This is a genomic window from Streptosporangium sp. NPDC005286, from assembly GCF_040607515.1.
GTDB lineage: Bacteria > Actinomycetota > Actinomycetes > Streptosporangiales > Streptosporangiaceae > Streptosporangium.
Genome location: NZ_JBEXGU010000039.1, coordinates 1 through 55,372 on the forward strand (window position 1 = coordinate 1; position 55,372 = coordinate 55,372).

Consider the following 55,372-nt stretch of genomic DNA (forward strand, 5'->3'; position numbering starts at 1 on the left):
GTCACCGCGGCCTTCGACGGCGACGCGGTCGCCGTCGGCGCGTACCCGCTCGACCTCGTCGAGTCCTTCGAGCAGCCCGCTCGGCACAGGGGCGGCCGTGCGGAAGGTGACCCGCTGAGCGAACCCGGCCCTTCGAACGAGCCCGGAGGGCGAGTCGAGGGCGACGACCCGCCCCGCGTCGAGCAGCGCGACCCGGTCGCACAACCGTTCGACCTCCTCCATGGCATGGCTGACGAGCAGGATGGTCACGCCGGACTCGCGCAGGCGCTCAAGGGTCGACCACATCTGGCGGCGCGCCTCGGGGTCGAGCCCGGTGGTGAGCTCGTCGAGGATCACCACCCGAGGCCGCCCGACGAGGGCGAGCGCGATGGACAGCCGTTGCTGCTGGCCACCGGAGAGCTTCTCGAAGCGGGTGCGGTGGGAGGCGGTCAGGCCGACCGACTCGATCAGGTCGCCGGTCGGCAGCGGGTCGCGGTAGAAGGTCCCGTACAGGCGGACCAGCTCGGTGACCGTGAGCGCGGAGTGCAGGGTGGCCTCCTGCAGCTGGACTCCGAGGACCTGGCGCAGCCGGGCCCGGTCGCGCCGGACGTCCAGGCCGAGCACGCGGACGGTGCCGCGGTCGGGCCGCCTGAGCCCGGCGATCAGCTCGACGGTGGTCGTCTTGCCGGCTCCGTTGCGCCCCAGGATGCCGAAGATCTCGCCGGTGGCGACCGACAGGCTGACCTCCTCGACGGCGACCTTGGAGCGGTAGCGCTTGTGCAGGCGGTCCGTTTCGACGGCGGGAGATGACGTTGTCGCATGCATGCCGTCGACGTTAGGAAGGGCGAGCCCTTGGCGCCTGTGCCGATGGTCAGCATTGGCACCCATGACTTTCGGCACCTCAGCGCGGATGCGAGCGCCAGTACAGTGACGGTATGCGGCGAATCGAGCCGGACGCGTGGGCGGGGCTGGCGGTACTGCTGGTGTGCCTCGCGGTGGGCGCCCCGACGCTGCTCGGCGCGGCCGGGACACGGGTGCCCAAGCTGGTGTGGGGCGTGCTGTTCGTGGCGCTGCTGGCCACGTCGCTGACCGCCGCGGTCTGGGAGGATCGCCGGCCGAGGCCGGCGCGGGTCTGCTACGGCGCGGCCGTCGTGCTGGGGTGGCTGACGATCCTGACGGCGCCCAGCGCCGGGTTGCTGCCGATCCTGCTGGTCTTCACCGCGGCCTTGAGCGCGTACATCGCGCCACTGTGGGCGGGCCCGGTGGTGGTCACGCTCAACACCGTCGTCATCGCCGTGACCGTGAGCCTCACCGGCGCCACCTTCACCGAGATCGGCCTCAGCGCGCTGCTGTACCTGCTGATCCAGACCGCGACGCTGCTGAGCTCGCTGGCGATCATCCGGGAGCAGCGGATGCGCCGCGAGCTGGTCGAGGCGCATCTGGAGCTGCGGGCGGCGAGCGTCATCCTGGCCGACACCGCACGCGCTCACGAACGCCTGCGCATCGCCCGGGAGCTGCACGACCTCATGGGGCACCAGCTCACGGCGCTCACCCTGGAACTGGAGGTCGCCCGGCACCACGACGGCTCCCGCGCGCGCGTGCACATCGAGCGCGCCGACCGGGTGGCGCGGGACCTGCTCCGCGACGTGCGCACGACCGTCGGGCAGCTGCGCACCGACGCGCCCGATCTGCGCGCGTCCCTGAGCGCCGTGGTACGCGACATTCCCGGCCTCGACATCGGCGTGTGGATCGACGACGACGTACGCCCCACCGAGGAAGTGACCATGACGCTCATCCGCGTCGTCCAGGAGATCGTCACCAACACCATCCGGCACGCGAACGCGACCTCGCTGCGCATCCGGATCGAGAACACGCCGGACCAAGCCGTGAAACTCACCTCCGTCGACGACGGGCGTGGCAGCCCTCAGCTGCGGCCCGGCAACGGGCTGCGCGGCCTGAGCGAGCGGATCGACGCGATCGGCGGCGACGTGCGGCTCGACGGCAGCGACGGGTTCCGCGTCACCGCCAGGGTGCCCGCGCGATGATCCGGGTGATCGTGGTCGACGACCAGACCCTGGTGCGGCAGGGCATCCGCAGCCTGCTCGACCTGACCGACGACATCGAGGTGGTGGGAGAGTCCGACGACGGCATGTCCGCGCTGGCGGCGATCGAGGAGCACGCCCCCGATGTCGTCCTGCTCGACCTGCGCATGCCCCGCCATGACGGTATCTGGACGCTCACGGCGCTGCGGGAGCGCGCGGACGTCGCGCCACCGGTGCTCGTGTTGACCACGTTCGACAACGACACCCTCGTGCTGGACGCGATGCGGGCAGGGGCATGCGGTTACCTGCTGAAGGACGTGACGCTCGAACGGCTGACCCGGGCCATCCGTGTCCTGGCCGGCGGAGGGACGCTGATCTCGCCGTCGATCACCGACCGGCTGCTGCGCGCGGTGCACCGCCGCCGGCCGCCGGGCGACGACGACCTGCCCGCGATCCAGCAGCTCACCGAACGAGAGCTGGAGGTGCTGCGGCTCGTCGCGGAGGGTTACAGCAACCGCGAGATCGCCCAGGCCCTGTTCCTGGCCGAAGGCACGGTCAAGAACCACGTCTCGACCGTGCTGCTCAAACTCGGGGCGCGCGACCGCACCAACGCGGTGCTGCGCGCCCTGCACACCAACATCCTCGACTGACAGATGAGGAGGTATCCGGTCTCGCACACGAGGCACCGGCCGCCCGGACAGTGCCCCCCTCGTAGGGACAATGACGCCACCGTGTTCGAGCTGAACGCGCTGCACGTGTTGCGACCCCTCGCAGGGGCGATGAGGACTTCACGGCTTACGGGCGTGTGCGCGCTCCGGTGGGTGGGTGCTCCGGCCGGCCGTCTCAGTCGCTCCCCGGTGTTTCAGGCCTCCGGCCTGCTCGGGCGCGGTGGTCGCGGGCTTTCACACGCCGACCGGAGCACCCACCCACCTCCGCGCCTTCCACCCCGCCGCACCGCGCGCGAACCGTAGTCGCTCACTCTCCGGCCGCCCAGTGGACTCTCCGACGCTGAAGCTCTCGCGACGAGACCGCTCAGGCTGATCGCCGTAGCTGACGCGTGTCTCTCCGACACAGCGCAGGGTCGATGCCGTAGGGATCGGAAGCCGGATCGCTCCCAGAAACCCGCAAGTCAGCTCCAAGACGATCTTCAGTGCCGCCCGCAAACTTGTCCCCAGACCTGATGGCGTGAGCTGTCGGCGCATGCGCTCTCAGTGCATATCGGACGAAGCGGAACGCGAACCGAAGGACATGGAGATGTACAAGAAGGCCCTGACCGTCGCGATGGCGGCGGCCGTCCTGTCCACGCCGGCCCCGGCACCCGCGTCTGCGGCTCCGACAATCGAGACCGTCTTCGGACCCACCATCACCCTCAGGGAACCGGACAGCACCTTCGTCTGCTCAGCCGGAGAGGTACTGATCGACCGCGCCCACTGGGGGGACGAGAACGGCTGGACCCGCTACCGGTGCGGCCAGATCCGCATCGACGGTGAAGCGGTCACCGTGCAGACCGGAAATTGGAGCTACGGTCTGAAGGAGAGCAACTCGTACTTCGCCGCCCCTGCCGATCAGGTCCTCATCGGCAGGAAGCACCACGGCGACGAGAACGGCCTGACGTCATACCTCGTCGGCACGCTGCACTGGCGCGGAAGTCAGGTGCGGCTCACCTCCCGGCAGTGGACCGCGGCCATGACGGAGAGCAACCACTCCTCGCAGGCGTTCGCCCCTCTGGTCATGACCGGCCGCCGGCACCAGGGGGATGAGAACGGTCGCACCTCCTACGAGTACAGCAGGGTCACCGCCAACTGAGGCCTCCCGCCCGCACAGGCCATGTGACGCACAAACCTCAGGCCTGCGCGCGCCCAGGCCCCGAGGTCGTGTGCCACGCCGTCCTCCGGGCAGTCCAGGGCGAGAAGACCAACGCGGGGCCGTGTGGGTTTTCGCTGTCGCGGACGGCCACGATGCCGGTGAGGTTGCCGGCCACCTCGACGCACTGGCCGTTGCCATCACTGCGGCTGCTCTTGCGCCATGTGGAAGGCTGGTGGTGCCGCGGTCTACGCGCCGTTTTTCAGGTCTGCCACGAATGCCGCCCAGGTGTTACGGGCAAAGACGAGCCTGGCTCCCTCGGGGTCCTTGGAATCCCGGACGGCTACGGCATCGCCCAGGTCCGCGACTTCGACACAGTCTCCGTTGGCTCCGCTAAACGAACTCTTCCGCCAGACGGCGGTCAGGTCTACCGGGTCGGACATCGCGCGGCCCTTCCGCTGGACACTCACACCAGGTTGTTTGATGCGTTCATCAGCATAACCGCCGTGTCCGCCGGACTGAGTGCCGCTGCTCTGAGGTAGTCGAACACCGCGACGTAGCGTCGGACGTCAGCGCTGTCCTCCAGGTACAGACCGCTGGACATGTTCTCCAGATAGATGACATCCAGGTCGCTCGGAGCAGGAAATCCCACGATAATCCTCTTTTCTCCCGATGAAGGCAGTTGGTGAGGCTACGGTGGCCTCCATGACGACACCCAAGAGCGCGCTGGTCTTGTCCGGCAACCGGTCGTTCATCGATCGGTGATCTGCTCACTCAAGCGGATGCGCGGGTCGCCGCCGACTACATCAAACGAATCACCGCATGGCTTGACCTCGTACGGAGTCAAAGTGACTCGCCGTCAGCCAGGCGAGCGCGGCGGCGGACGATACCAGCGGATCACTGCCGACAGGGCGCAGGCGTGATCGTAGAGCCCGGTCTCGCGGGTAAAGACAAGGCGACCAGAGCGCGCATGACCAACGCGGCTATCTCGTCCGGCGACGATTCATGGTGCTGGACACGGGTGTCCAGCACCATGAATTTTAAAATGAGGCTTCATGATAAGGGATTTATCGAGAACATGGCGATTTCTGTCTTTCTTGACATTGACTGCTTTTCTTTTGAGCGGCTGTTCTGCATTCAACCTCGACACGTGGCACGGCAAGCAAGGGATGACCCAAAGCAATTATCCGCCTTTTGATTCGATGGAAGATTTCACATTGCCGATGGATGTTTATGATTTGGATAATGTTCGGCGCGCGTATGTACAGGAAGCTCGCTTCAAGGTTCTGGGATCCTGTCTAAAAAAGTTTGGATTCACGATGCCGAAGCATGATGTAACACCTATACGGTATCCAAAGAATGCCGCCTACCTGGGTTGGCTGGGCGAGAAAGACGTCGCGCATTACGGCTACCTCGGGCCGAAAAATCAAGGCGCTGAAGAGTTTGCCGCTCTCGATGGGCTTCGCGCGTTCGTGATTCCGGCTGAGCCGGATGCCGCGCATTCAGGGCACAGCGCTTCGAGAGTCAATGGAATCAAGGTTCCCAAGATGGGGTGTGCAGGCGAAGCCGAATGAGCGCTCAACGCTGGAGCAACCGGCCTGGACGGAACCAAGCTTATTAAAGAATACGACTTCAAACGGCTGCACTCTCTGATGGAGGACGCAGCTGTAATAGGTTTTAAGGATAAGCGGATCGCCGAAGCCGCAGTGCGGTGGAGTGACTGCATGAAGAGCAAGGGATTCTCTTACAAGGAGCCGTTCGAGGCTCAAAGTGACCCACGTTGGCAGGCGGGAGACTCCGGTCGCGGCCGCCGTACCGTGAGCACGCTAGAGATCAAGACCGCCGTTGCTGATGAGCAGTGCCGACTGCAAGTTAACTACAGCGGTGTTAGGCGGGCCGCTTATGTCGATGCCCAAAACGCGATTATTATAAAGAATCGAGATTTGCTTCAAAGGCTGACGAATTTGATGGAAACGCGATACGCTAACGCTACCGAGATCCTCGAATGACGCTGGTGAACGAAGAGAGTGCGCACATTCAATCGCTGCAGCGTGACAACGGGGGATGATCTGTGAGTCATCGCCGCTGGGCCGCCATGTCGTGTATGGCTCTGCTTGTAGCAGGTGCCGTCTATGTGCATGGATTCTGGAGTGGGAAATTCTGGACATTCCGCCCGCTCAGTGAACATTGCAACAGCAAGCCTTTGGGCTTCCCGCCTACTTCCTGGACATGGTTCCCACTCCGGAATCTCTGTCATTGGGAAGATGGAACGATGAGCGATCTGGTGCCGGCCTACGTCAATCCAGTGTTAGTGACGTCTCTGACGGCGACTGTCGGCTTTATGGTCATAGCCGTCCGAGCACGGAGACGGAAATGATGATTCTCAACCATCACTTCTCTGGTCAAAGGGGTGCCAGCGTCTGACTCCGCATTCCGCTTATCGCGTCGCCGCCCGCTGACGATCGGGGTGGGCATCGTCGACGTCGTGGCTCTCGTGGCTATCGGAGCCGTTGACGACGGCGACTTGGACGAGCCAGCGTCGTTGGCACTCAGGCTGCTCGTTCGCCAAACAACATGAGGGCGCTCGGGCGCAGTCGTCCCGCGGCTCCTTCCGTCGGGCGCCTGATCGGCGGCCTGCCCAAGATCGGCATGCCTGGTCTTAAATCAGATTGTCGAACTCACCGGCCTTGATACCGTTGACGAAAATGTGCCAGTCGCTGGGTGAGAAAACCAGCGTGGAGCCGTTTGGGTTCTTGCTGTCGCGTACGCCGACGCCCTCATCGGTCAACGTGGCAACTTCGACGCAGTTGTTCTGACCGTCACTTAAGCTGCTCTTACGCCAGGTCGTATCCGAAGGATCGGTCTTATTCATAGCTTCCCACCATTTGAGAGATCAGGTTTTTCGATTCCTGCTCATCGAGCGCGGCATCCCAGATCGCGCTGAAGGCGACGTCGTAGCGCTCGATCTCGCTTTCTTTGTCCAAGTACAGCGCTCCAGTGAAGCCGTCCACGTATACGGTGGGCGGCTCCATCTCTTTTCCATCGCTGTTCACCGGGAACCGCAGCGTGACGAATGATCCCGACATGACGCCAGGATGCAGCCCGCGACTGAAGGGCACCACCCTGATCGTGACGTTGGGCAGTTCGCCGACTTCTATCAGGTGAACGAACTGACGCGCCATCAGACTTTCACCACCGATCGGACGGCGCAAGATGGATTCATTCAGCGCCACGCGCAGCGTCGGAGGATCGGTAACTCTGGTGAGCAGCGCTTGCCGTGCGATGCGCACATGCACCCGGCGCTCGATTTCCCCCTCTGTCAAACCGGGGTTATCGGCGCTGATCAGCGTACGGGCGTAGTCGGCGGTTTGGAGCAGGCCGGGAACCAACTCCGATTGATACCAGGCCAGATCTGATGCTGCTTCCTCCAGGCCGATATACAGGTCGAAACCTTCCGGAATCACATCACCGTAAGCATGCCACCAGCCGCGCCCCTTGGTCTCCTTGGCCAGGCCCATCAACGCTTGCGTGAGATCTACCGGTGCACCATAAATCTTGCACATTGTCTCAACATCGAGGCTTCGCAGCGACGTCTGGCCAGTCTCGATACGCCAGATCTTGGCCTCTGACCACTCCAGCTTGGAAGCCGCAGACCTGACGGTCAGCCGTGATTGCGTGCGCAGATCACGTAGATATCGCCCCAATTGTCGACGTGGCACCGTCGAGCCCGTCACACCCTCCGCCACCGCTCACCCCCTCGCCATGAAGCGCTTCCTCCACCCGGAATGAAAGCACTCACGCTTTCACTCCGCAATGTCAATCCTCGGACTGAGGATTCGAAGTGAAGTCTTGCATAACGAGACATCGAGATGCTTGACTTCGGTGACACACAGCAACACCATCGGACGCTCCGTGTTCTCCCAACTGGTGACGCTAAGTGCTCGTTTCATCACTTTCCAGATCGTTCGACTGAAAGGGTGAGGCACCATGCGCGATTCGCAGCAAGTGCAGTACATCCACCTCGTACGACTCGGCTGGGACCTGCGGGTTCTTGGGGTGGCCACCTCGGTGGTCGTTCCCGTCGGCGGAGCGCCGGTGCTGGAGATCATGTCTTCTACCGGGGTTCGGGTTCGGATCCAGGTCGCCCGCCGGGCCTGTGGCTGGGTCTTCGTCTGGCGTCCCTGCTGGTCGGTGACCTGGCGGCGTGACTGGATCTGGGCCGAGGCGAACAACGCGGCCGACATGATCGCGTCGGCGGTGATCGCGTGAGCGCGCGGGGCCAGGACGGCCCCGGCGCGGCAGACGCGGCGATCAAGCGTTGGGACGGGCTTCGGGTCGTGGGTCAGCGGGACTTTCCCGGCATCGCGCAGTCAGTGGGGGCCGCTCGCAAGTGGGTGCTGGAACTCCTGGACGGCCATGCGACCGCCGAGGCGCTGGAAACGCTCGAACTGCTGGTCAGCGAGGTGGTCACCAACGCCATCCTGCACAGCGACTCGGCCAGGCCCGGCGGGCTGGTGAGGGTCCGGGTGGGGTTGGGTGACAGCCTGATCCACATCGAGGTGATCGACGACGGCTCGGCCACCAGCGCGCCCGCGATCCGGACGACCGACGACGACAGCCTCAGTGGGCGCGGCCTGAGCTGGGTGAATCTCCTGGCGAGCACATGGGGCAGCAGCCAGAACGAAGAAACCGGCGGAACGGTCTGGTTCCAGCTCGGGCAGAGCCCCTCTCATCAGGACACAATCCCCCTCCCTCCCGGTGAAGGCAGTCAGTGACCTCCACGGCGACACCCAAGAGCGCGCTGGTCTTGTCCGGCAACCAGTCGTTCAGGGAGGCTCAGCCGGCGTCGCCTCGCGTTCGCCGGTCAGCCCGGGGCCTTGCGGCTGAGGTGTTCCCAGGCGCGGTACTCCTCGGTGCGGGCCTGGTCCATCTGCTGGACGAGGTCGTAGGAGCGACCGCCGACGATCAGCCGCCGCGGCGGATCCGGCAGGTCGGCCAACTCCATGATGACGGGAGCGGCCGTACCGGGGGCGGGACCGGCGTCCTCGCCCCACATCTCGGCCAGCTTGACCCGCAGGGGCTCGTAGGCCGGATGAGCCTGTGTCGTCGTGGTGCCCACCGTGAACAGCCCGGTGTCGTACCCGCCCATCTGGACGATGGTGACCTTGATGCCGAAGGGCTCTACCTCCATCGCCAGCGCCTCGCTGACCGAGTCGAGCGCCGCCTTGCCCGCCCCGTAGAACCCGACTGAGGCGAAACCGCCGCCGGAGCCCATCGAGGTGACCTGGAGGATGCGCCCGGAACCCTGCGCCCGCAGATACGGGACGACGGCTTGGGCGACCCAAACCGCGCCGAAGAGGTTGACGTCGAAATGGGCCCGGATCTGCTCCTCGGTGGCCTCCTCCAGCATGCCGTACAGCAGGCCGCCGGCGTTGTTGACCACGATGTCGAGCCTGCCGAAGGCCGCCACCGCCCGGTCCACCCCCTCCCGCACGGCTGTGCGGTCGGAGACGTCCAGCGGCAGCCATACGAGGCTGCCCGGATACTCCTCGGCCAGTTCCGCGAGTGGGTCGACATTGCGGGCAGCGGCCACGACACGGTTTCCCGCGGCCAGTGCGGCCTCAGTGAACGCCCTGCCCAGGCCCCGGGACGCGCCGGTGATGAACCACACTCGGCCGTTCGTCACAGGCCCTCACCTCCTTTGGATCATCTCTCAAGACGAGACGTTACGTCTCGTTGTGTTGCGATCCCTAATCTGCACCCGCTTCCCCGTCATGTCAAGACGGACCGTCTCGTCTTGTCCATCTGCTATCCTCAGCGACATGTCCACCGCCAAGAAACCGAACCCTGCCCGCCGCAGTGAGCGGTCGCGGCAGGCGATTCTGGACGCCGCGCGCGAACTGGTCTCCGAAGTGGGGTACGCGAAGGTCTCGATCGAGGCCATCGCCGCGCGGGCCGGCGTGGGCAAGCAGACGATCTACCGGTGGTGGCGGTCCAAGGGAGCCGTGGTCTTCGACTCCTTCCTCGCGCTCAGCGAGGGGGCCCACGGGGAGGGGATGGCGCTGCCCGACACCGGCGACATCGAGGCCGACCTCAAGGTCGTCATGCGCGCGACCGTCGCCGAGTTCGCCGATCCGGACTTCGAGGCGCCGATCCGGGCGCTCAACACGGAGATCATCAACGATCCCGACCTCGCCGCCCAGTACCGCGAGAAGCTGGCCGACCCCGTCGACGAGGCCAAGAAGGTGCGGCTGCGCAGCGCGCAGCGAGCGGGCCAGATCGCGGCGGACGCCGATCTGGACCTGGTACTCGAACTGCTCTACGCCCCCCTCTACCAGCGCTGGCTGCACCGCTCCGGCCCCCTCACGTCCGAGTACGCCGACGCCCTCGTGGACCTCACCCTCAAGGCGTTCCGCCCCTGAGACCCCGGCCGCGCGAGGAACGAAGCGGGCTCCGGCCGGGCACCGCTCCCTCCATCGCGATCAGTAGCCCTGCGCGAGCTGTCGCAACACCTCCGTCTCGCGCCTGCTCAGCGAGTCGACGTGGGTAGTGCGGCCGGGGTGGTCCGGGTTGCCGGGCGCATGGTCAGGATCAGTACGGCCAGCCCGGCGAAGATGACCGCGGCGACGACGCCGGTCACGTGCAGGCCGGCGGTGAACGCCTCCCGCGCGGTGTGCAGCAGTTCCGCGCCCTGGTCGGCGGGAAGGTTCCGGCTGGCGGCGACCGCGCCGGCCAGCGAGTCGGACGTGCCGTCCATCCGGCTGCGGTAGACCACCGCGGCCACCACACCGAGCAGCGCGAAACCGAGCGAACCGCCGAGGTAGTTGCCGGTCTCCGACATCGACGCCGCCGAGCCGGCACGCTCTGGTGGTACGGACCCGACGACCAGCCCGGTGCCCAGCGCGAACAGCGGGCCGGTGCCCAGCGCCAGTACGGTGATGCCGATCATCACCAGCGGCAGGGCGCTCGCACCGTCGACGCCGACCAGCAGCAGGCTGCCCAGCGCCGACCCCACCAGCCCACCGGCGATCGCGGTCGTCTGCTTCATCCGCCGGCCCAGCGCCGGCGCGGCCATGGTGCCGACCGCCACGCCCAGGCCCATCGGTGCGAACAGCACCGCCGACGCGAACGGCGAGAAGCCCAGCACGCTCTGCAGGTACTGGGTCACCAGCAGGCCCGTACCGGCCATGGCGATGCCGGCGAAGGCCAGCCCGACGAGTACGGCCGTGAACGGGCGGTTGCGGAGCAGTCGCAGGTCCAGCAGCGGCGCCTCCAGCCGCAGTTGCCGGCGTACGAACAGGAATCCGATGGCCGCGCCGACGACAAGGGCCACCGCCGGCACGACCGGCACGCTCTCGACGGTCAGCTGCTTGACGCCGTAGACCATCAAAAACACCGCCACGAGCGACAGCCCGACGCTGGCCAGGTCCAGCCGGCCGGCCTGGTCGCTGCGGAACTCCGGCAGCAGGACCGGCCCGGCGAGCAGCAGCAACGCCATCGCCGGCACGGCGACCAGGAACACCGATCCCCACCAGAAGTGCTGGAGCAGGAATCCGGCGAGTACGGGTCCGAGCGCGCCGCCGGTGAACTGGCAGGTCGCCCAGATCGCGATGGCCTGCCCGCGCTGCCGTTCGTCGCGGAACATGTTGGTGATCAAGGCAAGTGTGGACGGCGCCAGGGTCGCGCCGGCGACACCCAGCAGCGCACGCGCGACGATCAGCATCAGCGGGCTGGTCGCGAAGGCCGCCACGACCGACAGCACCGCGAACGCCGCCCCGCCGATCATCAGCAGCCGTCGGCGGCCGATCCGGTCGCCGAGCGTACCCATCGTGATGACGAAACCGGCCACCATGAATCCGTAGCCGTCACTGATCCACAGCTGCTGGACGTTGGTGGCACCCAGGTCGGCGGCCAGCTGTGGGAGCGCGAGGAGCAACGCCGTCATGTCTATCGCGACGAGAAATGTCGGCAGTACGAGGACGATCAGTCCCAGCCAGGCCCGGTTGACTCGCATATCCGAAACTCCCTGTTCTCTCGACGTTTCGCTGGTTAGTCGGAGCGGTCGCGAGTTTCTTGACATCGGTACGGGCGGACATCTCTCGCATCTGCCACGGTGGGGCGTCACCACATGACGACCTCGCGGTCCGGGCGATGCGACGAGGTGCCGTCCGGCAGGCGCAACAGCCGGGGCGACAGGTGGTCACTATTGCGTCGCGCCGTCCTTGGCGCGGTAGGTGTGGCTGGTCAAACAGGTAGGCGGCCGGGGTGACGGGCCTGCCACCTAGCGCGGTGATCTTCCGCGCAGCGGGGGCGATTGCCATCGCTGCGGTGCAGGTCGGGTCCGGAACTGGCGGTTTGACCTCCTCCCCGGCCTGAAGGCCAGGGATTCTCCCGTCGCGTCGCGGTTAAGCAGCGCGCGGGGGTTGACGCTTCACAGACCGGGTAACCCCGAGGTCTCCACGTCCTGACACCGCTGATCCGTCGGCGTTGTTGATGTTGATCGCGGCGTTGGTGTCGGCGTGGCCGACCCACCCACACGCGGGGGTGACGCAGGTGAACACGGTGCCGTTGCGGCTGGCCGGGTCACGGTGGCCGCATCGGTGGCAGGTCTGTGAGGTGCCTGGAGCGGGGACCTTGATGACCTGTCCGCCCCGGTCGGTGCTCTTGTATTCGAGCAGGGTGATGGTCCTGCCCCACGCCTCGCCGCTGATCGACCGGTTCAGCCCCGCCTTTTGGGCGACGTTCTTGCCAGGGGCTTCGATCGTGCCCTTGGCGGATGTGACCATGTTGAGGATGGCGAGTTTCTCGACCTTGATCACAGCGAACGTGCCGGCGAGTTCGGTGGTGGTTTGGTGCTGCCAGTCGATGGCCCTGCGCTTGGCTTTCGCGCGCAGCCGGGCGATCTGGTCGTAGGTACGCCGTTCCCGCCCCGAGGGTCGGGTCTTCTTCGGCCGGGACGCGCGCCGGCGGGCCGACTTCTTCTCCAACGGCGCAGGTGCTCGCGCTCGCCGTCACTCAGCCAGGGGCCGTGCTCGCGCATCGTCCCGTCCGACAGGGCCAGGGCGACGTTGACGCCCTGGTCGATCCCGACCTGCGGGCCCTGATGCGCGCAGGCGGGCGCGACCAGGGTTTCGGTGCGAAACACCAGGTGCCAGCCGTCGGCTTCCTTGATCAGGCGCCCGCCGGTCACCTTCCCCGCGGGAGAGTTCTTCCCGACGCCGGGCAGCTCTTGGGTCCACCGGAACCGGACCCGGCCCACCATCGGCAGGGTGACCGCGCCCCACCTGGCCGACAGGCGGACGATCCGCATAGTGCGGACCTGCGGCACGTCGACCGCCAAGCGGGGCCGCCTCTTCTTGGACTTGAAGGTGGGCCGCTTGGCGGGGTGATCGGGGTTGAAGAAGTTCTCCCACGCCTGCCGATACGTTTTCAGGACGGCTTGGGCGGCCTGGGCGGGCAGCACCGCCAAGAACGGGAAGTCCACGCGGGCTTGACGGATCGCCTGGTCGGCCTGGGCCAGGGTCGGCCTTTTGCCGGAGAAATGCGTCCAATAGGCATGCAGGCAGTTCCACACGGTGATCGCGGCGGATGCCTGCTCGTCCAGGAGCGCGGACTGAGCGCGGGTCAGCTCCAGGCGGGCTTTATGCCCGCGCTGCCGCTTGACCGTCCCCCGCCTGCTCATGGCCGTGATGCTACCTGATCTAGGATTGGGTTATGGCCGAGTACAGCGATATAAGGACTGGCAGGCACTGTGTTTTCCTGCTTCACGCCCACTTGGTTTTCGTGACCAAGTTCCGGCATCGGGTGTTCACCGGCCCTCACCTGGCCCGTATGGAAGAAATCATGAGGGATGTGTGCGCCGACTTCGAGACCGAGCTGGCCGAGTTCAACGGCGAGAGCGACCATGTCCATCTGCTGGTCCGCTTCCCGCCCAAGGTCGCCCTGTCCAAGCTCGTCAACTCGCTGAAGGGGGTGGCGTCCCGGCGGATGCGACAGGAGTTCCCCGAGTTGGCCGCCCACTATTACCGGGCGAACAAGCTGTGGTCGGGCTCCTACTTCGCCGGGAGCGTCGGCGGCGCACCGTTGTCGGTCGTGCGCCAGTACATCGAACAGCAAAACCACCCGGTCCAGAGCACGCTCGCGCCCTAGCGGGCACTCACGCGCGGACCTTCACCCCCGGGCTGAAGCCCGGAGCACTAACCCGCATTCCGGTAGCGGCGCAGGAGCACGCCGAGGACCTGCGGCGCGAGTTCGCGCAGCAGGTCCCCGAGGTGTTCGGTCGTGCTCACATCTCCATCCCGGCCGAGTCCATCAGCGGCCGCACCTCCACGCCGCCGACCTGACCACTCGGTATCAGGGCGGCCAGTTCCACGGCGCGTTCCCGGCTTTCGCAGTCGACCACGTACTGGCCGACGACATGATCCGGGGTCTGCAGGTACGGGCCCTCGGTCACGGTCACCACGCCGTCCCGAGCCCGTACGACGGCGCTGATGGACGGATCGGCGAACACGTGAGCACTGATCAGTTCCCCTGCCTGCCCGGCCGTGGCCAGGAACTCCTCATGGTCGAGCCCTTCCCAGGGTAGGGCCGCGGCGCTCAGGTAGAGACTCAGCAGGAACTTCACCGCGTGCTCAGTCGTCGGCCGTGCCCGCGTAGACCACCGGCCGCACCTCGATGCCGAGGCCCTCGACGCCGGCGTCCGGGATGAGCGCGGCCAGCTCCAGGGCGCGCTCCCGGCTGTCGCATTCCACCAGGTAGTAGCCGCCGAGGTACTCCTTGGCCTCAAGGTAGGGCCCGTCCGTCACCGCCGGGACGCCGCCCCGGACCCTGACCACGGCGCTCTGCGACGGGTCGGCCAGCGCGGTGGTGCCGATCATCTCCCCGGACTTCTTGATGGTCTCCATGAACGGGCCGTGGCCGCTCATCACCTCGTTGCGCTCCTCCTCGGTCAGCGCGTCCCAGATCTGCGGGTTGTTGTGCATGATCAACATGAACTTCAACGTCGTCTCCCTCAATAGTCGGGCGGCACCCCCGAAGGCGCCGTTCACCATGGAGTCGGAGCAGGTGCCGCATTCTTGCGGTACCGGACCGCAAGAATTTCCCGGTCGCGGTGTCTTCTCTCCCGTATTCCGGGTGTGGGTGATCCGCTATCCCCCCCGAGTCACGGTCGCGCCGGGCAGCGACTCCTCCTGAGCCTCCTGCGAGCCGACAACGGCGTTGAGCCCGCCGTTGACGAGCTGCGCGACCGCGTCGCCGGAGACGAAGGGCTTCGACGTCTCTCCCTCGACCCTGATCAACATCCTGGTGGGGGTGCAGAACAGACTGACCTTGCCCTCGCTGGAACTACCCGCCGCCAGCTCCACCGGCCCGGAAAACCCCTCTTCCCGCCCCGGGTCCCCCTCAGACTTGGTCAAGTCGACGTACGTGCTCCAGTCGGAGCCGGACAGCCCGCACAGGCCGGAGGAATGGATCCACGCGATCAGGTCGTAGGAACCGACCTTGATCTGCGCCAGTGCCCGCTCCGCCTCATCAGGCAGTGGTTTCGGGTAGTCGGCCAGGCCCTTCAGCTTGACCAGTGGCCACTGAGCCGGGTTCTTCAGCAGCGGGTTCACGGTTGGCGCGGAGCACGCCCCGAAGGCCGGTAACACCAGGAAAGCGACCACGGCACGCGCCAGACGCTCGATCACTGCGGTTCCCCGTTCGTGCGACTTAGTCGATCTTGAGTCTACGCATTCGCCCAACGCACAAGCGCCACATCTCGCTCATCAGGTGGCTGGAGACGAACACCGTGCGGCCCTCCTCGGCCAGCGAACGCATCAGGTGGCGCACCCAGCGCACGCCGTCGAGGTCCAGACCGTTGACCGGTTCGTCGAACATCAGCACCTCCGGATCGCCCAGTAACGCGCCCGCGATACCGAGCCGCTGGCTCATTCCCAGCGACAGCCCACCGGCCCGCTTACCCGCCGCATCCGCCATCCCGACCTGCTCCAGGACCTCCGTCACCCGGCTCCGCGTGATGCCGTTGCTGCGCGCCAGCGCCCGCAGGTGCGCGTACCCGCTACGCCCGGGATGCAGCGCCCGTGCGTCCAGCATCGCGCCCACCGTCCGCAGCGGATTCCTGATCTCGTGGTACGGCACACCGCCGATCAGCGCCGTGCCCGCAGTGGGGCGATCGAGCCCGAGGACCAGGCGCATCGTCGTCGACTTGCCTGCCCCGTTCGGCCCGAGGAAGCCCGTGACCGTGCCGGGCCTCACGTCCAACGACAGGTCGTCGACGACCATCCGCTCACCGTAGCGTTTGCACAAACCTTGGAGACTGATCACGTCGGCCAACGCTAGGCAACCGACGGCCACGGCCACCATGGAGGCGAACCTCCGACTTCAATGGCGGGAAACCGTAAAGACCTGTGTCTCGATACGCGCGCCCCCTCAGTCGTCCTCCTCGGAGACGAAGCCCAGGATCCGCTCCACCACGAGATCCGGCCGATCCATCGGCAGTGCGTGTCCCGTCCGGGGCACGATTTCGACCCGGGCGGCCGGTACGAGGCGTGTCACCCGCTCCGCTGTCATGCGGGACCTGTGCAGGGCGCTGCGTGCGGCGAGCAGGCACAGGGAACGGGTCCGCAGAGTGCGCAGCTCGTCGTCGCTGAAGACCAGGGCGTTCGGCAGCCGGCGGCGGTATCGGGCGGCCGCCGGAATCAAGCTCATGATCTCCGTCTCCAGGATCGTGCCGTTGGCGACCAGGCGTGCCAGGCGCGGGCGGAGCGCACGGGGAGCCAGGCCCGCGAGCGCGCCCGCGAGCGCCCACCCGTAGAACCGCGGCCCGGGTAGCGCGAAACCTGCGGGATCGAGCAGGACGAGGGTGGCGATTCGGCCAGGGGTGTGAATCTCGTGGTTCATCGCCAGCCAGCCGCCGTAGGAGCAGCCGACGACGTGCGCAGCGTCCACGTTCAGGCCCGCCAGCACCTCGTCGAGCCACTTCGCGCCGTCCCGCCCGTCCTGTACGGGGGCCTCCTGGACGCTGGCGCCGGCCTCGCCGATCGTGTCCACGGCGACGATTGGATGGTGCTCGCCCAAGGGGCGTATGTACCGGTGCCACATCAGGGAGTTCCCACCGGCTCCCGACAGCAGCACGATGGGGCGCCCTCGGTCGCGCCCGGCCCGGTAGACACGGGTGGGGCCGAACGTGGTCGGCACATCTTCGGCCTTCACCGGCTCTGGCCACAGTTGTTGGAAGAGGCGCTCGTAGAGGTCCAGAAACCGAGTTCTGGCGTTGTCGTCGGTGAAACTCCCCAGGTTCATGATACATTCGTATCATAAAGGGAGGTGAGGCGCGCAATGCCCCTACGGGTCGACCACGAAGAGCGCCGGAGGCAGATCGCCGAGGCGGTGTTGCGCATCGCCGAGACCCAAGGACTCCAGCAGGCGTCCATGCGAGCCGTCGCCGCCGAGGCCGGTGTCTCGCTCCGCCTGGTGCAGTACTACTTCCAGACCAAGGACGCGCTCCTGCTGGATGCTCTGGCGCGCCTGAGCGGACGACTCGACGCCCGGGTACGGCAATCGATCGCGAGCGCCGAGGCCCCGCCCACGCCCCACACCATCGTGACGGCGGTCCTGACGAACATCCTGCCCATGGATACGGAAAGCCGTCGCATCGCCCGCACGTACGCCGCCTTCTACTCCCTCGCCCTCAGCGAACCGCAGTTCGCCGAGGGCTACCGCACCCCGGACACCCTCGAATCCTTCCTGGCACGGCAGATCCGGACCGCACTGGAGGCCGGTGACGTGCCGGCCGACGTGAATCCCGAGGTGAAGGCCGCCGGATTACTGGCCATGACCAACGGACTCGTCTCCAGCGTGCTGGGAGGGCAGCGCACGGCCGAAGCGGCGCTGACCATCCTCACCAGCCATCTCGACGAGCTCTGGGCGACGACTCATCAAGCCTGACCACGATGCGCTTCGGCCACCGCCGCCCAGACTCCGGGGCGCGAGCAGGTCTACTTACCCGGAGGACATGAGCTGAGCGCTCTTCTCTCGCCAAAGGCCGCGGCGCGGTGACTATGCCCCGTAGACCGGCTCGGGGCCGGGGGCCTCGGTGAGGAGTTCGGCGACGGCGTCGCCGATGTCGGCCGGGTTCCAGCGGGCGCCCCGGTCGACGCGAGGGCCGTGGCGCCAGCCGTCGGCGAGGGAGATGACGCCGCCCTCCACCTCGAAGACCCGGCCGGTGACGTGCCCGGAGGCGGCCGAGCCGAGCCAGGTCACCAGGGGTGCGATGTTGGCCGGGTCCATGACGTCGAAGCCGTCCTCGGGTCTGGCCATCATGGTGGCGAAGACCTCCTCGGTCATCCGGGTGCGGGCGGCCGGGGCGATCGCGTTCACCGTGACGCCGTAGCGGCCGAGTTCGGCGGCGGCGACCTGGGTGAGCGCGACGATGCCGGCCTTGGCCGCGGAGTAGTTGCCCTGGGCGACGCTGCCGAGCAGTCCGGCCCCCGAGGAGGTGTTGATCACTCGGGCGTCCACCGGATCACCCGCCTTCGAGCGTTCCCGCCAGTGCGCGCCCGCGTGCCGGAGCGGCAGGAAGTGGCCCTTGAGGTGGACCCGGATCACGTCGTCCCACTCCTGCTCGGTCATCGAGATCAGCATCCGGTCACGGACGAATCCGGCGTTGTTCACCAGTACGTCCAGCCGCCCGAAGGCGCTCAGCGCCGTCTTGACCAGCCGGTCGGCGCCGCCCCAGTCGGTGACGTCGTCGTTGTTGGCGATGGCCCGGCCGCCCAGGGCGTGGATCTCCTCGACCACCCGCAGGGCCGGGTCGCCCGACCGCCCGTCCCCCTCGCGGCCGGTGCCGAGGTCGTTGACCACGACCCTGGCCCCCTGCCGGGCGAACTCCAGGGCGTGCTCCCTGCCGATGCCGCGCCCGGCACCGGTCACGATCACCACGCGCCCGTCACAGATCCCACCCATGCCAGGGCTCCTTTCATCGTGATCATGCAGAGTTTCCCGGCTGTTCACCCGTCGTGTCCAGATGCGATCTCCCGCCAGGCGGGGATCTCGCCACCGCCGTGCACCGCGATCTCCGCGCCGGTCACGTAGCCGGGGACCGCCAGCCACAGGCACACCTCGGCCACGTCGGCGGGAAGGGCCATCCGGCCCGCGGGAACGGCGGCGCCCATCCGCGCGACCCCGTCGGGGCCGCCGTAGTGGTCTGCCGAGTCCTCCGTCTCGGCGAGGCCGACGACCACCGTGTTGACCCGCACCCGCGGCGCCCACTCGGCGGCGAGGCAGGCGGCCAGGTGGTGCAGGCCCGCCTTGGCCGCGCCGTACGCGGAGGTGCCCGGGGAGGGGCGGGTACCGCTGGAGCTGCCGATCATGATGACCGAGCCGCCGGAGGCGGCGAGCAGGGGGTGGGCGCGCTGCGCGACCAGCAGCGGGGCGATCAGGTTGAGTTCCACGATCCGGGCGTGCAGCCGCGGGGAGGTTCCGGCCAGGAGCGCGTACGGTGAGCCTCCGGCGTTGTTGACCACCGTGTCGAGCCTCCCGTACCGTTCCTCGACCTCGGTGACCAGCCGGTCCACGTCCGCCGTGTCGCGTACGTCGGCCGCGACAAACGCGAGGCCCTCGGGCAGGGTCTCCGGCTTCCTGCGAGCGCACACGACCACCTCGGCTCCGGCGGCCAGGAACGCGTCGGCGATACCCGCGCCGAGCCCCCTGGTGCCACCGGTCACCAGCACGACCGATCCGGTGTGGTCGTAGCGAACCCGGCCGGGTACTCCGCCACTTCCACGAGCCTCGGCGTCCACCTCGCCACGAGAGCCCGTCGCACCGTCCACACCGGCCGCGCGATCCGCATCGCCCTCAGCGTTCACAGCGCTCGCCTCCTCGCCCTCGTCCTCGAAGCGGTCACCCGGGGGAGCCTCCGGAAGACCGACCGCCGTCACATGCCCTCCCAGGTGGGCCGGCCGAGCCTCGAACCGGCCACCGGGATGCCTCCCGGAAGGTCGCCCGGCGGCAGCCGCCGGGCGCACTCCTGTGTCCGGCTGCCGCGTGCTACCGTACCAAGCAAGCGTTAGGTGCGAACAGTGAGGCGCGATGAGAATCATCCTTCACGGCGGTGGAGCGGTCGCCGAGGTCGTAATGGACGTGCCACCGGTCAACGCGTTACCCGTCTCCGGCTGGTTCGAGCTGGCCGAGGCCGTCCAGGAGGCCGGGCACGCGCCCGAGACCCGCGTCGTGGTACTGCGCGCGGAGGGCCGGGGGTTCAACGCCGGGGTGGACGTCAAGGAGATGCAGGCCACCAGCGGGCACGCCGCGCTGGTCGGCGCCAACCGCGGATGCTTCGCGGCGTTCGCGGCGGTCTACGAGTGCGAGGTCCCGGTGATCGCCGCCGTGCACGGTTTCTGCCTCGGTGGCGGGGTCGGGCTGGCGGGCAACGCCGACATCGTGGTGGCCTCCGACGACGCCTACTTCGGCCTGCCCGAGGTGGACCGGGGCGCGCTCGGCGCGGCCACCCACCTGGCCAGGCTGGTCCCCCAGCATCTGATGCGGGCCATGGTCTACACGTGCCGCACCGTCACCGCCGCCGAACTGCACGCCTTCGGCTCGGTGCTGGAGGTCGTGCCCCGCGACCGGCTGCGCGAGACCGCCTTCGAGGTCGCCGCCCAGATCGCCGGAAAGGACCCCTACGTCATCCGGCGGGCCAAGGAGTCGCTGAACGGCATCGACCCGGTCGATGTCAGGCGCAGCTACCGGTTCGAGCAGGGCTTCACCTTCGAACTCAACCTGATGGGCTCCGGTGACAGGCACCGCGACGCGTTCATCGCGAGAGGCAATGGCTCTGCGAGTCGGGAGCCGTCCGGCACGTCGCCGGTTGGAGAGGCGGACAGCCGGTGAGCGAGGAACGAAGCCGCCCGCGCAGCGAGGGAGGAGCGGTGAGCGAGCAGTGAGCAAGATCATGTCCATTGACGGCGTCGTCGGGGAACTGCGCAGTGGGATGACCGTCGGGATCGGCGGCTGGGGATCGCGTCGCAAGCCGATGGCGCTGGTCCGGGCGATCTGCCGGTCCTCTCTGGAAGACCTGACGGTCGTCTCGTACGGCGGCCCCGACGTCGGCCTGCTGTGCGCGTACGGCAAGGTCGCCCGGGTGGTCGCCCCGTTCGTGTCGCTCGACTCGATCCCCCTCGAACCGCACTTCCGGACCGCCAGGCAGGCCGGGACCGTGAAGTTCACCGAGTACGACGAGAGCATGTTCATGTTCGGCCTGCTCGCGGCGGCGCACCGGCTGCCGTTCCTGCCGACCCGCGCCGGGCTCGGCTCGGACGTGATGCGGGTCAACCCCGAGCTGCGGACCGTACGGTCGCCCTACGCCGGAGGCGAGGAGCTCGTCGCCGTCCCCGCGCTGACCCTGGACGTCGCGCTCGTCCATCTCAACCGGGCCGACCAGCGCGGCAACGCCCAGTATCTCGGCCCCGACCCCTACTTCGACGACCTCTACGCCAAGGCGGCCGAGCGCTGCTACGTCTCCTGCGAGCGCGTGGTGGACACCGCCGACCTGCTCAAGGAGGGGCCGGTCCAGTCTCTGCTGATCAGCCGATCCATGGTGACCGGCGTGGTGGAGACCCCCGGCGGTGCCCACTTCACCACCTGCGAGCCCGACTACGGTCGCGACGAGGCGTTCCAGAAGGCGTACGCGAGCGCCGCCACCGGCCCCGAGACGTGGCGGGCCTTCACCGGCCGCTACCTGTCCGGGGACGAGGCCGCCTACCAGGAGGCCGTACGCCAGTTTCGGGAGGAATCATGAGCGTGACCGTCGCCACGCGGGCCGAGGTGTGCGTCGTCGCCTGCGCCGAGGCGTTCAGGGGGGACGGGGAGATCCTGGCCGCGGGCATCGGCGGCGCGATCACCGTGCTGGCCGCCCGGCTGGCCCGGCTCACCTTCGAGCCCGACCTCATCACGCACGACGGGCTGTGCCTGCTGACCGGCGACGTGCCGCCGCTGGGACAGAGTCCACAGGTCGTCGAGGGCTGGCTGCCGTTCCGGGACCACCTGTGGCTGGTGCTCAACGGCAGGCGGCACGTCATGCTGGGAGCCAGCCAGATCGACCGGTACGGCAACAGCAACATCTCCTGCATCGGCGACTGGTCCCGGCCGAAGTCCCAGCTCCTGGGCGTGCGCGGGGTGCCGGGCAACACCGTGTGCTGCCCGACCAGCTACTGGGTCCCCCGGCACTCGACCCGGGTGTTCGTACCGCGGGTGGACATGGTCAGCGGCGTCGGCCACGACCGCGCGGCCGAGGCGGGGCCGAGCGCCCACCGCCACCACGACCTGCGCCGGGTGGTCACCGACCTGGCGGTGCTGGACTTCCAGAGCCCCGACCACTCGATGCGCCTGGCCTCGGTCCACCCGGGCGTCACCGTGGACGAGGTCGTGGCGGCGACCGGCTTCCCGCTGGCCGTCACCGGCGACGTCCCCGAGACCCGGCAGCCGACCGGCGAGGAACTCCGCGTCCTGCGCGAGGTCCTCGACCCCGGCTCACTCCGCGACCGCGAGATCCCCGCCTGACCTCCTCCCCACCACCGGAACCAGGGATTCCATCCCGCACGGACCCTGCCGGTCGATTCGTTCTCGATCTTCGCGACCTGGGTGTCCCGCATCGGATGACGAGACCGGCAGAGTCCTCGCCGGCCGGGCTTCCCGCCTCACCGCCAGCCGCCCGTCAGGAGAACTCCCATGACCTCGTACTCCGGCCCCGTCCCGGACCCGCCGGGACCCGCGACCGGCACGTCCGCATCGCGAAAGGAGCCGCCGGGGCTGGTGACCCGGCTCACCGAGATGGTCGGCTGCCGCCACCCCGTCGTGCAGACCGGCATGGGCTACGTGGCCGGGGCTCGGCTGGCCGCCGCCACCTCCGCCGCCGGAGGTCTGGGCGTCATCGCGGCGGCCACCATGCCCGTCGAGCAGATGACCGCCGCGATCCGGTCGGTCAAGGAGCGCACCGACGCGCCCTTCGGGGTGAACATCCGCTCCGACGCCGACGACGCCGGCGAGCGGATCGACGTCATGATCCGCGAAGGCGTACGGGTCGCGTCGTTCGCGCTGGCCCCCAAGCGCGAGCTGATCGCCCGGCTCAAGGACGCCGGGGTGCTGACGATCCCCTCGGTCGGCGCGCGCCGGCACGCCGAGAAGGTCGCCGCCTGGGGCGTGGACGCGGTGATCGTGCAGGGCGGTGAGGGCGGCGGGCACACCGGGGCCGTCCCCACCACCGTGCTGCTCCCCCAGGTCGTGGACGCGGTGGACATCCCGGTGATCGCGGCGGGCGGGTTCTGCGACGGGCGCGGGCTGGTCGCCGCCCTGTCGTACGGCGCCTGCGGGGTCGCGATGGGCACCCGCTTCCTGCTGACCTCGGACTCCACGGTCGGCGACGAGGTGAAGAAGGTCTACCTCGGCACCGCCGAGACGGTGGTCACCACGCGGGTGGACGGCGTTCCGCACCGCGTGCTGCGCACCCCGTTCGTCGACTCGCTCGAACGCTCGCGCCTGCGGCTGCTCCGCGCGGTCGCCAACGGGGCCAGGTTCAAGCGGCTGTCCGGCATGTCGTGGGCGGCGATGATCCGCGAAGGCCGCCGGATGCGGCACGGCCGGGACCTGACCTGGGCCCAGGTGCTCCAGGCGGCCAACACCCCGGTGCTGCTCAAGGCCGCCATGGTGGACGGGCGCGCGGACCTCGGCGTCATGGCCTCCGGGCAGGTCGTCGGGCTGATCGACGACCTGCCGTCCTGCGCGGAGCTGATCGACCGGATCATGTGGGAGGCGCACGCCGTGCTGGACCACCTGGACCACCTGAACCGTCTGGACCGTCTGGACCGGACGCCTTGATCCTGACGGTCTCGGCCCGGTGGGCCGTCCGCAACGAACCGGTCGAAGTGACTCCGCCGCTCCCTCCATCACCGCTTCGAACACCGGAACCGTGACAGGGCAGCGATTCACCTGCCGGGCAGGCCCCGCCGAACACCCTGGAGCCGACATGGCGGAGTGGGCGTGGCAGGCCGAGCAGGATCGGCGGGCCGGGTTCGGCGTGCCTCCGGTGGAGTGAGTCTCCGTCAGTTCACGGTCAGCCCTCGGGAGGCGAGGATCAGGGCGGCCTGGGACGGGCTGATGATCGCTCCGCGCAGCGATCGGAGCCGGGTGTCGTCGACCTCGCCGAGGTCCAGGCCGCGCAGGTCGGCCATGGTGAAGACCGTGTCGACGGTGCGGGCGCCGATCATGCGGCAGTCCTCGAACACGGCATTGGTGAAGTCGCAGTTCGACAGGTTGGCCTCGTCGAGACGGGTGCCCCGCAGGTGGGCGCCTCGGAACGAGCAGCCGATCAGGTCGGCCAGCATCAGGTTGGCACCGTCGAACCGGTAGCCGATGCCCCGGCAACCTGTCAGCACCGCGCCGATCATGCGGCAGCCGGTGAAGACGACGTCGGTGAGCAGTGCCCGCCCGAAGTTCGCACCCGACAGGTCGACGTCGGTGAAGGCCGCGTCGACGAGTTCGGCGTTCGCGAACCTGAGCCCCGCTCCCCCGCCGCCGGAGAAACGCGCCCCGTCCAGATCCGTACGGCGGAAGTCGGCCCGCTCCAGCACGCATCCCTCGAACGAGGCCCCCACGAGTGACGCCCCGCTGAAGTCGGCGCCGGTGAGGTCGCACTCCTTGAAGACGTAGGGTCCCTCGCCGGTCAGATGATCGCCGAGCGAGAGCCTCGCCAGATCGACCCCGTTGATCTCCCGCTGGTCCGCCAGCAACCGTGCCACATCCATCCGGCGATTCAAGCAGCCCGCCCCGACAGAATCACCGCGCCGTACGCCCCCGCGGGAAGGAGCCGGGTGTCGGGCGACACTCGCGCCGTCCGCCGGTCAGGTCCCGTTCTCGTCTCCGGCGAGGAGTTCGGCGGCCGCCTGGCCGCAGACGCGGGCGGATCCGTGGGTGGCGATGTGCACGGCGCCGAGGTCGGATCGGCCGGGCAGGCCCATCTCGACCACGACGGCGTCGGAGCGGGCGGCCAGCAGGTGCCGGAGTGCGTCGGTCTGCCAGGGGTGGCGGTGCGCGTCGCGGACGACGATGACCAGGGGGCGCCCGGCCGCGGTGGCGAGTACGGTCTCGATGGCGCTCCCGGTGGCGGTGGAGGCGTCCAGCCGGGTGACCGTGGTGCCGGGGAGGAGCTTGCCGAGCGGCTCGCCGACGCCCCAGGGGGTGTCCTTCTCGATGGCGAGGTTCATCTCGGGGGCGAGTTCGGCGACGTGTGGTGGGGCGGACAGGGGGAAGGCCGCGGTCGCGGAGCGGCGGGTGACCCGCAGCGCGCGCCGGGCCGCGGCCAGGCCGATCGACGCGTCGCCGGAACCGCCGGAGGCGGCGCGCGCGGGCGTGCCCCGCTGGGTGGTCGCGGTCCAGCGGGCGAGCTCGCGGACGCGGCGGGCGGCGTCGGCCAGCCGTTCCTCGGAGAGCCTGCCCTCGATCACGGCGTCCGCGATCGCGTCACGGACCGCGATCGCGGTCTCCTCTCCGGCGTGCTCGCCGCCCACGCAGATCGCGTCGGCGCCCGCGGCGACGGCGAGGGCCGAGGCGCCGCCGATGCCGTACGGGCCGGAGACCGCGGTCATCTCGATGCCGTCGGTGACGATGACGCCTTCGAAGCCCAGCTCGACCCTGAGCAGGTCGTGCAGGACCCGGCGGCTGAGCGTGGCGGCCATCACCGGGTCCAGGGCGGAGACGAGCAGGTGGCCGGTCATGACCGTGCGCACCCCCTGCTCGACGGCCGCGCGGAAGGGCCGCAGCGCCACGTCGCGCAGCTCCCCCGCGGTGGCGGCGACGAGCGGCACGCCGTGGTGGGAGTCGACCGAGGTGTCGCCGTGGCCGGGGAAGTGCTTGGCGCAGGCCGCCACGCCCGCCGACTGCATGCCCCGGATCCAGGCCACGGTGTGCCTGGCGACGAGATCGGGGTCCGCGCCGAAGGAGCGCAGGCCGATGACCGGGTTGTCGGGGTTGGAGTTCACATCCGCCGAGGGGGCGAAGTTGAGGTTGACGCCCGCCAGGGCCAGGTCACGGCCGAGGTCGGCGGCGATCTCCTCGGTGAGGCCGGTGTCGTCGACCACGCCGAGGGCGAAGTTGCCCGGCCGGGTGCTCCCGCCGGCCGCCTCCAGGCGGGTGACCTCGCCCGACTCCTCGTCGATGCCGACGAGGACCTGGGGGTTCTCCTCGCGGAGCGCGGCGGTGAGGTCGGCGACCTGGGAGGGGGTGGCGATGTTCCTGGAGAAGAGCACCACCCCGGCCAGTCCTTCACCGAGTCTGCGCCGCACCCAGTCGGGCGGGGCCTTGCCCTCGAAACCGGGAAGGACGACGGTCTCCGCCAGACGGAGCAGCTCTGGGCCGCGCTTCATTCACCACTCCTCGCCTGACGACCGGTCGGCGTCCCATGCCGAAGGCGCGCAGACCCCACGTTGTCCAGAACCTCCGGGGAAAGCGCTCCCACGGTGGCTTGGCGCAAATCTAATAGGAAAGTTTCCTAATTGCTAGTGGGCTGACCATTGGCCTTCGAGTAAAGGTTTACCGGGCCTCGACGAGGACGAGTCAAAGATCGGCCGACACGAAGCCTGGGCGCGACGTGACGGGTGCCCGATGCCGCGCGATACCTCCGGTGTCGCCGGGCACCCGTGGACGAGGCACTTTCCCTGGCCCGACGATCCCGCGTGGTTCACGCCGCGGACACCGGCGGCCTTTCCCGGCTGATCGCGTCGAGCAGCAGCGTGGCGGCCGCCGCCGCCCCGTCGGTACGGATCGTGCCGGCCACGGCACTCGCCCGTACGCGGGTCTCGGGGGCCAGGACCGTCCTGAGCGCGGCCGACAGGGACTCGATGGTGCGCCGGCGTCCAGGAACGCCACCGACTCGGCCGGGAACGGGCGTTCGTCCGGCCGACGTCAGGAGCTCGTCAGGATGACGAGTTGCCGGGTCGCTCGGGTCATCGCGACATAGCGGTCGACCGCTCCTTCGATGCCGTCGCCGAACGCCTCCGGGTCGATGAGGACGACCAGGTCGAACTCGAGCCCCTTCGACAGCTCCGGGGTCAGCGACCGGACGCGAGGCGTCGCCCGGAACGTGGGATCGCCGATGACGCAGGCGATCCCGTCGGCATGCGCGGCGAGCCAGGTGTCGAGGATCGAGCCCAGATCCGAAGCGGATCCGTGGACGACGGGGACGTCGCCGCTGCGGATGGAGGTCGGCACGTTGGCGTCCGGGAGCACGGCCCGGATGACCGGTTCGGCCTCCGCCATGATCTCTTCCGGTGTCCGGTAGTTGACGGTCAGGGAGGCCAGGTTGATCCGGTCGAGCCCGATCCGCTCAAGCCGTTCCTGCCACGACTCCGTGAACCCGTGCCTGGCCTGGGCACGGTCCCCGACGATGGTGAAGCTCCGGGACGGGCAGCGGAGCAGCAACATCTGCCACTCCGCGTCGGTCAGTTCCTGAGCCTCGTCCACGACGATGTGCGCGAACGGGCCGGCGAGCAGGTCCGGGTCGAGGGTGGGCAGCTCGGACTCGTCAACCAGATTTCGCTGGAGGTCCTCTCGGCGCAGCTGCGTCACGAGGCCTTCGCCGTCGTCATCGGCCTCGATCAGGGCGTCGACGACCTGGGCCATGCGCTCGCGTTGGGCGGCGAGAGCGGCTTCCTGCCGGCGCTTGCGTCGTGATGCCTCCGGGTCGCCGAGCCGCTGCCGTGCCGCGTCCAGGAGCGGCAGGTCGGACACCGTCCAGGCCTGGGCGTCCGCGCGCTGCAGCGCCTGAACGTCGTCGCGGCTGAGCCAGGGAGCGCACTTCCGCAGGTAGGCGGGTACCGACCACAGGTCTCCGACGAGGTCGGCCGCTTCGATCAGCGGCCACGCGCGGTTGAAGGTCGTGAGCAGCTCCCTGTCCTGCAGCAGCGACTTGCGGAGCAGGTGAGCCGGGGCGTCGTCGCCGTGCTTGTCCATCAGGATCGTGAGCAGTTCCTCCCAGATCTGGTCGCGGGCCTCGTTGTGCGGAGTGCCGGGGTCCGGTGCTTCGAACGCCTCGGCCCAATCGTCGGCACTCAGCCAGACGTCGGACCAGAGGGTGGTGACCGTCATCCCCTTGGTGGGCGGGTTCTCGTAGAACCTGACGGCAGGCTCGATCGCCTTCACCAGGTCCGCGGACGACTTCAGGCGGGCCACGTCCGGGTCGGCCTCGATCGCCGCTGCGGCTCCCTCGGCGACGAGGTCCCGCAGGGTGCAGGTCTGCACGCCCTCCTCGCCGAGGCTGGGGAGGACGTCGGCGACGTAGGCCAGGTACGGCTGGTGCGGACCGACGAACAGCACGCCGCCCCGGTGGTGACCTAGGCGAGGGTCGGAGTAGAGGAGGTAGGCGGAGCGGTGCAGAGCGACGACGGTCTTCCCCGTACCCGGACCGCCGTCGACGACGAGAGCGCCGCGCGATCCCGCACGGATGATGGCGTCCTGGTCGGCCTGGATGGTGCCGAGCACGTCTCGCATCCGGGCCGACCGGTTGTCGCCCAGGCTGGCGATGAAGGCGGACTGGTCGTCGAGCGCGGCGTGCCCGACAAGCCCGTCCGGGGTGAACACCTCGTCCCAGTAGTCGCTGATCCGGCCGCGGGTCCAGCGATACCTGCGACGGCTTGCCAGCCCCATCGGGTTGGCGTGGGTGGCTCCGAAGAACGGCTCGGCCGCGGGGGAGCGCCAGTCGAGCAGCAGCCGACGACCCGCGCTGTCCGTGAGGCCGAGTCGTCCGACGTACACGGGCTCGGGGTTGTCCGCGCTGACCATGTGTCCGAGGCACAGGTCCAAGCCGAAGCGACGCAGCGCGCGCAGGCGAGCGGTCAGCCGGTGGATCTCCAGGTCCCGGTCCATCGCCTGCCGGCCTTTGCCGCCGGGCGCCCTGCGTTCGGCATCGAGGCGGTCGGACAGGTCGGCGATCGACTGCTCAAGGCTCTCCGCGATGGCTGCGAAGTGCTGCTCGTCGCCGTCGATCAGCGTCGGGTCGGCCTTGGGGGCGAGGTGGTCGGGAAGGTCGAACGCACTGGTGGTCAGGGGGTTCATGGCATCAGCTCCGATCTGGGGTCGCTTGCGGCCATTGCGCGCGGCAAGGTGTCTGGACGAGCGTGACGAACCTGGTGGCCATGACGAGCAACGCTCCGCCTGACGTGGCCCCCGGCCGTTGCCGGTTCAGGTCGCCAGGGTTCGCAGGTTCTCGTGTTCCGGGTCCTGGATCGCCGATCCCGTGTGGTTCACGCGGACACCGGCGGCGGGTGGTACGGCGACGGCAGGGTGAGCTGCTGGAAGGTCACGGACACGGAGCGGATGCCCAGCTTCTCGGCCACCGACCGCGCGCCGGCCGCGGCCGGCATTATGCCGGTCGCCACCAACGCGTCACATCCCTCGGCCGCCGCGGTGACCACGTCGAACTGGCCGGCGATCAACTCGGCCGCGCGCCGGGGCAGGTCCGCCGCCGACGGCGGCGACGCCGTAGTCGTCAGCGCGCGCGCCGACCGGCCGACCGGCACCAGCGGCACGTCGACACCGGCCAACCGCTGCGCGAAGTCCTCGTCCGGCGGCGCGCACACCCGCACCTCCGCGCCGAGTTCCCGCAACCGCACCGCGAGTCCCACCAGCGGTTCGACGTCCCCGCGTGACCCATACGTCGACAACAACACCCGCATTTCGTATCCCCCGTTTCCGCAGGCTCTGGCCTCGGCCGACGATTCTGCGGCACGACCCGGGTCTTGTGGCAAGCCCCCCGGTGCGCTATACGTTGAGAGTGGAAAGGAGTGGGTACTCCCCTTTCCCTTCATCGTCCGCTGTGGACGGACGACCTCCTCGCGAAGCGGCGGCGCGCCGCGCTACACGACGGCTGGGGACACGTTCGGGAGCAGACCCCGGTGGGGCGGCCTCGCCGGAGGCGGTCAGAGCCGTTCGATGATCGTCACGTTGGCCTGGCCGCCGCCCTCGCACATCGTCTGCAGCCCGTACCGGCCGCCGGTCCGCTCCAGCTCGTGCAGGAGCGAGGTCATCAGCCGGGCGCCGGTCGCGCCGAGCGGGTGGCCGAGGGCGATGGCACCGCCGTTGGGGTTGACCCGGCCGGGGTCGGCGCCGGTCTCCTTCAGCCAGGCCAGCACGACGGGGGCGAACGCCTCGTTGATCTCGACGGCGTCGATGTCGCCGATCGTCATACCCGCCCTGCGCAGGGCGTACGCGGTGGCGGGGATCGGCGCGGAGAGCATCATGACGGGGTCGTCGCCGCGGGCGGAGATGTGGTGGATCCGGGCGCGCGGGGTCAGTCCGTGGGCCTTGACCGCCCGCTCGGAGGCGACGAGAAGCGCGGCCGCGCCGTCGGAGATCTGTGAGGAGAGTGCGGCGGTGAGCCTTCCCCCCTCGACCAGGGTCCTGAGCCCGGCCATCCGCTCCAGGCTGGTGTCACGGCGCGGGCCCTCGTCGGTGCAGACGCCCTCGTAGGGGACGATCTCGGCGGCGAAGCGACCCTCGTCGATCGCGCTGATCGCCCGCCGGTGGGACTCGTACGCGAACTCCTCCATCTCAAGTCGCGATATATCCCATTTTTCGGCGATCATTTCGGCGCCCCGGAACTGGGACACCTCCTGTCCGCCGTACCGGGCCTGCCAGCCCTTGGAGCCCGCGAACGGGCTGTCGAAGCCGAGCGCCTGCCCGGCGGTCATGGCATAGCCGATCGGGACCCGGCTCATGTTCTGCACGCCACCGGCGACGATCAGGTCGGCGGTGCCCGACAGTACCGCCTGGGCGGCGAAGTGGAGTGCCTGCTGGGAGGAGCCGCACTGGCGGTCGACGGTGACGCCGGGCACCCCCTCGGGCAGCCCGGCGGCCAACCAGCAGGTACGGGCGATGTCGCCGGCCTGCGGGCCGACGGTGTCGACGCACCCGAACACGACGTCGTCCACGGCCTCGGGATCCACTCCGGTGCGCCCGACAAGCTCGCGGATGGCGTGGGCGCCCAGGTCGGCGGGGTGCGCGTCGGCGAGACCGCCGTTCCTGCGGCCCACCGGGGTACGGACCGCGCCGACGATGTATGCCTCGGTCATTGTCTGAATCCCTTCGGTCTTCACCTGGCAACAAGCGTAGCAAGCGCTTGGTTAAAAACAGAAGCCGCGATGAGCTGGCGCGTTTCGGTGAACAAGCGATTGCGCAAGGGTTCATAATGGGGGTGTGAACACGCGAAAGAACTCCGGCGGCGCGACCACGACCCCGGTCAAGCGCCAGGGTGGGACCAAGCGCGCGGCCGCATCCGGCCCGGCGTCAGAGCGCCGCGATCATCTCGTCAAACTCGCCGCCGAGCTCTTCGCCCGCAAGGGCTTCCAGGCGACCACCGTCCGGGAGATCGCCGAAGAGGCCGGCATCCTCTCCGGGAGTCTCTACCACCACTTCGACTCCAAGGAGACGATCGTCGACGAGGTGCTGACCACCTTCCTCGACGACCTCGTCGGCCGCTACCGCGCCGCCCTGGAACAGGACGGCGACTCCCGCATGATCCTCTCAGAGATGGTGCGCATCGGGTTCAGCACTCTGGAGCCCCACCGCGCGGCGATCACCGTCATGCAGAACGACTGGAACTACCTGCGCTCACTCCCCGGTGACCGCTTCGACTACCTGGTCAAGGCCGAGGACGAGGTCGAGCGGATGTGGGTCGGGCAGATCAAGCTCGGCCAGGCCGCCGGCCTGTTCCGCGCCGACGTCGATCCCAAGCTCACCTACCGCATGATCCGCGACACCATCTGGGTGGCGGTGCGCTGGTTCCGTCCGGGAGGACGCCTCAACACCGCGGGTCTCGCCGAGCACTACATCACCGTCCTGTTCGACGGCCTGGCGACCGGCGAGCGGAGCAGCCAGCAGGCTTGACACCCGTGAGCGGAACCCCGCGCGGAGAGCGACGCGGCCTGTGAGAATCAAGCCGTCCGCGAAGCGAACGGGAAGTGGTGGGCGAGCGTGGAGATACTGCAGAAGGCCGTGCGCATGGCACTCACCGAGGTGGCCGACCCCGCCAAGGCCCCGGTCATGCGGGCCTACATGAAGTCGGAGATGCCCTTCCTCGGGGTGCAGGCCGCACCTCGCCGCGCGGCGTTGAAGCGGGTGTTCACCGAGTACTACGTGGAGACGGCGCCCGCGTGGCGGGAGGCGACGCTGGCCCTGTGGCACGGGGCCGAGTACCGCGAGGAGCGCTACGCGGCGATCGAGCTGACCGGTTTCCGCCTCTACCGGGGCTTCCAGACGCTCGACGCGCTGCCGATGTACGAGGAGATGATCGTCACCGGAGCCTGGTGGGACTACGTCGACGACCTCGCCGTCCACCGCGTCGGCGGCCTGCTCGCGGCCTTCCCCGACACCATGCGCCCCCTCATGCTGCGCTGGGCCCGCGGCACCGACCTGTGGAAGCGCCGGACGGCCATCCTCTCCCAGAACCGTTTCAAGGCCGCCACCGACACCGGCCTGCTGTACGCCTGCATCGAGCCGAGCCTGTCGGACAACGACTTCTTCGCCCGCAAGGCGATCGGCTGGGCCCTGCGCGAGTACGCCAAGACCAACCCCGACGAGGTCGTCCGCTACGTCGACCACACCGGCATCAGCGGCCTGAGCCGCCGCGAGGCCCTGAAGAACCTCCCGGCGCGGCGTTCCGGGTGATCGCGCCCCGAATCCCCCTCCAGGACCTCCACTGTCGCGGATAGCCGACGATGTCTCTCGGTATTCGAGAGCGTCAACGACGCCGACCGGGAATGTCGAGGCGGAGTGCCCCGGCGGGGCGGGGCCGCCGGGGCTTGGAGGGGTCAGCTGATCTTGAAGGAGTCGCCGTAGACCTTCCAGGACAGCGGGGTGTTGAGATCGAGATTGCCCTTGTTGAGGAAGACCCGCTGGGCGGTGTCGACGCGGCTGGTGTCCTCGTGAGCCTCCTCGGCCTTCATGGCGGCCTTGCGGGCGTCGAGGAAGGCGTGCAGGTACTTCGTCTCGTCGCCGCCCTGCGCGGGGGGCTTCGCCTTCTTCAGGGCGTTCTTGCGGATCGCGCTGAAGCTCTGCGGGCCGCCGCCGTCGCCGTGCATGACGATGGCGTCGTAGTAGGCGAACTGGCCGAGGGCGCGCAGGCCGTCCTTCTTTGCCTGGCTGACCGCGGGGTTGAAGTAGACCCGGTCACGCTCGTCGTGCTGGGCCTGCTGGAAGGCCGTGTCCTTGGCGGCGGTCTTCCAGTCCTTGGTGTAGTTCGGGTCGAGTCCCTTGTGGGAGGCGGTGCCGTCGACCTTGCGCAGGGCGGGGAGATACTTGGCGAGCACGTTCCCCGGCTTGCGCCGGGCGTAGAGCTCGACGAGGTCGAGCATGTCGCCGGTTCCGGAGCAGAAGCCGATGATCCCGGCGGTGTAGCCGCGGCCGTCGCCGATGTCCTCGATGTACTTGTACTGCGCCTTCCAGTCCAGCGAGGAGTTCTCGGCGCTGGACACCAGCTGCATGGCGATGTCCTTCTTGCGCGGGTCGTTGAGGTCGGCCGCCGCGGAGTCGGCGACCGGCCCGGCGGGCGCGGCGGCGGGCGAGAGCGTGGCCGCGTGCCCGACGCCGGCGGGGGCGATCAGGACCGGGACCGCGATCGCGGCCGAGGCCAGCAGGAAGCGCGGGGTGCGGCGGCCGAGGCGGGAGTCCGATGAGATGGACACGTGTCTCTCCAAGGGGATGGTGGAGGAACGATCTCTCCGATGACGGGACGCGGGCGGGGAGTATCTCGCTCGTTAGGAAACTTTCCTAACGAACCTAACCGCCAACAGGCCCCGCCAGTCAACCCGTTCACACGAATCGAACCTCAAGGCGGCCTTATGAAAGCCTCAAAAGGCTCAAGCGGCCTACTTGAGCGCGCCCGCGGTGAGGCCCTTCTGGATCTGGCTCTGGAAGAGCGTGTAGACGATCATCATCGGCAGGATGGCCATGCTCAGCGCGGCGAACAGGGCCGACCAGTCGGCGTCGTAGCCGGCCGCCGTGGAGATGTCGGCGATGCCCTGGGTGAGCACCCATTTGTCCCTGTCCGAGGTGAGCAGCACCAGGGGCAGCTGGTACTGGTTCCACTGGCCGAGCACGTTGAAGATGGTCACGCTGATGATGCCCGGCTTGGCCATCGGGAGCATGATCCGGAAGAAGACCCGGGCGTGCGAGGCCCCGTCCACGAAGGCCGCCTCGGCCACCGCGCCCGGCAGCGTCCTGAAGAACGCGGCGAGGAAGAAGACCGTGAAGGGCAGCGAGTAGGCGATGTAGACCAGCACCAGCCCGCCGTGCGTGTTCAGGCCGATGAACCGGCCGATCACCGGAACCGTCCCCATGTTCTGCACGACGAAGAACAGCGGGGTCAGCGCCAGGTAGACCGGGAAGGCCAGGCCGGAGACGAACAGCAGATAGATCGCCCGGTTGCCGCGAAAGCGGTAGCGGGCCAGCACGTACGCGGCCATCGAGCCGAACAGCATCGTGCCGAAGGTGCCGAAGGCCACCACCACGATGCTGTTGATCATGTACTGGCCGATGTGCGCCTGCTCCCAGGCACGAGCCCAGTTGTCGAAGCGGAGGGAGGCCGGCAGCGACCAGGCGTCGCCGAAGATCTCGTCCTCGCTCTTCACCGAGGCGAGGAAGGTCCACACGATCGGCACGACGACCAGGACCGTCCAGACCAGCAGTGCGACGTGCGTCAGGGCCGACAGGGGGCCGAGCCGCCTCCTGCGCTCCTCGCGGGCCCAGGCCCGGCTCCGGGGAATCACGGCGTCCGCCACTAGAACTCGATCCGTTCACGTCGCGACAGGCGCAGGGCCAGTGTCGCGAACCCGATGGTGAAGAAGAACAGCACCACGCCCATCGCGGAGGCGTAGCCGAACTTGAAGTACTGGAAGGCGGTGCGGTAGATCTCCGCCGCCATCACGGTCGTGGAGTGGTCGGGCCCGCCGTGTTCCGCCGTCATCACCCACACGATGGCGAAGACGTCCAGCGCGGCGATGCCGAGGTAGACCCAGCCGACCTGGATCGTGTCCCAGAGCAGCGGCAGCGTGACCCGCAGGAACAGCTGCACCCTTCCCGCGCCGTCGATCGCCGCCGCCTCGAACAGGTCGCGGGGGATGGAGGAGATGCCGGCGGAGAAGAGCACGACGTAGAAGCCGACGGCCTGCCAGACCAGCACGGCGAGAATCGACCAGAACGCGACCCTGGTGTCCGACAGGAAGCCGATCGGCTCGAACCCCAGGGCGATGAGCGGCGCGTTGAGCATCCCGCTGCGGTCGGGCCTGAAGACCTGCTGGAACAGTACGGCGACCACGGCGACGGCCAGCACCTGGGGGAAGAAGAACACCACCCGGTAGAACTTCGACCCCCAGATGCCCCCGGTGCCGCCCCGCCCGCCCGCGTTGAGCAGGAAGGCGAAGAAGAGCGCGATCCCCAGGGTCAGGATCGGCATCAGGACCAGCAGGATGAGGTTGTGACTGACGGCCTTCCAGAACACGTTGTCGGCCAGGAGTCGCTGGAAGTTCTCCAGACCCACCAGCCGCGGGCTCGCGTTCACCCCGCGCCAGTCGGTGAACGCGATGTAGAAGGCCTGCGCGTAGGGCGCGATCACGTAGATCACGTAGAGGGCCACCGGGATCACCAGGAATCCCGCGACGAACCGTGTCCTGCCGTGGTTCATGAGTGACTCGCCGTTCGGTGATCGGCCCGTCGCCGGGCGGGCCGGTGAACCGTGGACCTCAACGCGATCTCCTGCCTAGGGGTGGTGTCGGCACTGGCGTCCCCCGTTACCGAACGGGGGCGGACGTCAACGGTTGAACTTCTTCACCGAGGTGTCCTTCTTGATCGCGTCGGCCTTCCGCTGCGCGCGGTCCGCCCACGCGTCGACGGTCAGCTTGCCGGCCATGAGCTGCCCGGTCGCGGCGGCCACCTCGTCGTGCATCTCGACGTACCACTTGCGGAACAGGAACCAGACGACGTTGTCGCCGGCCGCGTTCAGCGCGGCCGAGGCGCTCTTGAGACCGGGCTTGAGCGTCTTGCCCTCCCCCGCGCCCTTGACGACGGTGAGCGTGGAGACCAGCTCCATGAACTTGCCCGCGCCCTCCTTGGAGAGCATGGCGCGCATGTACTCCAGACCCGCGTTGGGGTTGGCCGACTTCGCCGAGACGACGTACTCCTCGCCGGGCCTGGCGTGCAGGGTGCCGTACGGCAGCGCGTCCGAGGAGCCGAAGTCGGGCAGCGTGAACATCGCGTAGCCGAAGTCGGCCGGGGTGGAGTCCTTCTGCTCGTTCTCCAGCCAGGAGCCGCAGGGCAACATGGCGACCTGGCCCTTGCTGTGCGCCGTCTGGGTCTGCACGTGGTCGAGCCCCGCGGTGCCCTGGAGCAGGTACTTCGACCCGACCTCGGCGAAGGCCGCCGCGGCCTGCCTGACCGGCTCGGCCTTCCAGGCGCCGTCCTCGAGGTTGTCGATGTTCTTCAGCACGTCCCTGCCGCCGATCTTCGCGGCGAGCGTGAGGATGGTCTCGTAGATGTAGAAGGGGTGCTTGCCTGCGTAGGTGAAGGGCGCGATCTTGCCCGCCTTCTTGATGGTCTCGCACAGGGCCAGGAAGTCGGCCCAGGTCTTGGGGACCTGCCAGCCCTCGGCCTCGAAGAGCTTCTGCGAGTACCAGATGCCCCAGACGGTGTTGGCGTAGTTGAGGACGTAGGGCTTGCCGTCGTAGCTGCCCAGCTCGATCGCGTTCGGGTCGATCGTGTCGCGCACCTTGACCGCGGGGTCGTCCCAGCTGGGCGCGTCGTACAGCGGCGTGAGGTCGGCGAGCTGACCGTCCTGGACCAGGGCACCGAAGTCCATCGCGTTGGCACCGGAGTTGTTGATGAACTCCGGCGGGTTCCCACCGGCGAAGCGCGGCTGGAGGGTCTTGGCGATCTCCTTGGTCGCGTTGTGCTTGATCTCCAGCTTGGGGTGCCTGGCCTGGAGCAGCTTCTCGTGGACGTCCTTGGCGTAGGCGTCGCCGAAACCGCCGTCGAAGATCCAGATCTCCAGGGGCCTGTCCTCGGCGAAGCCGAGCGGGTTGGCCGCGCTGGTGGCCCCGGCGGCGGGTGCCGAGGACGCGGCGCCGCCGTTGCCCGCGGGGGTGGCGCACGCGGACAGGGCGGGCAGGGCGAGGCCGGCCAGGGCCGCGCTGCGCAGGAGCTCGCGCCTGGATAGCTGGGTCATGCTTCCTCCTGGGGGTGGCCTGGAAGTGACAGGCAGTGGTCAGGCACCTCGCCGGATCCTTCCGGCGTAGCGATTCTCGAGAACACGGTTGTGCTCGTCTCCGCCGGTCACATTGGCGGAGCGGTAGATCGGCGGAGTGTGGCCCGCCTCGATCAGCGTGCGCACCACCTCGGCCACGACCATCTGGGCCAGCAGCGCCGAGGTGATCGTGGAGACCGCCCCGAACGTGCCGCCGTCCGGGAGCGGGAGTACCGCGTCGCCGTACGGGGCGCGGTTGTCGAGCACCACGTCGGCGAGGTCGAGCAGCTTGCGGCCCGAGGGGTGGCGTGAGGTCATCGCGGTGCTGTGCCGTACGGAGGTCAGGGCGATCAGGCCGTGCCCCTGCTCCTTGACGATCGAGGCCAGCTCGACCACCGAGCCGTTCACCCCGGAGCTGGAGATCAGCACGAACACGTCCTGCGGCCGGACGGGCGCCAGGTCGTAGATCCGCCGGGCGACCGACGGATCGCGCTCCAGCTCGCCGGGGGCTCCGAGGAGGGTGCCGACCGGGGCGTCCCCGTACAGGACGACGTCACGCAGGGCCAGACGGTTGCTGGGCACCAGGCCGCCCGCGCGCCCGGCGATCTCCATGGCGATCGCCTCGGAGTGCCCGGAGCCGAAGGCCTGGATCACGCCGCCGTCGAGCAGGGAGGTCACCGTCAACGCGGCCGCGTCCCGTACCGCGGCCTCCTGGGTCCGGGAGACCTCGTCCACCAGGGCCTTCACCTCATGGACGTACTCGACGGCCCCGATATTGATGTCCACACTCAGTTCCTCTCCACACGGTGGCTCTCGAGGGCCCGGATCGTCAGCTCGAACGCCTCGTTGGTCTGCTCGTAGGTGCGCTGCGCGACCGCGACGTAGACGGTGTCGAGGACGAAGAGCTGGGAGTGGACCGCGGCCAGGCCACCCAGCCGGAAGGTGGTCTCGCGGCTGGCGGTAGTCAGTACCAGCTCCGACAACTCCGCCAGCGGGGAACGGGCGAAGGAGGTGACCGCGACGGTCAGCGCGCCCCGGTCTCCGGCCTCGCCGAGGGATTCCAGCACCTCGCGGGTGCGGCCCTGGTGGGAGATGCCGATGGCGACGTCGCCCTCGCCGAGCAGCGCCGCGTCGGCGAGCGCCTCGTGCGCGTCGGCGTGGCTCCAGCAGGGGACCCGGATGCGGCGCAACCGCCCGCCCATCATCCCGGCCACCGCCCCGCTGGTGGAGACCCCGAAGATGAGGACGCGGCGGGCCGCGACGATGGCCTCGGCGACCTTGGCGACGGTGCCCGCGTCGAGTTGGGCCGCGGTCTCCTGGATGAGCCGCGAGTCGGCGGCGGCCATCACGCCGATCGCCGCGTCGAGCGGGTCGGTGGGGCCGATCTCGTGGCCCACCCCCATGTCCCAGTTGGCCTGCGCCGCGCGGCCGGTCTCGGTGGCCAGCGCGACCCGTAGCCCGGCGTATCCCGCGAAACCGAACACCCTGCAGAAGCGGGTGACCGTGGCGGGCGAGCTGCCGCTCCGCTCGGCCAGCGTGATGATCGTGGATCGCGCCGCCTCCGCGGGGTCGGCCAGGATCGCCTCACCCACCCGGCGCAGCGCCTCCGGCAGCGCGGGCGTCTCGGTCTGGATGCGTCCGAGCGCACCTGCGGCCACAAGCATTCCTTTCATCAAAAATCATATGGGTGAAAATTATTCTCAACTCGGGGCCGCGTCAAGACCATCGGGGGCATGGTGGAGGGTGTGACGCCGGTGGCTCCGGAGTCCGCGGGAAAAGTTCCGACAACCTACGCCGCCCGTCGGGCGTCGTTCATGGCAGAGGTTCCAGAAAAGGAGCCGCCCGACGGAGGCGAACCCACGATGACTCGACGTCCGGCCGACACGCCGCCCCAGGTTTCCAGTGCGCACGTCCACGACGAGCTGGCCGCCCGGCGCGCCCGGCGCGCCCGGGACCAGAGACTGCGCAACGACCCGCACCTCCGGCTGCTCGAACGCGAGCACGGAGTCCGCTTCACGGTCGAGGAGCTCCAGGCCGTGGACCGGCAGGCCCAGGAGGCGGGGGCGCCACGCCACGAGGAGCCGACGCTGGACGAGGAGACGCGCTCCCTGCAGCTGCTCGTCTGGCGCCGCCTGGGCCCGAGGGGGTTCCAGGGGTTCATGCGGGATCTGGAGGAGATGGAGGCCGAGCTCGCCGGCTCTCGGGAGGACGACTGGGACGAGTCCAGCTGAGCCCGTCCGGCCCCGCGCCCGCCGCGCCCCGCCGAGTGGCCGACCCGGCGTGGCCGGCACTCGCCCACCCCCCGCGCGCGTCGCGGCCTCAGCCGGGGCGGACCAGCAGGGCCGCGCTGCCGTAGCTGCCGCCGAATCCGGTCACCAGCGCGGTCTCGCGACCCGCTCTGAGTTCCCTTACGGCCTGGGCCACGTTGTTCAGCCCGTGCACGTACCCCTCCGACAGCAGGCCGCCGTGCGGATTGACCCCGGCGTGGCGGCGGGCGAGGAGGAACTCGCCCAGCTCGGCCCGGCCGGCCAGGCCGAAGTCCTCCAGCTGCCTGGGCACCAGCCAGGAGTAGGCGTCGTAGAGCAGGGCGACGTCCACGTCCCGGGGCCGCATGCCCGACGTCTCCCACAGGGGAGCCGCGACATGGGCGGAGAAGACCGCGGTGACGTCGGGCGAACGGTCCATGGACGAGCAGCCCGGCCCCCCTCCCCTGACCACGGCGTGGATCCGGGGAGCCTCCGGGGCGAGCCGCGCGTCGCGGATCACCAGCGCGCAGGCGCCGTCCGTCTCCTGGCAGCAGTCGACGGTCCGCAGCGGTGCGCAGACGTACGGCCTGGCCAGGTACTCCTCCAGCGAGAGCGGATCGCGCCGCAGGGCGCGCGGGTTGGCCGCGGCGTTGTCGCGTGACTGGGCGACGACCGCGTGCAGATGCTCCTCTCCCAGACCGGTCTCGTGCAGGTAGCGCTGTGCCGCCAGGGCGAACATCGGGATCGGTCCCGCCATCCCGTACGGGACCGTGAAGCGCTCCTGCGGACCGGTGGAGACGGTGTTCATGCGCCTGCCCGAGCGGCCGTTCAGCGCCCGGTAGACCAGCACGCTGCCCGCGACGCCGCAGGCGATGAGCATCGCCGCGTCGCCGAGGATGGACGCCGTCTGGGTACCGCCGCCGGAGATGTCGTTGTGCCAGCCCAGCCTTTCGATGCCCAGTGCCCTCGCGACACCGACCACGGGGGCCGAGTCGTTCATGTGGTAGCTGAGGACCGCGTCGACCTGCCCGGCCTCCAGGCCGGCGTCGGCCAGCGCGGCGCGGGACGCCTCGACGGCGAGTTCCAGCTCGGTCCTGCCCGAGGCCCGCGTCAGGGCCGTCATCCCGAGGCCCGCGACGGCCGCCCTACCTCGCATCCGGCTCCTGACAGATCGGGTCGCCCGCCGGGACGGGGCGCGATCCGTCCCGGCGGACGACGTCCGTGGACCGCCGGGACGTCGTGGACGCGGGCGGATCTCGGCCATCGCCCGTCACGGTAACGCGACCATCTGTCTTAGGCAAGCGCTTGCTCGGTTAAGTGGGCGGCGGATTGGCCGGGGGCTCCGGACCGGCCGCCCTCGACCTCCGCCCACCGTTCCGCGGCACGCCGTTTCCTCCGCGATGGACGTCTACATCGCGCCAATCGTCCGGTAAAAGGGCAGCTCACAGGGGCAGAGAATGGCATGTGCGGTTTTCGGGGCGGCCGCTGCCTGCCCGGATGAGGCTGGGTAACACTCTGTTCACATACGGGCAACAGTTGCGAAATCGCGACTTGCGAATCTTTGGTGGCAGCAGACACCTCCACCCTCAAGGACTCCGCCGATGACCTTCAAGGCCGAATACATCTGGATCGACGGTACCGAGCCGACCGCCAAGCTCCGCTCAAAGACCAAGGTCATGGCGGACGGTGCCGAACTCCCGATCTGGGGCTTCGACGGGTCCAGCACCAACCAGGCCGACGGTTCCTCCTCCGACCGCGTGCTCAAGCCGGTGTTCACCTGCCCGGACCCGATCCGCGGCGGCAGCAACGTGCTGGTGCTGTGCGAGGTGCTCAACCCCGACATGACCCCGCACTCCAGCAACGCCCGTGCGGCCCTCGTCGAGGTCGCGGAGAAGTACGCCGACCAGGAGTCGTGGTTCGGCATCGAGCAGGAGTACACCTTCTTCAAGGAGGGCCGTCCGCTCGGCTTCCCGCTCGGCGGCTTCCCCGCCCCGCAGGGGGGTTACTACTGCGGCGTCGGCGCCGACGAGGTCTTCGGCCGCGAGATCGTCGAGAGGCACCTCGACTACTGCATCGAGGCGGGCCTGGCCATCTCCGGCATCAACGCCGAGGTCATGCCCGGGCAGTGGGAGTTCCAGATCGGCCCGGCCGGTCCCCTGGAGGTCTCCGACCACATGTGGATCGCCCGCTGGCTGCTCTACCGCACCGCCGAGGACTTCAACATCGCCGCCACCCTGGACGCCAAGCCGGTGAAGGGTGACTGGAACGGCGCGGGCGCGCACACCAACTTCTCCACCAAGGCGATGCGCGAGGGCTACGACCCGATCATCACCGCCTGCGAGGCCCTCGCGGCGAACGCCCTGGAGCACGTCAAGTACTACGGCGCCGGCATCGAGGACCGTCTCACCGGCCTCCACGAGACCGCCCCCTGGAACGAGTTCAGCTACGGCGTCTCCGACCGCGGCGCCTCGGTCCGCATCCCGTGGCAGGTCGAGGTGGAGAAGAAGGGCTACATCGAGGACCGGCGTCCGAACGCCAACGTCGACCCCTACCTGGTGACCCGCCTCATCGTGAACACCTGCTGCTCCGCTCTGGAGAAGGCCGAACAGGTCTGATCCCGACCGAAGAACGCGAAGGCCGCGAACGTCCTGCCGGGGGCGTCCGCGGCCTTCCGCTTTCCCGGTGGCGACCGCACAGCGGCCGGTACCGGCCGGACCGAAATAGCGCAGCCCAAATAAAAGTAAAATGTCGGTATACCGCCCGTCGGGCCGTTCCGCGCCCCCGCCCCCGGCGGGAGCGGCTTCTCGCCCCGCCCGGCCGAGATAGGCGGGCGCCAAGCCCGTGACCGTTTCGAACACAGGAACCACAAACGGGCAGGCGATTCATCTGCCGGGTAAACCCGGCAGGCCCCCTCTCGCCAAACGATGGCCTCCAACCCGGGTGCGTGACGAAAATCCCACGAAACAGCTGCTTTAGGACAGCGCTAAAGGGGTAGCTTGCGCCGTACCATAACTGCGATGCAGGACGTAGTGGAGCAATTACAGCGTTTGGGGATGTCGGGCTACGAGGCCAAGGCATACGTCACCCTGGTCGGTGCCGGCCAGCCCCTCAACGGCTACGAGGTCGCCAAGCGCTCAGGCGTGCCACGCAGCATGGTCTACGCGACCCTGGGCAAGCTGGTGGCCAAGAGCGCGGCCTACGAGTTGCGTGGCGCCGACGACGCCGTCGACTACCTGCCGCTGCCACCGCGCTCCCTGCTGGAACGCATGCGCCGGGAGTTCGACGACTCGATCGAGTCGCTGGAGGTCTCGCTGCCCGTGATCGTGGCGTCCCCCAGGGCACACCTGATCCACAGCCTCAAGGACGCGGAGGCACTGCTCGCGCGGGCCGAGGACGTGGTGGCCGAGGCGCACACCGACCTGTTCCTGTCGATCTGGCCCGAGGAGATGGAGCGGCTCTCCCCACTGGTCGGGCGGGCCGTCGAGCGCGGGGTCGAGACCTCGGTGCTGCACTTCGGACCGGCGCGGAAGCCGGTCGGGAACCTCTACGAGCACCGCTTCCCCACCCCGTGCGCGACCACGGAGGCCCAGGAGGGGCAGGGCCTGGACCATCGGCTGCTGGTCGTCGTGGGCGACCGGCGGGAGGCCCTGGTCGGCGGCTTCGCCGGCGGCACCGCGTGGGGCGTCTACACCGAGGACCCGGCCGTCGTCGCGATGGCCGTCCAGTACGTCAGGCAGGACATCGCCCTGCAGATCATCGCCGACCGGATCGGCCACGAGAGCATGGGCGAACTCTGTGCCCGTGACCCCGAGCTCAGGCGCTTCCTCACCGACCACGGTTGCGCGACCGCCCTGCTACGCGCCGCCGGGATACCCGGCCACGGTCCCGATCCGGCCCCCACGACCGCGCCCGATGGACGATTGCTTTAACACGAATGTGGCATCCTTCGGAGAGGTTGTCCCCATCTCGAGGGTCTCTATCTGTGGGGGAAGACAGCGCATGGATAAACCGGTCATCATGACGGTCGACGACGATCCAGGTGTATCACGCTCCGTCGCGCGCGACCTGCGGCGCCGCTATGGCCATTCCTACCGGATCGTCCGGGCCGACACCGCTGTCCAGGGCATCGAGAGCGTCCGCGAACTTCGGCTCCGCGGCGACGACGTCGCGGCGATTCTCGCCGACTACCGAATGCCCCAGATGAACGGCGTGGAGTTCCTGGAACAGGCCATGGACCTGTATCCGTACGCCCGCCGCGTACTGCTGACCGCCTACGCCGACACCGAGGCCGCGATCCAGGCGATCAACGTGGTCGACCTCGACCACTACCTGCTCAAACCGTGGGACCCGCCGGAGGAGAAGTTCTACCCGGTGCTGGACGCCCAGCTCGACGCCTGGCAGCGCACCGACCGGCGCGAGTCCGACGAGCTGCGGGTGGTGGGCGCGCGCTGGTCGGCTCCCTCGTACGAGGTCAGGGACTTCCTGTCGCGCAACCAGGTGCCCTACCGCTGGATGCTGGACGACTCCCCCGAGGGTGCCGAGCTGCTCGCGGCGGCCGGGGAGAAGGGCGGTACGGGTCCGGCCAGGGTGCCGCTGGTCGTCACCGGCGACGGTGCGAAACTCACCGCGCCGAACCTGTCCGAGCTGGCCCATGCCGTCGGGCTGTCCACTGCCCCGGCCACCGACTTCTACGACCTGATCGTGATCGGGGGCGGCCCCGGCGGGCTGGGCGCCGCGGTCTACGGCGCCTCCGAGGGACTGCGCACGGTGATGGTCGAGCAGCACGCCTCGGGCGGGCAGGCGGGCCAGAGCTCCAGGATCGAGAACTACCTGGGCTTTCCCGACGGCGTCTCCGGCGCGCAACTCGCCGACCGGGCCAGGCGCCAGGCCCTGAAATTCGGCGCCGAGCTGCTCACCGCCCGCACGGTCACCAGCCTTGAGGTCAAGGGCCAGGCCCGGGTGGTCGGCTTCGCCGACGGCGGCACGATCGCGGCGCACACCGTCATCCTGGCCACCGGTGTCTCCTACCGGCGGCTGAACGCCCCCGGCCTCGACGAGTTCATCGGCTCCGGCTGCTACTACGGCGCGGCCATGACCGAGGCGCCCGAGTGCAGCAACCGCGAGGTCTACATCGTCGGCGCCGCCAACTCGGCGGGTCAGGGCGCGGTCTACCTGTCCGGGTACGCCAGCAGGGTCTACCTGGTCGTCAGGGGTGACGGGCTGGAGCGGACCATGTCGCACTACCTGATCGAGCAGATCTCGCAGATCCCGAACATCGAGGTGCTCACCGAGACCGAGGTGGTCGGCGCCGAGGGCGAGGGGCACCTGGAGCGGATCACGCTGAAGGGCCCGGACGGCGAGCGCACGGTCGGGGCCGAGTGGCTGTTCGTCTTCATCGGCGCCGAGCCGTTCACCGACTGGCTCGGCGAGACCGTCGAACGCGACGCCAGGGGCTTCGTCCTGACCGGTCCCGACCTGACCGCCGACGAGAACAGGCCGCGCAACTGGCCGCTCCGGCGGGATCCGTACCACCTGGAGACGAACGTTCCCGGGGTGTTCGCCGCCGGCGACGTCCGGGCCGACTCGATCAAGCGGGTCGCCTCCGCGGTCGGCGAGGGCGCGATGGCCGTGGCCCTCGTCCACCGCTACCTGGAGAAGACGTGACCAGGTCCCTCTCCGTGCTCGGCAAGGAGGTCACATGATCGACACGGACGTGCTCCGCGGGCTGTTCCTCTTCGAGCGGCTCGACGAGGACAAGCTCCGCTGGCTCGCCGAACACGGGACCGAGGAGGAGTACGAGGCGGGCGAGCCGATCATCAAGCAGGGTGATCCGGCCGACTGCTTCGCCGTGCTCATCGACGGCGAGGTGGTGATGATCACCGAGACCCCCGCCGGACCGGTCACGATGACCCCGACCTCGCAGCCCGGCGTCTACGGCGGCGCGGTCCTGGCCTACCTGGGCGACCGCGCCCCGGCCACCTACGCCCACTCGCTGCGCGCCACCAAGCCGACCCGCATGTTCATGCTCCCGGCCAGGAAGTACGGCATGATCATGGCCGAGTGGTTCCCGATGGCGGTGCACCTGCTCGACGGGGCCCGCCTGGGCGGGATGGCACAGCGGGAGCTCATCGACCGGCGGCAGCGGCTGACCGCGCTCGGCACGATCACCGCCGGGCTCACCCACGAGCTCAACAACCCGGCCGCGGCGGCGGTACGGGCCGTAGACGACCTGCGGGTGAAGGTACGGAGCTCGCGCAGGCGGCTGGCCGCGCTGGCGGAGGAGGGCATCGAGCCCGAGCGGCTGCGCGAGCTGGTCGACCTGCAGGAGGCGTGCGCCGACAGCGCCTCGAAGGCGCCGCCCCGCTCGCCGCTGGAGACCTCCGACGCCGAGGACGAGCTGTCCGATGCCCTGGAGGAGGCCGGGGTCTCGGACGCCTGGGAGATCGCGCCGGCGCTGGTGGCGGCCGGGTTCGAGGTCGGCAAGCTCGACGCCGTCCGCGAGGCGATCGGCGACCGGCACCTGGACGCGGCGATGCACTGGCTGTCGGAGGCCACCGAGATCTCCCAGATGCTGAACGAGGTGACGGACGCGACCGAGCGGATCTCCTCGCTGATCGCCTCCGCCAAGCAGTACTCCCAGATGGACCGGGCGCCGTACCAGACGGTGGACGTGCGGGAGCTGCTCGACAGCACCCTCACCATGTTCCGCGGCAAGATCCCGCCGGGGATCACCATCGCCACCGACTACGATCCCGGGCTGCCGCCCATCCCCGCCTACGCGGGAGAACTCAACCAGGTGTGGACCAACCTGATCCACAACGCGCTGGACGCGATGGCCGGCAGCGGCGTCCTGACCGTCCGCACCCGCCTCGAACACGACACGATCGCGCTGATCGAGATCTGCGACACCGGCCCCGGCGTCCCCGAGGCCCTGCGCGAGCGGATCTTCGAGCCGTTCTTCACCACGAAGTCGGTGGGCGAGGGCACCGGGCTCGGCCTGGACATCTCCTTCCGCATCGTCGCCGGCCGCCACGGTGGCGACCTGCGCGTGGAGTCGAAGCCCGGCGACACCCGCTTCCAGGTACGCCTCCCCGTCACCGAGGCGTCCAGCCCGGCCTGACCTCGTGCCGTCCGGAGCGGGCGCTTTGGACGGCACGGGCTCAGGAGGCCCCGAGACGTTCAGGAGCCGTGGACGCCGCCCGCGATGTCCATCAGGCGGGCGAGGACCTTGCCGCCGGAGACCCGGACGCCGTCGTGCTCCCACTCGTTGGTCACCCAGGTCCGCACGTTGCCCACCGCGCGCGCGGTGCGCATGGACAGGCCCTCGTCGACGTACATGTCGTCGTAGTAGACGGCGGCGACCACCGGGACCCGGTTGGCGGCCAGCCGGGCCGGGTCGTAGAGGGCCGGCCAGCCGGAGACGGTGGCGAGGATCTCGGCGGCGCCTCTGAAGGGGCGGAGCGCGGCGATCTCGTCGAACATCCAGGGGTAGATCATCTCCCCGGTGGGGAGCGTCGGTCCCGCGTCCTCGCGGAACTCCTCGGGCAGCAACCGGTGCGCGGCCCAGTCCGTGGCGGCGCCCTGGGCGTAGATCGACTCGTGCAGGACCGCGTAGAGCGGGTTGCCGACGAAACCGGTGGCCATCATGACCTCGTACAGGAAGAGGTCGGAGAGCCTGTCACCGGTCCAGGCCTCCTCCAGCAACCAGTGCAGGTATTCGGCGCCGTCGCTCATCCCCAGGCACATGCCGAGGGTCTGCAGGCGGCGTACGGTCAGCACGTCACCGTCGGGCAGCGAGACCTCGTGCAGGCGCAGGTGGGCGGCTATCGCGTCCAGGCGGCCCGAGTCCTGCGGGTAACGGGCGAAGTGGCGGCGCACCTTGTCCAGGACCCGCGGGTAGGTGCGGGAGTAGACGTCGTCGGCGGTGGCGTCGAGCCCGGCCAGGCCACCGGTCACGTAGCAGGTCGCCAGGCCCTCGGGGGCCAGCGAGAGGTAGGTCAGCGTGATGAAGCCGCCGTAGCTCTGGCCGAGGGTCTCCCACGGCCGGTCACCGGCGAGCTCGCGCCGGATCAGCTCGGCGTCGGCCACGATCGAGTCGGCCCGGAAGTGCCCGAGGCGGGCGGCGAGCTCGGCGTCCGTGCCGCGCACCGTCTTCGCGGTGACGGGAGTGCTGCGACCGGTCCCCCGCTGGTCGAGCAGGAGGACGCGATGGGTTTGCAGCGCCTGCCCCAGCCATCCCTCCGCGGCGGTCGGGCGCGGCGACTTGCCGCCGGGACCTCCCTGCAGGAAGAGCAGCCACGGCAGGTCCTCCCGCTGCCTGGCCGGGTCGACCGCCTCCCGGGCGAAGACCTCGATCGTCTCGCCGCCGGGGTCGGCGTGGTCGAGGGGAACGGTGAACACGTGGTCGGTGAGCGCCACACCGGGCAGAAGGACAGTCACCCCGGAAAACTACCCGACCCCACGACCGCCATTTCCTGACGGGCGCGGCACTTCCCCGGAGGCGGAGAACTGGTACGCTTCCCAAGCGAGCGCTTGGTTTCGTGCGGCCCGCCGCAACCGAGACCGCGGAACGGGACAGACGGAGACGACCGCCAGGGGACAAGCCGATGAAGTTCTCGACCTTCCACCTCTTCCACCGGTTCGACGGCCAGAGCTTCAAGGATGTCTACGACTACCATCTCGAACTGGTCGAGCTGGCCGAGGAGCTGGGTTTCCACGGCGTGCGGCTGGCCGAGCACCACTTCCGCGACTACGGAGTGGTCCCGAACCTGTTCACCATGCTGGCCGCCATGGCCGCGCGCACCGAGCGGCTCCGGCTGGGCACCGGCATCGTGGTACTGCCGCTGCACAACCCGATCCACGTCGCCGAGGAGGCGGCCATGGTGGACGTGCTCTCCGGCGGGCGGCTGGAGCTGGGCATCGGGCGCGGCTACCAGAGCTTCGAGTTCGAGGGCTTCGGCATCGACCTGGCCGAGGCCCGTGACCGGTTCAACGAGGCGCTGGAGGTCATCCTCGGCCTCTGGGGCAGCCCCACCTTCCGGCACGAGGGCAAGTTCTACCGGACCGGCACCGAGGTCGAACTCGTCCCCCGGCCGCTGCAGACCCCGTTCCCGCCGATCCATGTGGCCGCCGTGTCCCCGGAGACCGTGACCATGTACGCCGAGCGCGGCCTGCCCATCCTGGCCGACCCGGCGGCGCCGTTCCGCAAGGTGGTCAAGGCGGCGGAGACCTGGCGGACGACCGCGGAACTGGCCGGGCACGACGTGACCGGGCACGAACTGGTGGTCGCGCGCAGCGTCTACGTCGCCGCCACGGCGGAGGCGGCCCGCGAGGACCAGGCCAGGTTCGAGGCGGGGTTCGACCGGAGCCGGATCTTCAACGAGAAGAGCGCCCCGATCGACCCCAGGACCGGCAAGGCCGCACAGGGCTTCGAGTACTACCAGGACCGCTACCTCAAGGGCGGCTCGGTCTCCAACGACTTCCGCTGGGAGCAGCTGGAGGTCATCGGCGACCCCGAGCGGGTGATCGGCCAGATCCGGCTGCTGCGGGACGCCGGATTCGCCAACCTGCTCTGCGACTTCGGCAGCACCAGGCCGATGCCGCTGGCGGAGATGAGGAAGGTCATGCGGTTCTTCGCCGCCGAGGTCATGCCGGCTTTCGAATGATCCGTCCCCGTACGGCTCGCACCGGCCGAGGCGGGAGGTCGCGGGCCGTACGCCACCCCCACCAGGAGGCGCGATGATCCACCAGTTGACCCTGTCCGACGTCCTCGCCGAACACGCCCGCAGCAGCCCCGGGGTGACCGCGGTGGTGGACGGCGAGTTGCGGCTCACCTACCCCGAACTGGACGCGCGGGTCACCCGCCTGGCGGGCGCGCTGGCCGCGCGGGGCGTGACGGCCGGGGAGCGGGTGCTCTGGCTGGGCAGAAACGACCACGCGGTGCTCGAACTGCTGCTCGCCTCGTCCAGGCTCGGCGCGATCCTCTGCCCGGCGAACTGGCGGCAGTCGGCCGAAGAGCTCTCCTTCGTCCTTTCGGACCTCGCTCCGAAGGTCGTCGTCTGGGAGGAGTCGGAGGTCGCCGCCCCGCTGAGCGGCGAGGACTGGATCCTCGCGGGGGCGGGCTACGAGGCGTTCCTGGCCGGCGGGTCCCCGGACGCCGTGCCGGACGGGTTCGCCGACGACGCCGACGACACAGCGCCGGTGCTCGCGCTCTACACCGCCGCCTTCGACGGCCGTCCCAACGCGGCGCTGCTCAGCAGCGCCGCCCTGGTCGCGCACAGCGCCTCGCTGCTGGTGGTGCGGCAGATGGAGCCGGGCTTCACCTTCCTGAACAGCGGCCCGCTGTTCCACGTGGGCACGATGATGTTCTGCCTGGCCACGCTACAGATCGGCGGGACGAACGTGTTCACGCCGGCTTTCGACCCCGAGGAGGTCTGCCGCCTCGTCGACGCGGAGAAGGTCACCCAGGCGTTCCTGTTCGGGCAGATGATCGACGCGGTGGTGAAGGCCAACGAGGGCGGCAAGTACGACCTGACGTCGCTCCGCTTCGTCTCCCACTCGGCCGAGTGGGACGCCATGACGAGCGTGGACGACTCCCCCTGGTGCCGGTCGAGGATGGGCGGCTACGGGCAGACGGAGGTGGCCGGGATGCTGACCTTCCTGGGGCTCGCCCCGGGGGCCGCGGGGTTCGCCGGACGGCCGTCACCGCTGGTCCAGGTGCGCATCCTCACCCCTGACGGCGACGAGGTGCCCGCGGGAGAGGTGGGCGAGATCTGCGCCCGCGGTAAGTCCCTTTTTTCCGGATATTTCAACAGACCTGAGCTCAACGAGGCGAAGACGCGCGGGGGCTGGCACCACACCGGCGACCTCGGCCGCCGCGAGGCCGACGGCACGATCACCTTCATCGGCCCCCGGCTCCGCATGATCAAGTCCGGCAACGAGAACATCTACCCGGCCGAGGTCGAGCGGGTGCTGAAGACCCATCCCGCCGTCGCCGACGCCGCGGTCATCGGCGTCCCCGACGAGCGGTGGCGGCAGGCGGTGAAGGCCGTCGTGGTCCTCGGGGACGGGGCCACGGCCTCCGCCGAGGAGATCGTCGAGCATGTGCGGGGCGGCCTCGCCTCATACAAGAGGCCACGGCACGTGGACTTCGTGGCGGCCATTCCCAAGAAGGGCTTCACCCCCGACTACGACGCCCTCGACGCCGCCCACGGCGGGGGCGGCTACCCCGGCACCTGACGGCCCACCCCGGTCCCGCACGGTCCGCGACGAGAGCCGGCTCCCGGGAGCCGGCTCTCGTCGGCCGTTCCGGCACGATCGGAATCGTCCACGGCCTGGGCACGACTCGGTAACTCCACCTTGACGCAGACGGAGTTTTTCCCCTTAAATTTCATTATGAATTAAGCCTCAAAGTTGAGCAGCCACCACTCCCCTCGGGCGCCCACAGAGCGCGGGAGGGTGGAACGGCGCCCCTGCCACCGATCGTCGACCTGACGCCGCCCGGCAGGCGACCCATCCGCGTAACCACGCAAGGAGCGATCAAGGGATGACCCAGACCGACGACCGGACCGGCACCGGCCTGGCCCTGTTCCCCCCCGGTTTCCGCTGGGGGGTCGCCACCGCGGCCTACCAGATCGAGGGCGCCGCCGCGGAGGACGGACGTACCCCCTCCATCTGGGACACCTTCGCCAGGACCCCCGGCCGGGTGCACCTCGGGCAGACCGGCGACATCGCCTGCGACCACTACCACCGCTACGCCGACGACGTGGCCCTCATGCGGGACCTCGGCATCGACACCTACCGCTTCTCCGTCTCCTGGCCCCGGATCAGGCCCGACGGCACGGGACCGGTGAACCCCCTCGGTCTCGACTTCTACGACCGGCTGACAGACACCCTGCTGGCCGTCGGCATCGAGCCCATGACCACCCTGTACCACTGGGACCTGCCGCAGTGCCTGGAGGACCGGGGCGGCTGGACCGTGCGGGAGACCGCCCACCACTTCGCCGAGTACGCCGGAGCGGTGTACGACCGGCTCGGAGACCGGATCAGGACCTGGACCACGCTCAACGAGCCGTGGTGCTCGGCCTTCCTCGGGTACGCCACCGGCGATCAGGCGCCCGGCAGGACCGAGCCGGACGCGGCCTTCCGCGCGGCGCACCACCTGCTGCTCGGCCACGGCCTGGCGGCCCGCGCCCTGCGTGCGGCGGGAGCCCGAGAGGTCTCGATCACGGTCAACCTCACCCCGGTGTCCCCCCGTGACCCACAGGACCGGCACGACGTCGCGGCGGCCGGGCTCGTCGACGGCCTGCACAACCGGATCTTCCTCGACCCGATCCTCAACGGCCGCTATCCCGCCGACATGCTGGAGCACATGGCCCGCTTCACCACTCTGGAGCACATCGCCGACGGCGACGAAGAGCTGATCGGCGCCCCGATCGACCTGCTGGGAGTCAACTACTACGCGCCGACCCTCGTCGCGGCGAAGGTGGGCACGCCCTCCTCGAACCGCTTCCCCGGCACCGAGGGCGTCGAACACCTCGACCCCGACCTGCCGGTGACCGCCATGGGCTGGCCCGTCGAGGCCGACGGCCTGCGCAGGCTCCTGGTGCGGCTGGCGCGGGACTATCCCACCACCCCGCTGATGATCACCGAGAACGGGGCGGCCTACCACGACTCCGCCGAGGACGGCCGGGTGGCCGACGCCGAGCGCGTCGACTACCTGCGCACCCATCTGCTCGCCGCCCACCAGGCGATCGGTGAGGGAGCCGACCTGCGCGGTTACCTGGCCTGGTCGCTGATGGACAACTTCGAGTGGGCGTACGGCTACGAGAAGCGGTTCGGGCTGGTCCACGTCGACTACGACACCCAACGGCGCATCCCCAAGGACAGCGCCCTGTGGTACAGCGGTGTCATCGGCAGGAACGGGATCTGAGGTGACGTTCCCCGCGCCCCCATCCCCGAGGGAGGCGCGGGGAACGTCACGTCAGACGGTCACCGGCCGGCCCAGATCAGGCCGCGCCGGGTGAGTTCGTACACGGTGGGATGCCGCAGGTCCGCGAGCCGGTGGCCGACGGCGGAGAAGAAGACCTTTCCCCTCCCCCACCTGCGGGTCCAGACGACCGGCATGACGGTTTCCGGTGCGGCGAACCGCGTGGTGGCGAGAACCTCGTTGTGGGCGTCGGTGAGCATCCAGTACTGCTCGGTCTCGACGGTGAAGTCGTCCAGCCCGGCGACGATCGGGTGGTCGGCGCGCGCGGGGTCGATGACGACGTCGTAGCTGAGGAAGTCCTCGGGGTGGTGCAGGAAGAGCCCGCCGACCATCCGCAGGTAGTCATGGCTGCCGTCGAAGGTGGCCACCAGGCCGCCGTGCCAGCCGGCGAAGCCGGTACCCGCGCGGACCGCGGCCACCAGCCCCGCCTCCTGCTCCCGGGTCAGGGTGCCGCCCGTCCAGCACTGCACGACCAGGTCGGTCCCGGCCAGCAGCGGCCGGTCGGCGTAGACCTCCAGGTCGTCGGCGACGGTCACCGAGAAGCCGGCGGCGGCCAGTTCGGGGATGAACAGCTCGGTCGCCTCGACAGGGACGTGCCCCTCCCAGCCGCCACGGACGACCAGCGCCCTCCTCATCGGCGGCCCGCCCGGCCGCTCGCCCGGCGCTCACCTGACGACGGCCTTCCCCCGCGGGGTGCGGCGCGTCCGGAGGCGGCGCCCTGGAACGTCCCGTCGATGTGCGACCCGTCCACAGTCGTTCCCCCCGTCGCCACTCTTAGTACAGAATGCAAAATAAGTGCTGGGCGGGACGGCGTCAACAGCCGCGGCGCCGGAGACCGGTCAGCTGTGCGCGGGCCCGGCCGCCCGCGCCGGGGTCTCGCCCCGCCCCGCGGGGCGCACCGCGTGGCTGCGCAGCAGGAAGTCCTCGACGACCAGGGTGGCCGCGCCCAGGGCGACCGCCTCGGGACCGAGCCGGCCCAGCTCGATCGACGCCTGCGAGAAGGGCAGCGGCAGGGCGTACCTGGCGGCGGCGGCACGGATCTCGGCAAGGAACTCCCGCCCGAGCAGGGACCCGGCCCAGCCGCCGAGGATGACACGCTCGGGGTTGAACAGGTTGATGAGGTTGGCCAGCCCCGCCCCGAGGCAGCGGACGGCCTCCTCGAACGCGGGCCTGGCCAGCGGATCGGCGAGAAGCGCGGCGAAGACGCTCTCCTCGTCGTCGTCCCCCAGGTCCCTGCCCGCGCCGGCGAGGATCGCCTCGGCGCCGACGTACGCCTCCAGGCAGCCCTGACCGCCGCAGCGGCAGGGGCGCCCGTCGAGGACGATCTTCGTATGGCCCCACTCCCCCGCGCCGTTCGCCGTTCCCCGGTAGGTGACGCCGCCGTTGATGATGCTCGCCCCGGCGCCGGTACCGATGAAGGTCATGACCAGGTGCTGGGCGCCCTTACCCGCCCCGAACCAGAGCTCGGCCTGGCCGGTGGTCTTGACCCCGTTGTCGGCGAAGACCGGGATCGAGGTGCCCTCGCGCAGCAGCGCGCCCAGCGGTACACCGTCCCAGCCGAACGCGCGGGCGTGGATGAGCAGGTCGGGCCCCTGCTCGGCGACACCCGGGACGCCCAGCCCCATGCCGAGCACCTCGGACTCGTCCGCCCCCGCCTCCGACAGGACCGCCTCCAGCCCGTCGAGGATGTGACGGGCCACCACGGCGGGCTCGTGGTGGCTCGGGTCGAGGGCGAACTCCTTCCGCGCCCGCTCCTTCATCGCCAGGTCGTACAGCTCGACGCGGACGCGGGTCTCCCCGACCCCCACCCCGACCACGTATCCGTACGAGGGGTCGACCCTGAGCATGATCCGCGGTCGCCCACCGTCGGAGTCGACGGAACCGGTCTCGACCACGATGCCGTCCGCGATGAGGTCGCCGATCACGTTGCTGACCGTCGCGGCGCTGAGACCGGTCGTCTGGGCCAGGTCGTGCCTGCTCAGCTCGTTGGCGAAATACAACGTCCACAGGACCACGGACCGGTTGCCCTTCCGCACATCACGAAGGGTCCCCCGCTGTGGACGGCTCATGCTTCTCCCCGGGGAAGTAATTTCAAATGTTAGTACAACTACTACTCTAGCCACTCGCGGCCAATGCTCATCGAGCACACTCCTGCCCGGCGAGGCGCGCCGCACCCGCATCGGGCGCGAGGAGAGTTTCCCAGGTCGCACGGGGAATCGCCATGTCCGGCACGGACCCTCGGAACCGTCTCGAAGGCGCCGATCCGCCCGGTGCGCTCCCGGGCGGATCGGGTCAGGACGGTGACGGCCAGAAGGCGAGGTTGTCGCGGGAGTTCCCGTTTCACCGGTGCGCGCCTGACACGTGTGCCAGGTCTTACCGCTCCTCCACGGGCGTTTGGCGTCTCCCCTGTCCCGGTGCCCGGGAAACGGCCACCGGGCGCCGCTCTCAGAGGATCGCCAGCGGGTTGATCGGGCTTCCCGTGCCCCCCTCGATCCTCAGCGGGGCCGCGACGAAGACGAAGTCCCCGCCGCCGCGGCCGGCACAGGCCGCGCCCAGTTCCTCCAGCGAGAGCATCTCGGCCAGGTGGATGCCGTGCCGCCAGAGCAGGATCAGGTGCAGATCGTCCGTCAGGTCCTCGTCGGCGAGCTGGCGGGCGTTGAGGCCCCCGATGGCGGCGTTGTCCGAGGCGACCACGGCGACGTCGCGGGCGGCGAGCCACCTGCCGCCGTCCGCGGACAGGCCCGGCTGGCCCGCCCAGTAGTCCTGCGGCGAGCCCTCCCAGACCAGGGGCCAGCCGGTGCGGACCACCGCCACGTCGCCGGGGCGCACATCGTCGTGGATCTCCGCCAGCAGGTCGCCGGAGACGCGGAAGTCCACCGGCAGGTGGTCGAGGCCGAGATGGCGGGGGACGTCGAAGAGCACCCCCCGGGCGACGACGCCGCCCGCGGTCTCGATACCGCAGCGGGTGGCCCCGTAGGACCTGACCCTGGCGGCGGGGTGCCCGTTGTAGAGCTCCTCCCCCGCCCACATGTGGCAG

55 protein-coding genes and 2 pseudogenes (1 of these 57 cut by a window edge) are annotated in these 55,372 nt (G+C 69.3%); 25 read left to right on the top strand and 32 right to left on the bottom strand.

The genetic code is table 11. The features are described from left to right. Window positions 1-804: ABC transporter ATP-binding protein (locus ABZU75_RS16750; RefSeq protein ID WP_355554804.1), on the bottom strand; the 804-nt coding region annotated here is incomplete at its 3' end. Between the two features lie 110 nt (window positions 805-914). Here ABZU75_RS16750 and ABZU75_RS16755 point away from each other — a divergent pair. The 3 genes from ABZU75_RS16755 to ABZU75_RS16765 all read left to right on the top strand — a co-directional run bounded on the left by ABZU75_RS16755 (window position 915) and on the right by ABZU75_RS16765 (window position 3,827). After that, window positions 915-2,024, top strand: coding sequence for a histidine kinase (locus ABZU75_RS16755; RefSeq protein WP_355554806.1), 1,110 nt, complete (start codon window positions 915-917; stop codon window positions 2,022-2,024). Next, window positions 2,021-2,671 carry a response regulator transcription factor gene (locus ABZU75_RS16760; RefSeq protein ID WP_355554808.1) on the top strand — a complete coding sequence of 217 codons (651 nt, stop codon included), beginning with the start codon at window positions 2,021-2,023 and terminating at the stop codon, window positions 2,669-2,671. Before ABZU75_RS16755 ends, ABZU75_RS16760 begins: the two co-directional genes overlap by 4 nt. A gap of 604 nt (window positions 2,672-3,275) precedes the next feature. Continuing rightward, on the top strand, window positions 3,276-3,827 hold the full coding sequence (locus tag ABZU75_RS16765) for a hypothetical protein (RefSeq protein ID WP_355554810.1): 552 nt from the start codon (window positions 3,276-3,278) through the stop codon (window positions 3,825-3,827). Between the two features lie 37 nt (window positions 3,828-3,864). On the opposite strand, the pseudogene ABZU75_RS16770 reads toward ABZU75_RS16765, so the two are convergent. The 3 genes and pseudogenes from ABZU75_RS16770 to ABZU75_RS16780 all read right to left on the bottom strand — a co-directional run. Next, window positions 3,865-4,038 (bottom strand): annotated as a pseudogene (locus ABZU75_RS16770) (DUF397 domain-containing protein); the annotation flags it as partial. A gap of 34 nt (window positions 4,039-4,072) precedes the next feature. Further along, complete coding sequence (locus tag ABZU75_RS16775) at window positions 4,073-4,267, bottom strand: DUF397 domain-containing protein (protein WP_355554812.1); 195 nt, start codon at window positions 4,265-4,267, stop codon at window positions 4,073-4,075. Window positions 4,268-4,290: 23 nt separating this feature from the next. After that, window positions 4,291-4,476: a Scr1 family TA system antitoxin-like transcriptional regulator gene (locus ABZU75_RS16780; RefSeq protein WP_355554814.1), complete on the bottom strand. Its 186-nt coding sequence runs from the start codon at window positions 4,474-4,476 to the stop codon at window positions 4,291-4,293. 403 nt (window positions 4,477-4,879) lie between these two features. Between ABZU75_RS16780 and ABZU75_RS16785 the strand changes: the two genes are divergently transcribed. Both ABZU75_RS16785 and ABZU75_RS16790 read left to right on the top strand, forming a co-directional pair. After that, window positions 4,880-5,398, top strand: a complete 519-nt coding sequence (locus ABZU75_RS16785; RefSeq protein ID WP_355554816.1) for a hypothetical protein — start codon at window positions 4,880-4,882, stop codon at window positions 5,396-5,398. Window positions 5,399-5,548: 150 nt separating this feature from the next. After that, complete coding sequence (locus ABZU75_RS16790) at window positions 5,549-5,833, top strand: hypothetical protein (RefSeq protein WP_355554818.1); 285 nt, start codon at window positions 5,549-5,551, stop codon at window positions 5,831-5,833. Between the two features lie 650 nt (window positions 5,834-6,483). Here the strand turns inward: ABZU75_RS16790 and ABZU75_RS16795 are convergent. Further along, entirely contained in the window at window positions 6,484-6,696 is a 213-nt protein-coding gene (locus ABZU75_RS16795; RefSeq protein WP_355554820.1) for a DUF397 domain-containing protein, read from the bottom strand. After that, window positions 6,689-7,570 (bottom strand): helix-turn-helix transcriptional regulator, encoded by an 882-nt coding sequence (locus ABZU75_RS16800; protein ID WP_355554822.1) that lies wholly within the window; start codon window positions 7,568-7,570, stop codon window positions 6,689-6,691. Before ABZU75_RS16800 ends, ABZU75_RS16795 begins: the two co-directional genes overlap by 8 nt. 241 nt (window positions 7,571-7,811) lie before the next feature. Here ABZU75_RS16800 and ABZU75_RS16805 point away from each other — a divergent pair, with 241 nt between their 5' ends. Beyond that, window positions 7,812-8,093, top strand: coding sequence for a hypothetical protein (locus ABZU75_RS16805; protein WP_355554824.1), 282 nt, complete (start codon window positions 7,812-7,814; stop codon window positions 8,091-8,093). Then, window positions 8,090-8,599: an ATP-binding protein gene (locus tag ABZU75_RS16810; RefSeq protein ID WP_355554826.1), complete on the top strand. Its 510-nt coding sequence runs from the start codon at window positions 8,090-8,092 to the stop codon at window positions 8,597-8,599. Before ABZU75_RS16805 ends, ABZU75_RS16810 begins: the two co-directional genes overlap by 4 nt. An 89-nt stretch (window positions 8,600-8,688) precedes the next feature. Here the strand turns inward: ABZU75_RS16810 and ABZU75_RS16815 are convergent, their stop codons facing one another. Next, entirely contained in the window at window positions 8,689-9,510 is an 822-nt protein-coding gene (locus ABZU75_RS16815; RefSeq protein WP_355554828.1) for an SDR family NAD(P)-dependent oxidoreductase, read from the bottom strand. Window positions 9,511-9,646: 136 nt separating this feature from the next. Between ABZU75_RS16815 and ABZU75_RS16820 the strand changes: the two genes are divergently transcribed. After that, entirely contained in the window at window positions 9,647-10,246 is a 600-nt protein-coding gene (locus tag ABZU75_RS16820; RefSeq protein ID WP_355554830.1) for a TetR/AcrR family transcriptional regulator, read from the top strand. A 107-nt stretch (window positions 10,247-10,353) separates the two neighbouring features. On the opposite strand, the gene ABZU75_RS16825 is transcribed toward ABZU75_RS16820, so the two are convergent. Continuing rightward, entirely contained in the window at window positions 10,354-11,838 is a 1,485-nt protein-coding gene (locus ABZU75_RS16825) for an MFS transporter (RefSeq protein ID WP_355554832.1), read from the bottom strand. A gap of 391 nt (window positions 11,839-12,229) precedes the next feature. Next, on the bottom strand, window positions 12,230-12,811 hold the full coding sequence (locus ABZU75_RS16830) for a transposase (RefSeq protein ID WP_355554834.1): 582 nt from the start codon (window positions 12,809-12,811) through the stop codon (window positions 12,230-12,232). Between the two features lie 727 nt (window positions 12,812-13,538). Between ABZU75_RS16830 and tnpA the strand changes: the two genes are divergently transcribed. After that, window positions 13,539-13,973, top strand: a complete 435-nt coding sequence (gene tnpA / locus ABZU75_RS16835; RefSeq protein WP_355554836.1) for an IS200/IS605 family transposase — start codon at window positions 13,539-13,541, stop codon at window positions 13,971-13,973. Between the two features lie 136 nt (window positions 13,974-14,109). Here the strand turns inward: tnpA and ABZU75_RS16840 are convergent, their stop codons facing one another. The 5 genes and pseudogenes from ABZU75_RS16840 to ABZU75_RS16860 form a co-directional block, all read right to left on the bottom strand. Next, window positions 14,110-14,448 carry a YciI family protein gene (locus ABZU75_RS16840; protein ID WP_355554838.1) on the bottom strand — a complete coding sequence of 113 codons (339 nt, stop codon included), beginning with the start codon at window positions 14,446-14,448 and terminating at the stop codon, window positions 14,110-14,112. Between the two features lie 7 nt (window positions 14,449-14,455). Then, window positions 14,456-14,815 (bottom strand): YciI family protein, encoded by a 360-nt coding sequence (locus tag ABZU75_RS16845; RefSeq protein WP_350913425.1) that lies wholly within the window; start codon window positions 14,813-14,815, stop codon window positions 14,456-14,458. A 156-nt stretch (window positions 14,816-14,971) separates the two neighbouring features. Further along, window positions 14,972-15,511: a hypothetical protein gene (locus ABZU75_RS16850; RefSeq protein WP_355554840.1), complete on the bottom strand. Its 540-nt coding sequence runs from the start codon at window positions 15,509-15,511 to the stop codon at window positions 14,972-14,974. Between the two features lie 67 nt (window positions 15,512-15,578). Beyond that, window positions 15,579-16,148, bottom strand: a pseudogene (locus tag ABZU75_RS16855) (ATP-binding cassette domain-containing protein); the annotation flags it as partial. A 105-nt stretch (window positions 16,149-16,253) separates the two neighbouring features. Further along, window positions 16,254-17,126, bottom strand: coding sequence for an alpha/beta fold hydrolase (locus tag ABZU75_RS16860; protein WP_355554842.1), 873 nt, complete (start codon window positions 17,124-17,126; stop codon window positions 16,254-16,256). A 24-nt stretch (window positions 17,127-17,150) separates the two neighbouring features. Between ABZU75_RS16860 and ABZU75_RS16865 the strand changes: the two genes are divergently transcribed. Continuing rightward, on the top strand, window positions 17,151-17,771 hold the full coding sequence (locus tag ABZU75_RS16865; RefSeq protein WP_355554844.1) for a TetR family transcriptional regulator C-terminal domain-containing protein: 621 nt from the start codon (window positions 17,151-17,153) through the stop codon (window positions 17,769-17,771). Window positions 17,772-17,882: 111 nt separating this feature from the next. Here ABZU75_RS16865 and ABZU75_RS16870 read toward each other — a convergent pair whose 3' ends face one another. Continuing rightward, window positions 17,883-18,788, bottom strand: coding sequence for an SDR family oxidoreductase (locus tag ABZU75_RS16870; protein WP_355554846.1), 906 nt, complete (start codon window positions 18,786-18,788; stop codon window positions 17,883-17,885). Window positions 18,789-18,832: 44 nt separating this feature from the next. Next, window positions 18,833-19,624: an SDR family oxidoreductase gene (locus ABZU75_RS16875; protein WP_355554911.1), complete on the bottom strand. Its 792-nt coding sequence runs from the start codon at window positions 19,622-19,624 to the stop codon at window positions 18,833-18,835. 289 nt (window positions 19,625-19,913) lie between these two features. Here ABZU75_RS16875 and ABZU75_RS16880 point away from each other — a divergent pair, with 289 nt between their 5' ends. From ABZU75_RS16880 to ABZU75_RS16900, 5 genes are all read left to right on the top strand, one after another. Then, entirely contained in the window at window positions 19,914-20,714 is an 801-nt protein-coding gene (locus tag ABZU75_RS16880; protein ID WP_355554848.1) for an enoyl-CoA hydratase family protein, read from the top strand. 61 nt (window positions 20,715-20,775) lie between these two features. Further along, window positions 20,776-21,621 carry a CoA-transferase gene (locus ABZU75_RS16885; RefSeq protein WP_350952370.1) on the top strand — a complete coding sequence of 282 codons (846 nt, stop codon included), beginning with the start codon at window positions 20,776-20,778 and terminating at the stop codon, window positions 21,619-21,621. Beyond that, window positions 21,618-22,382, top strand: coding sequence for a CoA-transferase (locus ABZU75_RS16890; RefSeq protein WP_355554850.1), 765 nt, complete (start codon window positions 21,618-21,620; stop codon window positions 22,380-22,382). Before ABZU75_RS16885 ends, ABZU75_RS16890 begins: the two co-directional genes overlap by 4 nt. 168 nt (window positions 22,383-22,550) lie before the next feature. Continuing rightward, window positions 22,551-23,696: a nitronate monooxygenase gene (locus ABZU75_RS16895; RefSeq protein ID WP_355554853.1), complete on the top strand. Its 1,146-nt coding sequence runs from the start codon at window positions 22,551-22,553 to the stop codon at window positions 23,694-23,696. 91 nt (window positions 23,697-23,787) lie between these two features. Further along, window positions 23,788-23,913 carry a hypothetical protein gene (locus tag ABZU75_RS16900; RefSeq protein WP_355554855.1) on the top strand — a complete coding sequence of 42 codons (126 nt, stop codon included), beginning with the start codon at window positions 23,788-23,790 and terminating at the stop codon, window positions 23,911-23,913. Between the two features lie 7 nt (window positions 23,914-23,920). On the opposite strand, the gene ABZU75_RS16905 is transcribed toward ABZU75_RS16900, so the two are convergent. From ABZU75_RS16905 to ABZU75_RS16925, 5 genes are all read right to left on the bottom strand, one after another. Beyond that, complete coding sequence (locus ABZU75_RS16905; protein ID WP_355554857.1) at window positions 23,921-24,622, bottom strand: pentapeptide repeat-containing protein; 702 nt, start codon at window positions 24,620-24,622, stop codon at window positions 23,921-23,923. A gap of 96 nt (window positions 24,623-24,718) precedes the next feature. Next, window positions 24,719-26,239 (bottom strand): glycoside hydrolase family 3 N-terminal domain-containing protein, encoded by a 1,521-nt coding sequence (locus ABZU75_RS16910; RefSeq protein ID WP_355554859.1) that lies wholly within the window; start codon window positions 26,237-26,239, stop codon window positions 24,719-24,721. 538 nt (window positions 26,240-26,777) lie between these two features. Continuing rightward, window positions 26,778-28,925, bottom strand: coding sequence for an RNA polymerase recycling motor ATPase HelR (helR, locus tag ABZU75_RS16915; protein ID WP_355554861.1), 2,148 nt, complete (start codon window positions 28,923-28,925; stop codon window positions 26,778-26,780). A 188-nt stretch (window positions 28,926-29,113) separates the two neighbouring features. Then, a complete protein-coding gene (locus ABZU75_RS16920) occupies window positions 29,114-29,545 on the bottom strand; it encodes a glycosyltransferase (protein ID WP_355554863.1) in 432 nt (143 codons plus the stop codon). Between the two features lie 243 nt (window positions 29,546-29,788). Further along, a complete protein-coding gene (locus ABZU75_RS16925) occupies window positions 29,789-30,940 on the bottom strand; it encodes an acetyl-CoA C-acetyltransferase (RefSeq protein ID WP_355554865.1) in 1,152 nt (383 codons plus the stop codon). A 124-nt stretch (window positions 30,941-31,064) separates the two neighbouring features. On the opposite strand from ABZU75_RS16925, the gene ABZU75_RS16930 reads away from it, so the two are divergent. Together ABZU75_RS16930 and ABZU75_RS16935 are read left to right on the top strand one after the other, a co-directional pair. Next, complete coding sequence (locus tag ABZU75_RS16930) at window positions 31,065-31,754, top strand: TetR family transcriptional regulator (protein ID WP_355554867.1); 690 nt, start codon at window positions 31,065-31,067, stop codon at window positions 31,752-31,754. A gap of 87 nt (window positions 31,755-31,841) precedes the next feature. Continuing rightward, complete coding sequence (locus tag ABZU75_RS16935; RefSeq protein WP_350952271.1) at window positions 31,842-32,534, top strand: DNA alkylation repair protein; 693 nt, start codon at window positions 31,842-31,844, stop codon at window positions 32,532-32,534. Between the two features lie 143 nt (window positions 32,535-32,677). Here the strand turns inward: ABZU75_RS16935 and ABZU75_RS16940 are convergent, their stop codons facing one another. The 6 genes from ABZU75_RS16940 to ABZU75_RS16965 all read right to left on the bottom strand — a co-directional run bounded on the left by ABZU75_RS16940 (window position 32,678) and on the right by ABZU75_RS16965 (window position 38,774). Then, a complete protein-coding gene (locus tag ABZU75_RS16940; protein WP_355554869.1) occupies window positions 32,678-33,550 on the bottom strand; it encodes a chitosanase in 873 nt (290 codons plus the stop codon). A 183-nt stretch (window positions 33,551-33,733) separates the two neighbouring features. After that, entirely contained in the window at window positions 33,734-34,645 is a 912-nt protein-coding gene (locus ABZU75_RS16945; RefSeq protein ID WP_051751340.1) for a carbohydrate ABC transporter permease, read from the bottom strand. Continuing rightward, window positions 34,645-35,547 carry a sugar ABC transporter permease gene (locus tag ABZU75_RS16950; RefSeq protein WP_350912864.1) on the bottom strand — a complete coding sequence of 301 codons (903 nt, stop codon included), beginning with the start codon at window positions 35,545-35,547 and terminating at the stop codon, window positions 34,645-34,647. The genes ABZU75_RS16945 and ABZU75_RS16950 overlap by 1 nt, the downstream gene beginning before the upstream one ends. 126 nt (window positions 35,548-35,673) lie before the next feature. Beyond that, entirely contained in the window at window positions 35,674-37,083 is a 1,410-nt protein-coding gene (ngcE, locus tag ABZU75_RS16955; protein WP_355554872.1) for an N-acetylglucosamine/diacetylchitobiose ABC transporter substrate-binding protein, read from the bottom strand. Window positions 37,084-37,122: 39 nt separating this feature from the next. After that, window positions 37,123-37,887: an SIS domain-containing protein gene (locus ABZU75_RS16960; protein ID WP_355554874.1), complete on the bottom strand. Its 765-nt coding sequence runs from the start codon at window positions 37,885-37,887 to the stop codon at window positions 37,123-37,125. A 2-nt stretch (window positions 37,888-37,889) separates the two neighbouring features. After that, the gene (locus ABZU75_RS16965) at window positions 37,890-38,774 is read right to left on the bottom strand and encodes a MurR/RpiR family transcriptional regulator (RefSeq protein WP_343980466.1); all 885 of its coding nucleotides are present in this window, start codon (window positions 38,772-38,774) and stop codon (window positions 37,890-37,892) included. 189 nt (window positions 38,775-38,963) lie between these two features. On the opposite strand from ABZU75_RS16965, the gene ABZU75_RS16970 reads away from it, so the two are divergent. Next, entirely contained in the window at window positions 38,964-39,332 is a 369-nt protein-coding gene (locus ABZU75_RS16970; protein WP_355554877.1) for a hypothetical protein, read from the top strand. 88 nt (window positions 39,333-39,420) lie between these two features. Here ABZU75_RS16970 and ABZU75_RS16975 read toward each other — a convergent pair whose 3' ends face one another. Next, window positions 39,421-40,503, bottom strand: a complete 1,083-nt coding sequence (locus ABZU75_RS16975) for an acetyl-CoA acetyltransferase (RefSeq protein WP_350952265.1) — start codon at window positions 40,501-40,503, stop codon at window positions 39,421-39,423. A gap of 445 nt (window positions 40,504-40,948) precedes the next feature. Between ABZU75_RS16975 and glnII the strand changes: the two genes are divergently transcribed. From glnII to ABZU75_RS16995, 4 genes are all read left to right on the top strand, one after another. Further along, on the top strand, window positions 40,949-41,962 hold the full coding sequence (gene glnII, locus ABZU75_RS16980; RefSeq protein WP_355554879.1) for a glutamine synthetase: 1,014 nt from the start codon (window positions 40,949-40,951) through the stop codon (window positions 41,960-41,962). Window positions 41,963-42,364: 402 nt separating this feature from the next. Continuing rightward, complete coding sequence (locus tag ABZU75_RS16985; protein ID WP_355554881.1) at window positions 42,365-43,276, top strand: helix-turn-helix domain-containing protein; 912 nt, start codon at window positions 42,365-42,367, stop codon at window positions 43,274-43,276. A gap of 70 nt (window positions 43,277-43,346) precedes the next feature. Further along, on the top strand, window positions 43,347-45,011 hold the full coding sequence (locus ABZU75_RS16990; RefSeq protein ID WP_355554883.1) for an FAD-dependent oxidoreductase: 1,665 nt from the start codon (window positions 43,347-43,349) through the stop codon (window positions 45,009-45,011). A 34-nt stretch (window positions 45,012-45,045) separates the two neighbouring features. Then, complete coding sequence (locus tag ABZU75_RS16995; protein ID WP_355554885.1) at window positions 45,046-46,467, top strand: ATP-binding protein; 1,422 nt, start codon at window positions 45,046-45,048, stop codon at window positions 46,465-46,467. Window positions 46,468-46,526: 59 nt separating this feature from the next. Here ABZU75_RS16995 and ABZU75_RS17000 read toward each other — a convergent pair whose 3' ends face one another. Further along, window positions 46,527-47,786 carry an alpha/beta fold hydrolase gene (locus ABZU75_RS17000; RefSeq protein WP_355554887.1) on the bottom strand — a complete coding sequence of 420 codons (1,260 nt, stop codon included), beginning with the start codon at window positions 47,784-47,786 and terminating at the stop codon, window positions 46,527-46,529. 167 nt (window positions 47,787-47,953) lie between these two features. On the opposite strand from ABZU75_RS17000, the gene ABZU75_RS17005 reads away from it, so the two are divergent. The 3 genes from ABZU75_RS17005 (at window position 47,954) to ABZU75_RS17015 (ending at window position 52,278) form a co-directional block, all read left to right on the top strand. Beyond that, window positions 47,954-49,012, top strand: coding sequence for an LLM class flavin-dependent oxidoreductase (locus ABZU75_RS17005; RefSeq protein WP_355554889.1), 1,059 nt, complete (start codon window positions 47,954-47,956; stop codon window positions 49,010-49,012). A gap of 73 nt (window positions 49,013-49,085) precedes the next feature. After that, complete coding sequence (locus tag ABZU75_RS17010) at window positions 49,086-50,585, top strand: AMP-binding protein (protein WP_355554891.1); 1,500 nt, start codon at window positions 49,086-49,088, stop codon at window positions 50,583-50,585. Between the two features lie 307 nt (window positions 50,586-50,892). Next, window positions 50,893-52,278: a GH1 family beta-glucosidase gene (locus ABZU75_RS17015; RefSeq protein ID WP_355554893.1), complete on the top strand. Its 1,386-nt coding sequence runs from the start codon at window positions 50,893-50,895 to the stop codon at window positions 52,276-52,278. Window positions 52,279-52,337: 59 nt separating this feature from the next. Here ABZU75_RS17015 and ABZU75_RS17020 read toward each other — a convergent pair whose 3' ends face one another. The 3 genes from ABZU75_RS17020 to ABZU75_RS17030 form a co-directional block, all read right to left on the bottom strand. After that, window positions 52,338-52,970, bottom strand: a complete 633-nt coding sequence (locus ABZU75_RS17020) for a ThuA domain-containing protein (RefSeq protein ID WP_355554895.1) — start codon at window positions 52,968-52,970, stop codon at window positions 52,338-52,340. Between the two features lie 204 nt (window positions 52,971-53,174). After that, entirely contained in the window at window positions 53,175-54,404 is a 1,230-nt protein-coding gene (locus tag ABZU75_RS17025) for an ROK family transcriptional regulator (RefSeq protein ID WP_355554897.1), read from the bottom strand. A gap of 376 nt (window positions 54,405-54,780) precedes the next feature. Further along, window positions 54,781-55,372, bottom strand: the 3' portion of a protein-coding gene (locus ABZU75_RS17030) for a cyclase family protein (protein ID WP_355554914.1). Its footprint extends 332 nt past the window's final position; only the last 592 of its 924 coding nucleotides appear in the window; its start codon lies off the right edge, out of view; its stop codon occupies window positions 54,781-54,783.

Bases quoted from the DNA above. Each gene is read 5' to 3' on its own strand.
- ABZU75_RS16755 (WP_355554806.1), top strand. From the start codon at position 915: ATGCGGCGAATCGAGCCGGACGCGTGGGCGGGGCTGGCGGTACTGCTG.
- ABZU75_RS16760 (WP_355554808.1), top strand. From the start codon at position 2,021: ATGATCCGGGTGATCGTGGTCGACGACCAGACCCTGGTGCGGCAGGGC.
- ABZU75_RS16765 (WP_355554810.1), top strand. From the start codon at position 3,276: ATGTACAAGAAGGCCCTGACCGTCGCGATGGCGGCGGCCGTCCTGTCC.
- ABZU75_RS16775 (WP_355554812.1), bottom strand. From the start codon at position 4,267: ATGTCCGACCCGGTAGACCTGACCGCCGTCTGGCGGAAGAGTTCGTTT.
- ABZU75_RS16785 (WP_355554816.1), top strand. From the start codon at position 4,880: ATGATAAGGGATTTATCGAGAACATGGCGATTTCTGTCTTTCTTGACA.
- ABZU75_RS16790 (WP_355554818.1), top strand. From the start codon at position 5,549: ATGAAGAGCAAGGGATTCTCTTACAAGGAGCCGTTCGAGGCTCAAAGT.
- ABZU75_RS16795 (WP_355554820.1), bottom strand. From the start codon at position 6,696: ATGAATAAGACCGATCCTTCGGATACGACCTGGCGTAAGAGCAGCTTA.
- ABZU75_RS16805 (WP_355554824.1), top strand. From the start codon at position 7,812: ATGCGCGATTCGCAGCAAGTGCAGTACATCCACCTCGTACGACTCGGC.
- ABZU75_RS16820 (WP_355554830.1), top strand. From the start codon at position 9,647: ATGTCCACCGCCAAGAAACCGAACCCTGCCCGCCGCAGTGAGCGGTCG.
- ABZU75_RS16825 (WP_355554832.1), bottom strand. From the start codon at position 11,838: ATGCGAGTCAACCGGGCCTGGCTGGGACTGATCGTCCTCGTACTGCCG.
- tnpA (WP_355554836.1), top strand. From the start codon at position 13,539: ATGGCCGAGTACAGCGATATAAGGACTGGCAGGCACTGTGTTTTCCTG.
- ABZU75_RS16845 (WP_350913425.1), bottom strand. From the start codon at position 14,815: ATGTTGATCATGCACAACAACCCGCAGATCTGGGACGCGCTGACCGAG.
- ABZU75_RS16860 (WP_355554842.1), bottom strand. From the start codon at position 17,126: ATGAACCTGGGGAGTTTCACCGACGACAACGCCAGAACTCGGTTTCTG.
- ABZU75_RS16870 (WP_355554846.1), bottom strand. From the start codon at position 18,788: ATGGGTGGGATCTGTGACGGGCGCGTGGTGATCGTGACCGGTGCCGGG.
- ABZU75_RS16880 (WP_355554848.1), top strand. From the start codon at position 19,914: ATGAGAATCATCCTTCACGGCGGTGGAGCGGTCGCCGAGGTCGTAATG.
- ABZU75_RS16885 (WP_350952370.1), top strand. From the start codon at position 20,776: ATGTCCATTGACGGCGTCGTCGGGGAACTGCGCAGTGGGATGACCGTC.
- ABZU75_RS16890 (WP_355554850.1), top strand. From the start codon at position 21,618: ATGAGCGTGACCGTCGCCACGCGGGCCGAGGTGTGCGTCGTCGCCTGC.
- ABZU75_RS16895 (WP_355554853.1), top strand. From the start codon at position 22,551: ATGACCTCGTACTCCGGCCCCGTCCCGGACCCGCCGGGACCCGCGACC.
- ABZU75_RS16905 (WP_355554857.1), bottom strand. From the start codon at position 24,622: ATGGATGTGGCACGGTTGCTGGCGGACCAGCGGGAGATCAACGGGGTC.
- ABZU75_RS16910 (WP_355554859.1), bottom strand. From the start codon at position 26,239: ATGAAGCGCGGCCCAGAGCTGCTCCGTCTGGCGGAGACCGTCGTCCTT.
- helR (WP_355554861.1), bottom strand. From the start codon at position 28,925: ATGAACCCCCTGACCACCAGTGCGTTCGACCTTCCCGACCACCTCGCC.
- ABZU75_RS16920 (WP_355554863.1), bottom strand. From the start codon at position 29,545: ATGCGGGTGTTGTTGTCGACGTATGGGTCACGCGGGGACGTCGAACCG.
- ABZU75_RS16925 (WP_355554865.1), bottom strand. From the start codon at position 30,940: ATGACCGAGGCATACATCGTCGGCGCGGTCCGTACCCCGGTGGGCCGC.
- ABZU75_RS16950 (WP_350912864.1), bottom strand. From the start codon at position 35,547: ATGAACCACGGCAGGACACGGTTCGTCGCGGGATTCCTGGTGATCCCG.
- ngcE (WP_355554872.1), bottom strand. From the start codon at position 37,083: ATGACCCAGCTATCCAGGCGCGAGCTCCTGCGCAGCGCGGCCCTGGCC.
- ABZU75_RS16965 (WP_343980466.1), bottom strand. From the start codon at position 38,774: ATGAAAGGAATGCTTGTGGCCGCAGGTGCGCTCGGACGCATCCAGACC.
- ABZU75_RS16970 (WP_355554877.1), top strand. From the start codon at position 38,964: ATGACTCGACGTCCGGCCGACACGCCGCCCCAGGTTTCCAGTGCGCAC.
- ABZU75_RS16975 (WP_350952265.1), bottom strand. From the start codon at position 40,503: ATGCGAGGTAGGGCGGCCGTCGCGGGCCTCGGGATGACGGCCCTGACG.
- glnII (WP_355554879.1), top strand. From the start codon at position 40,949: ATGACCTTCAAGGCCGAATACATCTGGATCGACGGTACCGAGCCGACC.
- ABZU75_RS16985 (WP_355554881.1), top strand. From the start codon at position 42,365: ATGCAGGACGTAGTGGAGCAATTACAGCGTTTGGGGATGTCGGGCTAC.
- ABZU75_RS16990 (WP_355554883.1), top strand. From the start codon at position 43,347: ATGGATAAACCGGTCATCATGACGGTCGACGACGATCCAGGTGTATCA.
- ABZU75_RS16995 (WP_355554885.1), top strand. From the start codon at position 45,046: ATGATCGACACGGACGTGCTCCGCGGGCTGTTCCTCTTCGAGCGGCTC.
- ABZU75_RS17005 (WP_355554889.1), top strand. From the start codon at position 47,954: ATGAAGTTCTCGACCTTCCACCTCTTCCACCGGTTCGACGGCCAGAGC.
- ABZU75_RS17010 (WP_355554891.1), top strand. From the start codon at position 49,086: ATGATCCACCAGTTGACCCTGTCCGACGTCCTCGCCGAACACGCCCGC.
- ABZU75_RS17015 (WP_355554893.1), top strand. From the start codon at position 50,893: ATGACCCAGACCGACGACCGGACCGGCACCGGCCTGGCCCTGTTCCCC.
- ABZU75_RS17020 (WP_355554895.1), bottom strand. From the start codon at position 52,970: ATGAGGAGGGCGCTGGTCGTCCGTGGCGGCTGGGAGGGGCACGTCCCT.
- ABZU75_RS17025 (WP_355554897.1), bottom strand. From the start codon at position 54,404: ATGAGCCGTCCACAGCGGGGGACCCTTCGTGATGTGCGGAAGGGCAAC.